The 57,439-nt window shown below is 72.0% G+C and carries 51 protein-coding genes (2 of these 51 only partly in view); 35 read left to right on the forward strand and 16 right to left on the reverse strand.

What is annotated here, in order from left to right; genetic code table 11:
* On the forward strand, positions 1 to 2,130 hold the 3' portion of the coding sequence (locus ACLQ3F_RS01145; protein WP_425845191.1) for an ATP-binding cassette domain-containing protein. 1,473 nt of this gene lie to the left of the window's left edge; 2,130 of the gene's 3,603 nt are visible here — the last part of the coding sequence; its start codon lies off the left edge, out of view; its stop codon occupies positions 2,128 to 2,130.
* Positions 2,131 to 2,180: 50 nt separating this feature from the next.
* On the opposite strand, the gene ACLQ3F_RS01150 is transcribed toward ACLQ3F_RS01145, so the two are convergent.
* The 4 genes from ACLQ3F_RS01150 to ACLQ3F_RS01165 all read right to left on the reverse strand — a co-directional run bounded on the left by ACLQ3F_RS01150 (position 2,181) and on the right by ACLQ3F_RS01165 (position 6,417).
* A complete protein-coding gene (locus ACLQ3F_RS01150; protein ID WP_425845193.1) occupies positions 2,181 to 3,245 on the reverse strand; it encodes an NADH:flavin oxidoreductase/NADH oxidase in 1,065 nt (354 codons plus the stop codon).
* Between the two features lie 69 nt (positions 3,246 to 3,314).
* Positions 3,315 to 4,607: a dicarboxylate/amino acid:cation symporter gene (locus ACLQ3F_RS01155; protein ID WP_425846145.1), complete on the reverse strand. Its 1,293-nt coding sequence runs from the start codon at positions 4,605 to 4,607 to the stop codon at positions 3,315 to 3,317.
* A 168-nt stretch (positions 4,608 to 4,775) separates the two neighbouring features.
* Positions 4,776 to 5,459: a DUF998 domain-containing protein gene (locus tag ACLQ3F_RS01160; RefSeq protein WP_357261206.1), complete on the reverse strand. Its 684-nt coding sequence runs from the start codon at positions 5,457 to 5,459 to the stop codon at positions 4,776 to 4,778.
* Positions 5,452 to 6,417 carry a glutathione S-transferase family protein gene (locus ACLQ3F_RS01165; protein WP_357261209.1) on the reverse strand — a complete coding sequence of 322 codons (966 nt, stop codon included), beginning with the start codon at positions 6,415 to 6,417 and terminating at the stop codon, positions 5,452 to 5,454. Before ACLQ3F_RS01165 ends, ACLQ3F_RS01160 begins: the two co-directional genes overlap by 8 nt.
* A 106-nt stretch (positions 6,418 to 6,523) precedes the next feature.
* Between ACLQ3F_RS01165 and pcaF the strand changes: the two genes are divergently transcribed.
* From pcaF to ACLQ3F_RS01220, 11 genes are all read left to right on the forward strand, one after another.
* The gene (gene pcaF / locus ACLQ3F_RS01170) at positions 6,524 to 7,729 is read left to right on the forward strand and encodes a 3-oxoadipyl-CoA thiolase (RefSeq protein ID WP_355009590.1); all 1,206 of its coding nucleotides are present in this window, start codon (positions 6,524 to 6,526) and stop codon (positions 7,727 to 7,729) included.
* Between the two features lie 110 nt (positions 7,730 to 7,839).
* Positions 7,840 to 8,652, forward strand: a complete 813-nt coding sequence (locus tag ACLQ3F_RS01175) for an SAM-dependent methyltransferase (RefSeq protein WP_357199343.1) — start codon at positions 7,840 to 7,842, stop codon at positions 8,650 to 8,652.
* 5 nt (positions 8,653 to 8,657) lie between these two features.
* Positions 8,658 to 10,820, forward strand: coding sequence for a putative bifunctional diguanylate cyclase/phosphodiesterase (locus tag ACLQ3F_RS01180; protein WP_425845198.1), 2,163 nt, complete (start codon positions 8,658 to 8,660; stop codon positions 10,818 to 10,820).
* Positions 10,821 to 10,920: 100 nt separating this feature from the next.
* Positions 10,921 to 11,421, forward strand: a complete 501-nt coding sequence (locus ACLQ3F_RS01185) for a DUF456 domain-containing protein (RefSeq protein WP_425845200.1) — start codon at positions 10,921 to 10,923, stop codon at positions 11,419 to 11,421.
* Positions 11,422 to 11,773: 352 nt separating this feature from the next.
* The gene (locus ACLQ3F_RS01190) at positions 11,774 to 13,360 is read left to right on the forward strand and encodes an amino acid permease (protein WP_425845202.1); all 1,587 of its coding nucleotides are present in this window, start codon (positions 11,774 to 11,776) and stop codon (positions 13,358 to 13,360) included.
* Between the two features lie 115 nt (positions 13,361 to 13,475).
* The gene (locus ACLQ3F_RS01195; protein WP_425845204.1) at positions 13,476 to 14,840 is read left to right on the forward strand and encodes a glutamine synthetase family protein; all 1,365 of its coding nucleotides are present in this window, start codon (positions 13,476 to 13,478) and stop codon (positions 14,838 to 14,840) included.
* A 94-nt stretch (positions 14,841 to 14,934) separates the two neighbouring features.
* Complete coding sequence (locus ACLQ3F_RS01200; protein WP_425845206.1) at positions 14,935 to 16,308, forward strand: aldehyde dehydrogenase family protein; 1,374 nt, start codon at positions 14,935 to 14,937, stop codon at positions 16,306 to 16,308.
* Between the two features lie 5 nt (positions 16,309 to 16,313).
* Positions 16,314 to 17,081 (forward strand): 3-oxoacyl-ACP reductase, encoded by a 768-nt coding sequence (locus ACLQ3F_RS01205; protein WP_425845208.1) that lies wholly within the window; start codon positions 16,314 to 16,316, stop codon positions 17,079 to 17,081.
* Complete coding sequence (locus tag ACLQ3F_RS01210; protein ID WP_425845211.1) at positions 17,078 to 17,827, forward strand: gamma-glutamyl-gamma-aminobutyrate hydrolase family protein; 750 nt, start codon at positions 17,078 to 17,080, stop codon at positions 17,825 to 17,827. The genes ACLQ3F_RS01205 and ACLQ3F_RS01210 overlap by 4 nt, the downstream gene beginning before the upstream one ends.
* A 47-nt stretch (positions 17,828 to 17,874) precedes the next feature.
* Complete coding sequence (locus ACLQ3F_RS01215; protein WP_357199326.1) at positions 17,875 to 18,426, forward strand: pyridoxamine 5'-phosphate oxidase family protein; 552 nt, start codon at positions 17,875 to 17,877, stop codon at positions 18,424 to 18,426.
* Positions 18,427 to 18,619: 193 nt separating this feature from the next.
* Complete coding sequence (locus tag ACLQ3F_RS01220; protein ID WP_425845215.1) at positions 18,620 to 22,279, forward strand: SpoIIE family protein phosphatase; 3,660 nt, start codon at positions 18,620 to 18,622, stop codon at positions 22,277 to 22,279.
* A 26-nt stretch (positions 22,280 to 22,305) separates the two neighbouring features.
* On the opposite strand, the gene ACLQ3F_RS01225 is transcribed toward ACLQ3F_RS01220, so the two are convergent.
* On the reverse strand, positions 22,306 to 22,623 hold the full coding sequence (locus ACLQ3F_RS01225; protein WP_425845217.1) for an STAS domain-containing protein: 318 nt from the start codon (positions 22,621 to 22,623) through the stop codon (positions 22,306 to 22,308).
* 95 nt (positions 22,624 to 22,718) lie between these two features.
* On the opposite strand from ACLQ3F_RS01225, the gene map reads away from it, so the two are divergent.
* Positions 22,719 to 23,576 (forward strand): type I methionyl aminopeptidase, encoded by an 858-nt coding sequence (gene map / locus ACLQ3F_RS01230; protein WP_355009578.1) that lies wholly within the window; start codon positions 22,719 to 22,721, stop codon positions 23,574 to 23,576.
* Positions 23,577 to 23,631: 55 nt separating this feature from the next.
* Positions 23,632 to 24,345, forward strand: a complete 714-nt coding sequence (locus ACLQ3F_RS01235; protein ID WP_425845219.1) for a VIT1/CCC1 transporter family protein — start codon at positions 23,632 to 23,634, stop codon at positions 24,343 to 24,345.
* 6 nt (positions 24,346 to 24,351) lie between these two features.
* Here ACLQ3F_RS01235 and ACLQ3F_RS01240 read toward each other — a convergent pair whose 3' ends face one another.
* From ACLQ3F_RS01240 to ACLQ3F_RS01270, 7 genes are all read right to left on the reverse strand, one after another.
* Complete coding sequence (locus ACLQ3F_RS01240) at positions 24,352 to 25,083, reverse strand: nucleotidyltransferase domain-containing protein (protein WP_425845221.1); 732 nt, start codon at positions 25,081 to 25,083, stop codon at positions 24,352 to 24,354.
* A gap of 33 nt (positions 25,084 to 25,116) precedes the next feature.
* Positions 25,117 to 25,617, reverse strand: coding sequence for a nitroreductase/quinone reductase family protein (locus ACLQ3F_RS01245; RefSeq protein ID WP_425845223.1), 501 nt, complete (start codon positions 25,615 to 25,617; stop codon positions 25,117 to 25,119).
* Between the two features lie 74 nt (positions 25,618 to 25,691).
* Complete coding sequence (locus ACLQ3F_RS01250) at positions 25,692 to 28,454, reverse strand: FtsX-like permease family protein (RefSeq protein WP_425845226.1); 2,763 nt, start codon at positions 28,452 to 28,454, stop codon at positions 25,692 to 25,694.
* 14 nt (positions 28,455 to 28,468) lie between these two features.
* Complete coding sequence (locus ACLQ3F_RS01255; RefSeq protein ID WP_357261230.1) at positions 28,469 to 29,203, reverse strand: ABC transporter ATP-binding protein; 735 nt, start codon at positions 29,201 to 29,203, stop codon at positions 28,469 to 28,471.
* Positions 29,200 to 29,802 carry a PadR family transcriptional regulator gene (locus tag ACLQ3F_RS01260; protein ID WP_425845228.1) on the reverse strand — a complete coding sequence of 201 codons (603 nt, stop codon included), beginning with the start codon at positions 29,800 to 29,802 and terminating at the stop codon, positions 29,200 to 29,202. Before ACLQ3F_RS01260 ends, ACLQ3F_RS01255 begins: the two co-directional genes overlap by 4 nt.
* 52 nt (positions 29,803 to 29,854) lie before the next feature.
* Positions 29,855 to 30,292, reverse strand: a complete 438-nt coding sequence (locus tag ACLQ3F_RS01265; RefSeq protein WP_030337610.1) for a ferritin-like domain-containing protein — start codon at positions 30,290 to 30,292, stop codon at positions 29,855 to 29,857.
* The gene (locus ACLQ3F_RS01270) at positions 30,289 to 30,816 is read right to left on the reverse strand and encodes a hypothetical protein (protein ID WP_387355019.1); all 528 of its coding nucleotides are present in this window, start codon (positions 30,814 to 30,816) and stop codon (positions 30,289 to 30,291) included. The genes ACLQ3F_RS01265 and ACLQ3F_RS01270 overlap by 4 nt, the downstream gene beginning before the upstream one ends.
* A 155-nt stretch (positions 30,817 to 30,971) precedes the next feature.
* On the opposite strand from ACLQ3F_RS01270, the gene rimP reads away from it, so the two are divergent.
* From rimP to ACLQ3F_RS01320, 10 genes are all read left to right on the forward strand, one after another.
* Positions 30,972 to 31,661 (forward strand): ribosome maturation factor RimP, encoded by a 690-nt coding sequence (gene rimP / locus ACLQ3F_RS01275; protein ID WP_355009571.1) that lies wholly within the window; start codon positions 30,972 to 30,974, stop codon positions 31,659 to 31,661.
* Positions 31,658 to 32,701, forward strand: a complete 1,044-nt coding sequence (gene nusA, locus ACLQ3F_RS01280) for a transcription termination factor NusA (RefSeq protein WP_357222018.1) — start codon at positions 31,658 to 31,660, stop codon at positions 32,699 to 32,701. The genes rimP and nusA overlap by 4 nt, the downstream gene beginning before the upstream one ends.
* A 16-nt stretch (positions 32,702 to 32,717) precedes the next feature.
* On the forward strand, positions 32,718 to 33,050 hold the full coding sequence (locus ACLQ3F_RS01285) for a YlxR family protein (protein WP_357199288.1): 333 nt from the start codon (positions 32,718 to 32,720) through the stop codon (positions 33,048 to 33,050).
* A gap of 93 nt (positions 33,051 to 33,143) precedes the next feature.
* Positions 33,144 to 36,164 (forward strand): translation initiation factor IF-2, encoded by a 3,021-nt coding sequence (infB, locus tag ACLQ3F_RS01290; protein WP_425845234.1) that lies wholly within the window; start codon positions 33,144 to 33,146, stop codon positions 36,162 to 36,164.
* 90 nt (positions 36,165 to 36,254) lie between these two features.
* Entirely contained in the window at positions 36,255 to 36,551 is a 297-nt protein-coding gene (locus tag ACLQ3F_RS01295) for a DUF503 domain-containing protein (RefSeq protein ID WP_238671751.1), read from the forward strand.
* Positions 36,552 to 36,676: 125 nt separating this feature from the next.
* Positions 36,677 to 37,174, forward strand: coding sequence for a 30S ribosome-binding factor RbfA (rbfA, locus tag ACLQ3F_RS01300; protein WP_425845236.1), 498 nt, complete (start codon positions 36,677 to 36,679; stop codon positions 37,172 to 37,174).
* Positions 37,171 to 38,220 carry a DHH family phosphoesterase gene (locus ACLQ3F_RS01305; protein ID WP_425845238.1) on the forward strand — a complete coding sequence of 350 codons (1,050 nt, stop codon included), beginning with the start codon at positions 37,171 to 37,173 and terminating at the stop codon, positions 38,218 to 38,220. Before rbfA ends, ACLQ3F_RS01305 begins: the two co-directional genes overlap by 4 nt.
* A gap of 101 nt (positions 38,221 to 38,321) precedes the next feature.
* Positions 38,322 to 38,729 carry a hypothetical protein gene (locus tag ACLQ3F_RS01310; RefSeq protein WP_210784728.1) on the forward strand — a complete coding sequence of 136 codons (408 nt, stop codon included), beginning with the start codon at positions 38,322 to 38,324 and terminating at the stop codon, positions 38,727 to 38,729.
* Entirely contained in the window at positions 38,729 to 38,938 is a 210-nt protein-coding gene (locus tag ACLQ3F_RS01315; protein ID WP_181548655.1) for a DUF6186 family protein, read from the forward strand. The genes ACLQ3F_RS01310 and ACLQ3F_RS01315 overlap by 1 nt, the downstream gene beginning before the upstream one ends.
* 494 nt (positions 38,939 to 39,432) lie before the next feature.
* The gene (locus ACLQ3F_RS01320) at positions 39,433 to 40,758 is read left to right on the forward strand and encodes an MATE family efflux transporter (protein WP_425845241.1); all 1,326 of its coding nucleotides are present in this window, start codon (positions 39,433 to 39,435) and stop codon (positions 40,756 to 40,758) included.
* Positions 40,759 to 40,779: 21 nt separating this feature from the next.
* Here ACLQ3F_RS01320 and ACLQ3F_RS01325 read toward each other — a convergent pair whose 3' ends face one another.
* Both ACLQ3F_RS01325 and ACLQ3F_RS01330 read right to left on the reverse strand, forming a co-directional pair.
* The gene (locus ACLQ3F_RS01325; RefSeq protein ID WP_425845243.1) at positions 40,780 to 41,775 is read right to left on the reverse strand and encodes a hypothetical protein; all 996 of its coding nucleotides are present in this window, start codon (positions 41,773 to 41,775) and stop codon (positions 40,780 to 40,782) included.
* Between the two features lie 10 nt (positions 41,776 to 41,785).
* On the reverse strand, positions 41,786 to 42,088 hold the full coding sequence (locus ACLQ3F_RS01330) for a hypothetical protein (RefSeq protein ID WP_425845245.1): 303 nt from the start codon (positions 42,086 to 42,088) through the stop codon (positions 41,786 to 41,788).
* Positions 42,089 to 42,289: 201 nt separating this feature from the next.
* Between ACLQ3F_RS01330 and truB the strand changes: the two genes are divergently transcribed.
* The 7 genes from truB (at position 42,290) to ACLQ3F_RS01365 (ending at position 50,237) form a co-directional block, all read left to right on the forward strand.
* On the forward strand, positions 42,290 to 43,174 hold the full coding sequence (gene truB, locus ACLQ3F_RS01335; protein WP_425845247.1) for a tRNA pseudouridine(55) synthase TruB: 885 nt from the start codon (positions 42,290 to 42,292) through the stop codon (positions 43,172 to 43,174).
* A gap of 76 nt (positions 43,175 to 43,250) precedes the next feature.
* A complete protein-coding gene (locus ACLQ3F_RS01340) occupies positions 43,251 to 44,180 on the forward strand; it encodes a bifunctional riboflavin kinase/FAD synthetase (RefSeq protein ID WP_355009561.1) in 930 nt (309 codons plus the stop codon).
* Between the two features lie 199 nt (positions 44,181 to 44,379).
* On the forward strand, positions 44,380 to 44,649 hold the full coding sequence (rpsO, locus tag ACLQ3F_RS01345) for a 30S ribosomal protein S15 (protein ID WP_030337594.1): 270 nt from the start codon (positions 44,380 to 44,382) through the stop codon (positions 44,647 to 44,649).
* Between the two features lie 226 nt (positions 44,650 to 44,875).
* Positions 44,876 to 47,257, forward strand: a complete 2,382-nt coding sequence (locus ACLQ3F_RS01350; protein WP_357208165.1) for a polyribonucleotide nucleotidyltransferase — start codon at positions 44,876 to 44,878, stop codon at positions 47,255 to 47,257.
* 47 nt (positions 47,258 to 47,304) lie between these two features.
* Positions 47,305 to 48,729 carry a M16 family metallopeptidase gene (locus ACLQ3F_RS01355; RefSeq protein ID WP_425845251.1) on the forward strand — a complete coding sequence of 475 codons (1,425 nt, stop codon included), beginning with the start codon at positions 47,305 to 47,307 and terminating at the stop codon, positions 48,727 to 48,729.
* Positions 48,730 to 48,888: 159 nt separating this feature from the next.
* Entirely contained in the window at positions 48,889 to 49,656 is a 768-nt protein-coding gene (gene dapB, locus ACLQ3F_RS01360) for a 4-hydroxy-tetrahydrodipicolinate reductase (protein ID WP_357208471.1), read from the forward strand.
* A 110-nt stretch (positions 49,657 to 49,766) separates the two neighbouring features.
* Positions 49,767 to 50,237 (forward strand): GNAT family N-acetyltransferase, encoded by a 471-nt coding sequence (locus ACLQ3F_RS01365; protein WP_425845255.1) that lies wholly within the window; start codon positions 49,767 to 49,769, stop codon positions 50,235 to 50,237.
* 128 nt (positions 50,238 to 50,365) lie between these two features.
* Here ACLQ3F_RS01365 and ACLQ3F_RS01370 read toward each other — a convergent pair whose 3' ends face one another.
* Positions 50,366 to 52,501, reverse strand: coding sequence for a glycogen debranching N-terminal domain-containing protein (locus ACLQ3F_RS01370; protein ID WP_425845257.1), 2,136 nt, complete (start codon positions 52,499 to 52,501; stop codon positions 50,366 to 50,368).
* Between the two features lie 145 nt (positions 52,502 to 52,646).
* Here ACLQ3F_RS01370 and ACLQ3F_RS01375 point away from each other — a divergent pair, with 145 nt between their 5' ends.
* The 4 genes from ACLQ3F_RS01375 (at position 52,647) to ACLQ3F_RS01390 (ending at position 57,001) form a co-directional block, all read left to right on the forward strand.
* On the forward strand, positions 52,647 to 53,636 hold the full coding sequence (locus tag ACLQ3F_RS01375; RefSeq protein ID WP_425845259.1) for a LacI family DNA-binding transcriptional regulator: 990 nt from the start codon (positions 52,647 to 52,649) through the stop codon (positions 53,634 to 53,636).
* Between the two features lie 26 nt (positions 53,637 to 53,662).
* The gene (locus tag ACLQ3F_RS01380) at positions 53,663 to 54,913 is read left to right on the forward strand and encodes a sugar ABC transporter substrate-binding protein (RefSeq protein ID WP_425845262.1); all 1,251 of its coding nucleotides are present in this window, start codon (positions 53,663 to 53,665) and stop codon (positions 54,911 to 54,913) included.
* 77 nt (positions 54,914 to 54,990) lie between these two features.
* Entirely contained in the window at positions 54,991 to 56,112 is a 1,122-nt protein-coding gene (locus ACLQ3F_RS01385; RefSeq protein ID WP_425845264.1) for a carbohydrate ABC transporter permease, read from the forward strand.
* 1 nt (position 56,113) lies between these two features.
* Positions 56,114 to 57,001 (forward strand): carbohydrate ABC transporter permease, encoded by an 888-nt coding sequence (locus ACLQ3F_RS01390; RefSeq protein ID WP_357195253.1) that lies wholly within the window; start codon positions 56,114 to 56,116, stop codon positions 56,999 to 57,001.
* A gap of 44 nt (positions 57,002 to 57,045) precedes the next feature.
* Here the strand turns inward: ACLQ3F_RS01390 and ACLQ3F_RS01395 are convergent, their stop codons facing one another.
* Positions 57,046 to 57,439, reverse strand: the 3' portion of a protein-coding gene (locus tag ACLQ3F_RS01395; protein ID WP_425845267.1) for a GNAT family N-acetyltransferase. The gene runs 182 nt beyond the window's last position; the window shows 394 of its 576 coding nt (coding positions 183-576); its start codon lies off the right edge, out of view; it ends in the stop codon at positions 57,046 to 57,048.

The raw sequence follows: 57,439 nt of genomic DNA on the forward strand, positions 1-57,439 counted from the left end.
GAGGCGCGGGTGCAGCGGGCCACCGAACGACTGCTGCGCGACCGGATCGGCATCGTCATCGCGCACCGACTCTCCTCGGTGCGCCGCTGTGACGAGGTGGTCGTCCTGGCCGACGGCGCGGTGATCGAGGCCGGTCCGTTGGAGACGTCGACGCGCTTCGCGGAACTGTTGGCGACCAGCCACGCCGCCGCGTACGCGACGGTGGCGCCGGCCGGTCGTACCGGCGTCGGCACCGACCTGCTGGTCGGTCCCGGCCCGGACGCGTGGCCGAGCGAGCCGGCGCCCGCGCGGGGCGAGCCGGTCGCGGTGAATGAGCAGGGCGTCGCCTGGCCGACCGAGCCGGCGTCGACGCGGGTCGAGCCGGATGAGCAGGCCACCCGCGAGACACCCCCCGAGAGCACGCGGGACGCGGTCGGGCCGACCCGGGCCGATCCTCCGCCGCTGCCGCCGGTGCCGCCGGCCCGGACGCTGCGGGAGATCTTCCGACTCTGCACGAACGATCCCCGGTACGGGGCGGCGGCGATCGTGCTGTTCCTCGGGCTCAGCCTGCTCGGGCTGGACGGCCCGGTGCTGCCCTGGCTCTGGGCGGACCTGGTCGACGGGACCGGCAACCCGTACCTGCCGGCGGTGGGGATCGTCGCCGGGTTGCTGGTCACCCTGCCGCTGCCGTTCTACACCCATGTCTGGTTCCCGCAGTGGTGGGTGCGGCAGATGCTGCGGATCGGCCTTCGGCTGGTGCACGGCCAGACCGGGCCGCGCCGGGTCAGCTCACACACCCCCGCCGAGGTGGTGGCGCAGGGTGGGGACACCGAGCGGGTGGTCCAACTCGCCGACAACGTGTTGGACCAGACCGTCGCGCTGGTGCTCGTGGTCGCCATGACGGCGGTCACCGGCAGCGTCGTACCCGGGCTGTTCTTCCTCGGCACGATGGTCGTCTCCGGGCTGGCCGCGACGTTGTTCGGGCCGAAGCTGGAGCGTGCTGCCCGGGCGACGGTGGCGGCGCGGGCCTCCTTCGCCACGGCGCTGGTCTCCGCGCTCTCCGCGGCGCGGACGGTGAAGCTTGCCGGCGCGACCACTGCGGTGCTGCGTCACCTGGCCAGCCTGGACGTGCTGCGTAGCGACCGGCAGCGGCGGGAGATCTCGGTGCAGGTGTGGGCACGCTCCACACCGTCGATGGCCAGTGGGTTGTTGCCGATCGGGGCCTGGGCGCTCTACCTGAACGGTTCGCTCTCCGCCGGGGCGGTGCTGGTGGCCGTCTCCACCCTGGGCGCGGCCCGCTGGTTCGCCTGGACGACGGCGTCGTTGATCTCGCAGCTGCCCTCGGCGCGGGTCTGGACCCGACGCACAGTGGCGATGACCGGGGTGAGCACGTACTCCGCTGGGGTGCCGGAGGTCGACCTGACGGCTGGGACGGCGCCCGCACCGACCATGCCACCCCGGCATCCGCTGCGCCGGCTGGAGCTGCGTGGCTTCGGGGTGGTGCACTCCGACGGCACGGTGGCCGTCCGGGACGTGGACCTCACCGTGCAGCGGGGGCAGTTGGTGCTGGTCGTCGGGCCGGTGGGGTCGGGTAAGTCCTCGTTGCTGCGCGGGCTGGCCGGGATCGTGCACCACACCGGCGAGCTGGCCTGGAACGGTGACCCGGTCACCGAGCCGGAGCTGTTCCTGCGCCCCAACCAGGTCGGCTATGTCGGTCAGTTGCCCCGGGTGCTCTCCGGCACGGTGGCCGACAACATCGCCCTCGGGCACCAGGTGGACGCGGCGGGGGCGGTCAGCACCGCCCAGCTCGACCATGACCTGGCCGCCGCCGGTGGTGGGTTGGGCCTGCTCATCGGGCACAAGGGCACCCGGCTCTCCGGCGGGCAGTTGCAGCGGTTGGCGCTGGCCCGTGCGCTGGCCCCGCGTACCGAACTGCTGGTCGCCGACGACGTGTCGTCGGCGCTGGACGTCACCACCGAGCTGGCGTTGTGGCAGGCGTTGCGCGGCCACGGGGTGACGGTCGTCGGTTCGACGGCGAAGCGCGCCGCGTTGGTCCGGGCCGACCACGTGGTGGTGCTGCTCGGCGGCACGGTGGCCGCCCAGGGCACCTGGCAGGACCTGGAGGGCGACTGGTCACACCTGGCGGGTTGAGTGCCAACGGTCGGGCGGCTGCTGGGTGAGCAGCCGCCCGACCGGAAGGATCAGGCGCGGGCGTACTGGGCGGGGCCGGAGTACGCGACGCCGAGCTTCGCGGCGGCCCGGCGCGGCCAGTACGGGTCGCGCAGCAACTCCCGACCCAGCAGCACCAGATCGGCCTCGCCGTTGGCGACGATCTGCTCGGCGTGCTCGGGCTCCACGATCAGGCCCACCGCGCCGGTCGGCACGCCGGCCTCGCGGCGGATCTGAGCGGCCAGCGGCACCTGGTAACCCGGGCCGAGCGGGATCCGCTGATCCGTGCTCACCCCACCGGAGGACGCGTCGACCAGGTCGACGCCGACGCCGGCCAGCTCACCGGCGAGCACCACGCTGTCCTCGATCGTCCAACCGCCCTCGACCCAGTCGGTGGCGGAGATCCGGGTCAGCACCGGCACGTCCTCGCCGACCGCGGCGCGCACCGCGCGGGCCACCTCCAGGGTGAGCCGCATCCGAGCCGCGCGGTCGCCGCCATACGCGTCGGTGCGGCGGTTGGTCAGCGGCGAGACGAACTCGTTGAGCAGGTAGCCGTGAGCGGCGTGGATCTCCACGGCGGCGAATCCGGCGTCCAGGGCGCGTACGGCTCCGGCCGCGAACGCGTCGACCACACCGGCGATGCCGGCCTCGTCGAGGCTGGTCGGCGTCCGATAGTCGGCGGTGAAGGGCTCCGAGCCGGGGGCGACGGGCGTCCAGCCGCCCTCGGCGTCCGGCACGCCACCGCGCTCGGGTGCCCAGGGCCGGTAGGTGGAGGCCTTGAAGCCGGCGTGCGCGAGCTGCACGGCCGGCACCGCGCCGTGGGCGGCGACGAACGCGGTCACCGGTCGCCAGGCGTCGACGTGCGCGTCGGACCAGAGGCCGGTGTCCTGTGGGCTGATCCGGCCCTCGGGGAGGACGGCGGTCGCCTCGGTCAGCACCAGGCCGGCCCCGCCGACCGCGCGGCTGCCGAGGTGGATCAGGTGCCAGTCGGTGGGCAGACCGTCGGGGCCGGCGGAGTACTGGCACATCGGTGCCATGGCGATCCGGTTGGGCAGTGTGACCCCGCGCAGGGCCAGGGGAGTGAACAGGGAACTCATGGGCTCATCCTCTCCGACACGGCGACGGGCCCCCGGGGAGAGGGGCCCGTCGCCGTACGGGTGAATCGGTCAGGCAGGAACGGGGGTGAGCTCGGGCCGGGTGTCGGCGACCGGCTCCGGGTCGGTCAGGTCACGCCGGCCGGCGGACTCGTACGCGGCGCGGTCGAGAGTGCCCTCGCGGGCGGCGACCACTGTCGGCACCAGCGCCTGCCCCGCGACGTTGGTGGCGGTGCGGATCATGTCCAGGATCGGGTCGATGGCCAGCAGCAGACCGGCGCCGGCCAGCGGCAGACCCAGCGTGCTGAGGGTCAGGGTGAGCATCACGATCGCGCCGGTCAGGCCGGCGGTGGCCGCCGAGCCGACCACCGAGACGAAGGCGATCAGCAGGTAGTCGCCGATGCCGAGCTGCACGCCGAACACCTGCGCCACGAAGATCGCGGCGAGGGCCGGGTAGATGGCGGCGCAACCGTCCATCTTCGTGGTCGCGCCGAAGGGCACCGCGAACGAGGCGTACTCGCGGGGAACGCCGAGGCGCTCGACGGAGCGCTGGGTCACCGGCATGGTGCCGACCGAGGAGCGGGACACGAAGGCCAGCTCGATCGCCGGCCAGGCGCCGGCGAAGAAGCGCAGCGGGTTGAGGCGGCCGGCGAGGATCAGCACCAGCGGGTAGACCACGAACAGCACGATGGCGCAGCCGACGTAGACGGCCGTGGTGAACTTCGCGAGGGGAGCCAGCAGGTCCCAGCCGTACGAGGCGACAGCGTTGCCGATCAGGCCGAGGGTGCCGATCGGGGCGAGCCGGATGACCCACCAGAGCGCCTTCTGGACAATCTCCAGCAGGGAGCGGTTCAGCGCCACGAACGGTTCGGCGGGCTCGCCGACCAGCAGGGCCGCGGCACCGACGACGACGGCGAGGAAGACGATCTGGAGGACGTTGCCCTCGACGAACGCGCCGACCGGGTTGGTGGGCACGATGCCGGTGAGGAAGTCGGTCCACGAGCCGGTGTTCTTCGGCGGGGCCGCGCCACCCAGGTCGAGGGTCACGCCCCTGCCCGGGTTGGTGAGCAGGCCGAGGCCGATGCCGATGCTCACCGCGATCAGCGCGGTGATGCCGAACCACATCAGGGTCTTGACGGCGAGCCGGGCGGCGTTGGCGACGCCACGCAGGCTGACCACGCTGACCACGATGGCGGTGAAGACCAGCGGCGGCACGGCCAGCTTGAGCAGTTGGACGAAGAGGCTACCGACGGTGTGCAGGGTGCTGGTCAGCCAGCTCAGGTCGTTGCTGCGGGCCAGGAAGCCCAGCGCGACGCCGAGCACGAGGCCGAGCAGGATCTGCACGGAGAAGGGAATTTTGCGCAGGCTGAAGGGCATGAGGATGTATCCAATTGTCCGGTCCGATCGGGGCAGGCGTGGGAACGCGGCTAGCCCGGACAGATGCCACTGGCCTGCAGTCGGAGATCGACATACAGGCGGACAGTGAGGCCCCAGAGATTGGTCATCGCTCGCCGACGATACGCCGATTCCCGCTCATCGGAAGGACCGGACGGCGTGAGGCTCCTTACAGAGGGCCAGTGCGGTGGCGGTGCCCAGGCCCCACAGCACCGCCAGGGCGAGGATCAGCCGTTCCAGCACCCCCACCACCGGGCCTCGACCGATCACGAGCATCGCCAGCCCCACCGTGGCACAGAGCGGCAGGGCCAGCACGGCGGCGACGCCGGCCAGCCGACGCACCGCCCGGCCCGCCGGCACGGAGACGGCCAGCGCGATCATGGCGAAGACCACCGCGGCGGTCGCCGCGATGCTCGCGCCGCCGTGCACCAGGTCCGCCGTCGTCGCGCGCTCGAACGGCGGCAACGGGCAGCCTCCGGAGCAGGTCACCGCCCCCGACACGGCGGTGAACACCGCCCCGGTGGCGAGCAGCGCCGGGGCCGCCGCCCACACCCCGGGAGGCAGCGCCGCACCGATCAGCAGCAACGCGCCGGCAAGGGCCAGAATCCCGATCCGGTACGTCGCGGCGTGGGCGCTGCCGGCAATGCCGGCCTCGCTGACGTACCCGGTGAGCCCTGGACCGGGACCGGCGACCACGGCGAGTGTCACCGCCACCGCACCGGCCAGGGTGCAGCCGGCCGCCGCGGACCCGGCGACCCGGCGGGCGACCTCACCGCGGGCGCTCGGCAGGGTCGGGGCGGTCGGCCGACCCGGCTCAGCCACGCCCGTGCGGCGTGCTCCAGCCGGACTCGTCCGGCCCGAGTGGCACGATGCCGCTGGGATTGATCTCCCGATGCGTGCCGTAGTAGTGCCGCTTGATGTGGTCGAAGTCCACGGTCTCACCGAAACCCGGCGTCTGGAACAGGTCCCGGGCGTACGCCCAGAGCACCGGCATCTCGGTCAGCTTGTCGCGGTTGCACTTGAAGTGCCCGTGGTACGCGGCGTCGAAGCGCACCAGTGTGGTGAACAGCCGCACGTCCGCCTCGGTGATCGCGTCGCCCATCAGGTAGCGCTGCCCGGCCAGCCGCTCGGAGAGCGCGTCCAGCCGGGCGAAGAGCGCCCGGAACGCCTCGTCGTACGCCTGCTGGGAGGTGGCGAATCCGCACCGGTAGACCCCGTTGTTCACATCGGTGTGGATCTCGGCCATCAGCGCGTCCATCTCGGGGCGCAGGTCGACCGGGTAGAGATCCGGGGCGTCGGGCGCGTGCAGCCGCCGCCACTCGGTGGAGAAGTCGAGGGTGAGCTGCGGGTAGTCGTTGGTGACCACCCGGCCGGTCACTGTGTCGACGAGTGCCGGCACTGTCACCCGGCCGGTGTAGTCCGGGTCGGTGGCCAGGTACGCCTCGGAGAGGAAGCTCACGCCGAGCACCGGGTCGAAGCCGTCCGGGTCGAGGGCGAACGCCCAGCCCCGCTCGTCCCGGATCGGGTCGACGGTGCCCAGCGAGATCGCGTCGTCCAGCCCGAGCAGGCCACGCACGATCCTCGCCCGGTGCGCCCACGGGCAGGCCCGGCACCAGATCAGCCGGTAACGGCCGGCCTCCAACGGCCAGCGGTCCTGCTCGTCCGGGCCGCCGCCGGGTGGCGAGGTGGAGTCGGCGGTGACCCGACCCGTGAACCGGTTCGGCTGGCGGACGAACGCGCCGCCGCCACTGGTCTCTGCGCTGAACTGGGCCCGGGCCATGCCGTCAACCTATCCGCTGCCGGCGTGGATATCCTGGCGGCCGGCAGCCCTCGTGACCCGGTGGGCGTGCCCCACCCCCGCCGTCTGCACCCCCTAAGGACTCGCGATGACCGTGGCATACCTGGTGGCCGGTGTCCGCACCCCGATCGGCCGGTACGCGGGCGCGCTGGCCGGCGTCCGCCCCGACGACCTGGCCGCGCACGTGATCCGGGAACTGGTCGCCCGCCACCCGTCGGTGGACTGGGCGCGGGTCGATGACGTCGTGCTCGGCTGCGCCAACCAGGCCGGCGAGGACAACCGCAACGTGGCCCGGATGGCGGCGCTGCTGGCCGGCCTGCCCGAGGAGGTGCCGGGCAGCACCGTCAACAGGCTCTGCGGTTCGGGCCTGGACGCGCTCGCCACCGCCGCCCGGTCCATCGTCGCCGGGGATGCGGAGCTGGTGATCGCCGGCGGGGTGGAGAGCATGAGCCGGGCGCCGTTCGTCATGCCGAAGGCGACGTCGGCGTACTCCCGCTCGGCCGAGGTGTACGACACCACCCTCGGCTGGCGGTTGGTGAACCCGCTGATGCGTGACGGGTGGGGGGTCGACTCGATGCCGGAAACGGCGGAGAACGTGGCCGCCGAGTACGGCGTCAGCCGGGCCGAGCAGGACGCTTTCGCGTACCGCTCGCAGCAGCGTGCGGCCAGGGCGCAGGCGGACGGCCGGTTCGCCGAGGAGATCGTGTCGGTGTCGGTGCCGGCGGGTCGTCGGGAGACCAGGCTGGTCGAGGTCGACGAGCACCCCCGGGAGACCTCGCTGGACAAGCTGGCCGCGCTGCCCACCCCGTTCCGCGACGGTGGCACGGTGACCGCCGGCAACTCGTCGGGCGTCAACGATGGCGCTGTCGCCCTGCTGGTGGCCAGCGAGGCGGCGGTCGCCCGGTACGGCCTGACCCCGCTGGCCCGGATCGTCGGCGCGGCGGCGGCTGGTGTGCCGCCCCGGATCATGGGAATCGGCCCGGTGCCGGCCACCCGCAAGCTGCTCGAACGCGTCGGCGTCGAGGTGGGCGCGGTGGACGTGGTGGAGTTGAACGAGGCGTTCGCCGCGCAGTCCGTGGCGGTGTTGCGTGAGCTGGGGCTGCCCGTGGACGCCGAGCACGTCAACCCGAACGGTGGTGCCATCGCGCTGGGGCACCCGCTCGGCGCCAGCGGCGCGCGGCTGGCGCTGACCGCCGCCCTGGAGCTGCGCCGTCGCGGCGGACGCCGGGCTCTGGCCACCATGTGCATCGGCGTTGGTCAAGGCATCTCGCTGTTGCTGGAGTCAGCGGCCTAGAGTGGTCCACACCACACGACCCGCGGGTCGACCGGTGCCCACGCGTGCCCGCTGCGCGCCCCGACGCCGGTGCCGTCCCGCGCCGCGGCGATGAACTGGGGAGCACGCTGATGCCGGACGGACTGCCGACCGAGATCGATCTGACCAGGCCGAGCGCGGCCCGGGTGTACGACTACTTTCTGGGTGGAGCGCACAACTTCGAGATCGACAGGCAGTTGGCGGAGCAGATCGCCAGCATGACCCCGAATCTCGCCGCCACCATGCGCTCCGGTCGGGAGTTCCTGCGCCGGGCCGTCCGGGTGCTGCTCGACGCCGGCATCGACCAGTTCCTCGACATCGGCTCCGGAATTCCCACTGTGGGCAACGTGCACGAGGTGGCGCAGGGGGTGAACCCCAAGGCCCGCGTGGTGTACGTCGACATCGACCCGGTGGCGGTCGCGCACAGCCGGGAGTTGCTGGCTGGCAACGACCTGACCGGGGTCATCCACGCCGACCTGCGTGAGCCGGAGCGGATCCTCGCCGAGACCCGACAGCTCGGGCTGATCGACTTCAGTCGCCCGGTGGGCATCCTGCTGGCCGGGGTGGTGCACTTCATCCCGGACGCCGACCGGCCCGAGGCGATCCTCGCCACCCTGCGGGCCGCCGCCGCGCCGGGCAGTTTCCTGGTCGTCTCCCACTCCACGTTCGAGGACCAGCCGCAGGAGATGCTGGACGCCCAGCGCCTCTCCGCCCGCACCGCCACCGAGATCACCCTGCGCTCCCGTGCTCAGGTCACCGGCTTTTTCGGCGACTGGACCGTCCTGGAACCGGGTGTGGTGCACATGCCGCTCTGGCGCCCGGACTCACCGTCCGACGTGGACGAGCACCCGGAGCGGTTCGGCGCCTTCGGGGGCGTCGCCCGGTACGACCAGCCCGCCGGCTGATCCCCGTGGCTGCCGTCCCGGACCCCGGCGGGGTCGATGCCGGCCGGGCGGACGCCCAGGGGTTCGCCGCCGACTGGGCCCGCGCGGTGCGTCGGCTCGGTTTCGTGCCGCTCAGCGTGGCCGAGACCGAGCGGCTGCTGCTGGCGCACACGATCCGGCTGGCCCAGGCGGTACGGTCGGAGCCGTTCAGCGCGGAAGCGGCCGAGGAGGTCGGGCGGGCCCTGGTGGAGGCGCACCTCACCGAGCCGCAGGCCCTGGAGTGGACGCTGCACGCGTTCGGCGCGACCTTCGGGCACCGGGTGCTGTGCGACGGTGACCAGCCGGCCGACCTCGCCGACCGGATCGCTGCGGTGCAGGGCGGACTGGCCGCCGGGTTCGCCCGTGCGCTGCGCGACCGCACCTTCAGCCAGCAGGAGCGGATCGCCAGGTCGGCCTGGCAGGCGCGCGACGAGGTCGAGCAGGCGCTACGCGAGAGCGAGGCACGGTTCCGGGCGGTGTTCACCGGTGCCGCAATCGGAATCGGGATCGCTGGCGTGGACGGTCAGATCATCGACGTCAACCAGGCGTTCGCCGACATGCTCGGCTACTCGATCGAGGAGCTGCGCGAGACCAACGTGACAGGGCTGATCCACGCCGACGACGCGGCCGGGATGTGGGAGCTCTACAAGGAGATGATCGAGGGGAAGCACGACGCGGCCCGGGTGGAGAAGCGTTACTACCGCAAGGACGGCACGACGGTCTGGACGGATCTGGCCGTCTCGCTGATCCGACACGAGGGTCGGCCCCGATTCACCGTCGCGATGATCGAGGACATCACCGAGCGGTACGAACTCCAGCAGCGGCTGCGCTTCCAGGCGCTGCACGACCCGCTGACCGGGCTGCCCAACCGGACGCTGTTCTTCGAGACGTTGGGACGGGTGCTCGACACCGCGGACGCCGGGCAGCGCATCGGGGTGTGCTTCCTCGACCTGGACGGCTTCAAGGCGATCAACGACAGTCTCGGCCACGACCTCGGTGACCGGCTGCTCGTGATGATCGGCCGGCGGCTGGCCGCGTGCGTGGCCGACCACGGCCACCTGGTCGCCCGGATGGGGGGCGACGAGTTCGTGATCCTCGTCGACGGAGGGGACGACACCGACGACCCGGTCTCCGTGGCGGAAGCGGCGCTGGCCGCCGTCGCGGCCCCGGTCCACGTCGGTGAGCACCAGTTGGCCGTCTCGGCCAGTGTGGGCGTCGTCCAGTGCCCGGCCTCGGAGACCAGCGCGTCCGAGCTGATGAAGGCCGCGGACACCACGCTCTACTGGGCCAAGGCGGCGGGCCGGGGCCGGTGGGCGGTCTACGACCCCGAGCGCGGCGCGCGGGACATCGCCCGTGCGGCGTTGGTCGCCGGGCTGCCCGCCGCGCTGGAGCGGGGCGAGTTCGTGCTGCACTACCAGCCGATCGTGTCGCTGCTGGAGGGCACCATGCTCGCGGTGGAGGCGCTGGTCCGTTGGGAGCATCCGGAGTTGGGCCTCATCGGGCCGGACCGGTTCATCGGCCTGGCCGAGGAGACCGGCCTGATCGTCCGGCTCGGCGAGTGGGTGCTGCGGCGGGCCTGCGAGGACGCCGAACGGTGGTGGCGGGAGTTCCCCGACGCCAGGCTGGTGGTCAGCGTCAACCTGGCCGCCCGGCAGGCCGACGAACCGGCCATCGTGGACACCGTCGCCGACGCCCTGCAGACCAGCGGGCTGCCCGCGGAGCTGCTCCAACTGGAGCTGACCGAGAGCGCCGTGATGGGCAGCGCCGGTGAACCCCTGCGCAGCCTGCACCGGCTCGCCGCGCTCGGCGTCCGGCTGGCCGTCGACGACTTCGGCACCGGGTACTCCAACCTGGCGTACCTGCGCCGGTTGCCGATCCACTGTCTCAAGCTCGCCGGTCCGTTCGTGGAGGGCATCCGCGCGGACGGGACCGACGTGGCGGCCGACCACCGCGACGAACGGATCGTCGACGCGTTGGTCCGGTTGGCGCACGCCCTGGAGCTGTGGGTCACGGCCGAGGCGGTGGAGACCGGTGTGCAGGCGGAACGGCTGCGGGCGCTGCGCTGCGACACCGGGCAGGGCCGATTCTTCGGTGCGCCAGCCCCGGCCGACGTGATCACGGCCCGGCTGCACGGCGGAGCGTCGGCGTGAGCGAGGGAACCAGCAGGTACAGCAGCGTGGCGCGAAGCGACGGCACGCGGCGGAGCGGGGGACCGTTCCGGTCCGGAGGGTGGCGACGGAGGATGGCGGCGTGGACCTGACGGACTCGCAGACGGCGGTGACGGTGGTGGCCGGGCTGGCCATCCTGGCCGGGTTGGCCGGCGTGGTGGTGCCGGGCCTGCCGGCGCTGCCGCTGTGCTGGGGTGGCGTGCTGCTCTGGGCGATCTTCGGCGGCGCGGGCCTGGTTGGCTGGGCGGTGTTCGCCGCCGCCACGCTGGTCGCCGGGGGTGGCGCGGTGATCAAGTACGCGTGGCCGGGCCGGAACCTGAAGCGCACCGGTGTGCCGACGTCCACGCTGCTCGCCGGTGGGGTGCTCGGCATCGTCGGGTTCTTCGTGGTGCCGGTCGTCGGCCTGGTGCTCGGCTTCGTCGCCGGGGTGTGGGCGGCCGAACGGCTCCGGCTGGGCAGTAATCAGCTCGCCTGGCCCTCCACAGTGCAGGCCCTGAAGGCCGCCGGCCTGTCGATGCTGGTGGAGTTCCTGGCCTGCCTCCTGGTAGCGGCCCTCTGGGTAGCCGGCCTCCTCCTGACCTGACCCAGGCATTTCCCGCGTTGATCAAGAGCTTTCGGTCAGGCACGGCCGGAAATCTGACGCAAACCTCTTGATCACGAGGGGGAGTGGGGCGCGGGGCACTTTTCGGGTACGGCGGAATGGCCGTACGTGAGAGAGAGGCGTGCCCCGCGCCACCGGGTCGGGCGGTCCGAGCGCCCGGGGTAGGCCCCTGTCGGGCCTGGTCACTGGTCCAGGATGCCGTCCTGGGCGGCCGGTCGGCAACGCAATTAGCCCGACGGCGGTGAGATTCCCACCGACTACGTATTGACCGCCTTGATCGGCCGGGACGACACTTTGCCCACTCGCACGCGGAACCACCTCAGGGAGGTGTGCAGTGGCCACGACGCCCGTGCCGACCGCCGAGCAACCGATGGACGACGACGCCCGACGGCTCGCTGAACTCGGCTACAAACAGGAATTGCGCCGAAAGTGGAGCGGCTTCTCCAACTTCGCCATCTCCTTCTCGATCATCTCGATCCTGGCCGGCTGTTTCACCACCTTCGGCCAGGCGTGGAACAACGGCGGGCCGGTCGCCATCTCCTGGGGCTGGCCGCTGATCTCGCTGTTCATCCTGATCATCGGCTTCTGTATGGCGGAGCTGGTCTCGGCGTACCCGACAGCGGGTGGGATCTACTGGTGGGCGGCCACCATGGGTCGCCCGGTGCACGGCTGGTTCACAGGTTGGCTGAACCTGATCGGCCTGGTGGCTGTCACCGCCTCGGTTGACTACGGCTGCGCGACGTTCCTCAACCTCACCCTGTCGGCGCTCTTCGACGGTTGGGCCGGGACGCTGCGTCAGGCGTTCGTCCTCTTCGTGATCATCCTGGTGCTGCACGGGCTGATCAACATCTTCGGGCACCGGATCATCGACGTACTCCAGAACGTCTCGGTCTGGTGGCACGTGGCCGGCGCGGCCGTCGTGGTGGCCATCCTGGTCTTCGTGCCAGACAACCACCAGAGCTTCCAGTTCGTGTTCACCGAGCGGTTCAACAACTCCGGGTTCGGCGACGGGGACATCGGTGGGCTGACGTTCTGGTTCTACGTGCTGCCGCTGGGCTTCCTGTTGACCCAGTACACGATCACCGGCTTCGACGCCTGCGCGCACGTCTCCGAGGAGACCCGGGGCGCCTCACAGGCCGCGGCCCGTGGGCTCTGGCAGTCGATCTTCTACTCGGCGGTCGGTGGCTGGATCCTGCTGCTGGCGTTCCTCTTCGCGGCCACCGACGTCGAGGCGATCAACGCCGCGGGCGGCTTCTCCGGCGCCATCTTCGAGTCGGCGCTGACCCCGGTCTTCTTCAAGATCGTCATCATCATCTCGACCATCGGGCAGTTCTTCTGCGGCATGAGCTGCGTGACCTCGATGAGCCGGATGGCGTACGCGTTCAGCCGGGACCGTGCCGTACCCGGATGGCGGCTGTGGTCGACAGTCGACCGCAACGGCACCCCGGTGAAAGCGATCATCGGCGCCACCCTGGCCGGCCTGGTGCTGACCCTGCCGGCGCTGTACGAGAGCTCCGCCGGTATCCCGATCGCCTTCTACGCCGTCGTCTCCGTCGCGGTGCTCGGGCTCTACCTGTCGTTCCTCATCCCGATCGCGCTCCGCCTGCGGATGGGCGACCGGTTCGTCCCCGGGCCGTGGACGCTGGGCCGCAAGTACAAGCTGTTCGGCTGGATCGCGGTGATCGAGATCGCGATCATCGCCGTCTACTTCGTGCTGCCGATCGTGCCCGCCGGGGTGCCCGGCAACGACGGGTTCACCTGGTCCGCGGTGAACTACGCGCCGCTCGCCGTCGGCGGGGTGCTGCTCGTGGTCGCCGTCTGGTGGTACGCCTCGGCCCGCAAGTGGTTCACCGGCCCGGTTCGTACCGTCGAGGAATCCGCGAGGACGGCCGACCCGGCACCGGCCGACGGCCCGGTCTGATCGGCACCCGGCGGGACGGACGGTGCTGCCGTCCCGCCGGGTTTGCGGCCCTTGCCACCGGGGGCATTGACGGTGATCCGGTTTGCCAGTAGACCTTGGTGATGGAGGCCCGCGAATGAGGAAAGCACCGCTCACGCTGGAACAACTGCGGGTCGCCGTCGCCGAGGGCGAGATCGACACCGTGGTGCTGGCCCTCGTCGACATGCAGGGCCGGTTGCAGGGCAAGCGGTTCCACGCGCCCTTCTTCCTCGACCAGGTGGTGGAGGGCGGCAGCGAGGGCTGCAACTACCTGCTCGCCGTGGACGTCGACATGAACACCGTCGACGGGTACGCCATGTCGAGCTGGGAACGCGGCTACGGCGACTTCGCGATGGTTCCGGACTTCGCCACGTTGCGCCGGGTGCCCTGGCAGCCCGGCTCCGCACTGCTGCTGGCCGACCTGACCTGGCTCGACGGCTCGGGTGACGTGGTCGCCTCGCCCCGGCAGGTCCTGCGCCGGCAGCTGGACCGGCTGGCCGAGCACGGGCTGACCGCGTACGCCGGCACCGAGTTGGAGTTCGTGCTGTTCCGCGACTCGTACGAGGACGCCTGGCAGCGCGGCTACCGCGACCTCACCCCGGCCAACCAGTACAACGTCGACTACTCGCTGCTCGGCACCGCCCGGGTGGAGCCGCTGCTGCGCCGCATCCGGGTCGAGATGGCCGGCGCGGGGCTCACCCCGGAGAGCGCCAAGGGCGAGTGCAACCTCGGGCAACACGAGATCGCCTTCCGGTACGACGAGGCGGTGGCCTGCGCTGACCACCACGTCATCTACAAGAACGGCGCCAAGGAGATCGCCGCCCAGGAGGGGATGGCGATCACCTTCATGGCCAAGCCGAACGAGCGGGAGGGCAACTCCTGCCACATCCACTTCTCGCTCCGGGACTCCTCCGGCTCGTCGGCGATGCTCGGCGACGGACCGGCGCACCTGTCGCAGACCGGGCAGCGGGTGCTCGCCGGGCTGCTGGCCACCATGCGCGAGTTCAGCCTGCTCTTCGCCCCGAACATCAACTCGTACAAGCGCTACCAGCCGGGATCGTTCGCCCCGACCGCGCTGCGCTGGGGTGTCGACAACCGCACCTGCGCGCTGCGGGTGGTCGGGCACGGGCAGGGCATGCGCGTGGAGAACCGGGTGCCCGGCGCTGACGTCAACCCGTACCTGGCGATCGCCGGGCTGGTCGCGGGCGCGCTGCACGGCATCGACGGAGAGCTGGAGCTGGGTGCGGAGTGCACAGGCAACGCGTACGACGACCCGGAGGCCGAGCGCGTCCCCGGCACGTTGCGCGACGCTCTCGCCCTGTGGGAGGAGTCGACGGTGGCCCGCGAGGCGTTCGGCGCCGAGGTGGTGGCCCACTACGCCAACCAGGCGCGGGTCGAGCTGGCCGCCTTCGACGCCGCTGTGACGGACTGGGAGCTCAAGCGTGGCTTCGAACGCCTCTGATCGCCGCCACACCGCGTCGATCATGGACTTGTGGTGGGCGGAAGGCCCCCTGGGGCGGCTTTTGTGGGGCACCACAACTCCATGATCGACTGGGATGACGAGGGGTGGCGGTGTGACGGTTTTGGTCGATCCGGCGCGTGGGGTCGGGTTTCGGGAGGTTGCGGCGGCCTCTTTGGAGGACGTGGACGCCGCTATATCGCGGGCGGGCGCCGCGTTTGCTGGCTGGCGGCAGGTGGGGGCGGGGGACCGGGCGCGGTTGCTGCGGCGGTTCGCCGCGGTGGTCGACGCGCATCTGGACGAGTTGGCAGTGCTGGAGGTGCGCAACTCCGGGCACACCGTCGGCAACGCCCGGTGGGAGGCGGGCAACGTCCGCGACGTCCTGGACTACTACGCCGGCGCGCCCGAGCGGTTGAGCGGGCGGCAGATCCCGGTGCCCGGCGGGTTGGACGTCACCTTCCACGAGCCACTCGGTGTGGTCGGCGTGATCGTGCCCTGGAACTTCCCGATGCCGATCGCCGCCTGGGGGTTCGCCCCGGCGCTCGCCGCCGGCAACACAGTGGTGCTCAAGCCCGCCGAGTTGACCCCGCTCACCGCGCTGCGCCTGGCCGAGTTGGCCCGCGAGGCCGGCCTGCCCGACGGCGTCTTCACCGTCGTCCCGGGCGAGGGCTCGGTGGTGGGGGAGCGGTTCGTCACCCACCCGGCGGTCCGCAAGATCTGCTTCACCGGCTCCACCGAGGTCGGCACCCGGATCATGGCCGGCTGCGCCGCCCAGGTGAAGCGACTCACCCTGGAGCTGGGCGGCAAGAGCGCGAACATCGTGTTCGCCGACGCCGACCTGGAGCGCGCCGCCGCGACCGCGCCGGGAGCGGTCTTCGACAACGCCGGCCAGGACTGCTGCGCACGGTCGCGGATCCTGGTCCAGCGCTCGGTGTACGACAGGTTCCTGGAACTGCTCGAACCGGCGGTACGCGCGGTGCGCGTCGAGGATCCGTCCCGCGACACCGCCGAGATGGGCCCGCTGATCTCCGCCGCCCAACGGGACCGGGTCGCCGGCTACCTCGACGGGGCGAAGATCGCCTTCACGGGCTCCTGCCCGGACGGCCCCGGGTTCTGGCACGCGCCAACCGTGCTGCTGGCCGACTCACCGGCCGACCGGCACTGGCGGGAGGAGATCTTCGGCCCGGTGGTCTCGGTGCTGCCGTTCGACGACGAGGCGGACGCGATCCGGCTCGCCAACGACACCGAGTACGGGCTCTCCGGCTCGATCTGGACCCGGGACGTGGGTCGGGCCCTGCGCCTGGCCCGCGCCGTCGACACGGGCAACCTCAGCGTCAACTCGCACTCCTCGGTGCGCTACTGGACCCCGTTCGGCGGGATGAAGCGCTCCGGGCTCGGCCGTGAGCTGGGCCCGGACGCGCTGCTTTCCTTCACGGACGTCAAGAACGTGTTCATCGCGACGGAGGAGTGACGCCAGTGCAGGGTCGGTTGCAGGACCGGGTGGCCGTGGTCACCGGAGCGGGCAGCGGCATCGGGTTGGCCACAGTGCGGCGGTTCGCCGCCGAGGGGGCCCGGGTGGTCTGCGTGGACATCGACATGGCCGCCGGTACGAAGGCCGCCGAGGAGTGCGGCGGCGAGTTCGTGGCCACCGACGTGGCCGACGAGTCGGCGGTGCGCGACCTGTTCGACGGGGTGGCCGACCGGCACGGCCGGGTGGACATCGCGTTCAACAACGCCGGCATCTCGCCGCCCGACGACGACTCCGTCCTGGACACCGGCCTGGACGCGTGGGAGCGGGTGCTGCGGGTCAACACCACGAGCGTCTACCTGTGCTGCAAGTACGCCATCCCGCACATGCGTCGGCAGGGCAAGGGCTCGATCATCAACACGGCCTCGTTCGTGGCGTTGATGGGTGCGGCCACGTCGCAGATCGCGTACACCGCGAGCAAGGGCGGGGTGCTGGCGATGACCCGGGAGTTGGGTGTGCAGTTCGCCCGTGAGGGCATCCGGGTCAACGCCCTCTGTCCCGGCCCGGTGGCCACCCCGTTGCTGCTGGAACTCTTCGCCGCCGATCCGGAGCGCGCGGCCCGCCGGCTGGTGCACGTGCCGATGGGACGCTTCGGGCAACCGGAGGAGATCGCCGCCGCTGTGGCGTTCCTGGCCAGCGACGACGCCTCGTTCATGACCGCCGCGCAGTTCGTGGTCGACGGCGGCATCACGGGCGCGTACGTCACGCCGCTGTGAGCGCGGGGAGTGAGCCCGGTCTGCGAGCCCCGCAGTCGCGAACCCGGCCAGCCCGACGCCCGCTGATCGGGGTCAGCGCGTACGTCGAACCCGCCGACTGGGCCGTCTGGCGGGGTGTGAAGGCGGTGCTGGTGCCGGAGGCGTACACGCGGGCGGTGGCGGCGGCGGGTGGCCGGGCGGTGGTGCTGCCGCCGGACGACGTGGACGCCGACGTGGTGGCTGTCCTCGACGGGCTGCTGTTGGCCGGTGGTGCGGACGTCGGCCCGGGGCGGTACGGCCAGCCGCCCGACCCCCGTACCGAGGACCGACCGGACCGGGACGCCGGCGAGTTGACACTGCTGGCCGCCGCGCTCGCCGCTGAGGTGCCGGTGCTGGGCGTGTGTCGGGGGATGCAGTTGCTGGCGGTGGCGTACGGCGGCACCCTGCACCAGCACCTGCCCGACGTGGTGGGTCACGAGGCGCACCGCCCGGCACCCGGGGTGTACGGCGCGCACGCGGTGCGGTTCGCGCCGGGGAGCCTGGCCGCATCGGTGCTGGCCGGGGTCGACCAGGTCAACTCGTACCACCACCAGGCGGTAGCCGATCCGGGCCGGCTCACGGTGACCGGTTGGGCGGAGGACGGCGTGGTCGAGGCGGTGGAGGACCCGGCCCTGCCGTTCGTGCTCGGGGTGCAGTGGCATCCGGAGAACGAGTTGGACCCCGCCCCGATCCCGGCGTTGGTGCGGGCGGCCGGCCGGCGGGTGTGACTGAGATCGCCCCCGCCCGTCGATGGCCCCGGTGGGAGGATCGACGCATGGGCAAGGTCTATCCGGAGATCGACTCTCGACTACGTGACTTCATCGTGGCCCAACCGCTCTTCTTCGTGGCGACTGCCCCGTCCGGGGTCGAGGGGCACGTCAACGTGTCACCGAAGGGCATGCGGGGCACCTTCGTGATCCTCGGCCCGCACCGCGTGGCCTACCTCGACTATCACGGCAGTGGGGCGGAGACCATCGCCCACCTGCGGGACAACGGCCGGATCACGCTGATGTTCTGTGCCTTCGACGGCCCGCCGAAGATCGTCCGGTTGCATGGTCGGGGCAGCAGCGTCGCGGTCACCGAAGACGCCTTCGCCGATCGGCTCGCCGAGTTTCCCGCACCGCCGGATGTGCACGCCGTCCGGGCGGTCATCACCGTCGAGGTGGAGCGGGTCAGTGACTCCTGCGGATACGCGGTGCCTCTCATGGACTTCCGGGCCGAACGCGATCTGTTACTCACCTCACACTCCCGCCGCAGCGCCGATGATCTGGTCGTCTACCGGGCCACCAAGAACGCGGCAAGCATCGACGGACTGCCGGTCTTCTGACTCGTCAGAGCGCTTCTGCCGCCGCCGTTCGACGCCGCGACCACCCGCACTGTCCGGTGCCCGACGGCCCAGCCGTACGTAACCAGCGTCCATCGGCCGTAATGCGTTACGTTGCTGGTCCGCTGGGGTACAAGTCGAGGCACAGCGGGTGAAGATCAACGGTCGAGGGGTACGGCCGGGGCGGGGAGGCTGCATGAGCTCGGCCCAGGGGGGCGCGGACATCGGGCATCCGGCCCTGTCCGGTCGCGAGACCCCGCCGATGCTGGCGGCCGCGTTCGCGGCCGGCGGCGAGATGGGCGAGCGGTTGGCCTCCTTCGACTGGTCCTCCGGCCCCCTGGGCGGGCCCGCTCAGTGGCCCCCGGCGCTCTCTAACGCGGTCGGGATGATGCTCGCCTCCAGCGCGCCGATCGTCATGTTCTGGGGCGACGAGCAGTTGGCCTTCTACAACGACGCCTACCGGCCGACCATCGGCGGCAAACACCCGGACGTGATCGGCCAACCGGCCCGCGCGAACTGGGCGGAGACCTGGGCGGTGCTCGGCCCCCTGCTCGACAACGTCCGGAGCACCGGCCGCTCCTACCGGGGCGAGGACCACCCCTTTCTGCTGGACCGGTACGGCTTCGTCGAGCAGACCTACTTCAACGTCTCGTACGACCCGATCCGCGGTGACGACGGCTCGGTCAGTGGCGTCTACTGCATCGTCAGCGAGACCACCGGGCGGGTGCTCGGCGAGCGTCGCCTGCGCGCGCTGGCCGAACTGGGTGCCGAGCTGAGCGACATCGGCAACGCCAGGGAGCTGGGCCGGACCGCCGCCGAGGTGCTCGGCCGGCACGAGGCCGACGTGCCGTTCGCCCTGATCTATCTGGCAGACGGCAGCGACCAGCTCACCCTGGCCGGTTGCACCGGCACCACCCCGCCCGCCGCCGACGTCACGGCGCACCTGTTGGCCCGGCTCAGCGCCGATGACGCGCCTGCCACGATCGAGGTCACCGCGCTGCTCGACGCGCTGCCGGTCGACGCCGCAGACCAGGCCCTCGTGTTGCCGCTCACGGCGACCAACCAGACGGTCGGGGCGCTGGTCGTCGGCGTGGCCCGCCAGCTGCCGCTCGGCGACGACTACCGCGACTTCCTCGACCTGGTCGCCGCCCAGATCTCCCGGGCGGTCGGCACCCAGCGGGCGTACGAGCAGGAACGGGCCCGCGCCGCCGAACTGGCAGCGCTGGACCGGGCGAAGACCAACTTCTTCGCCAACGTCAGCCACGAGTTCCGCACCCCACTGACCCTGGTGCTCGGCCCGCTGGAGGACATGCTGGCCGATCCGGCGCTGCCCCCCACCGACACCGACCGGCTCACCATGATGCACCGCAACGCGCTGCGCCTGCTCAAGCTGGTCAACACGGTGCTTGACTTCTCCCGGCTGGAGTCCGGTCGGCTCGCCGCCCGCTACCAGCCCACCGACCTCGCCGATTACACCGCCCGGCTGGCCAGCACCTTCCGCTCGGCCACCGACCGGGCCGGGTTGCGACTGGTGGTGGACTGTCCGCCGCTGCCGATGCCGGTCCACGTCGACCGGGACATGTGGGAAAAGGTCGTCCTCAATCTCGTGTCGAACGCTGTCAAGTTCACCTTCGACGGCGAGATCCGGGTGCGGGTCCGGGCCGTGGAGGGCGCTGCCCGGCTGGAGGTGACGGACACCGGCATCGGGATCGTGACGGACGAGCTGCCGCACGTCTTCGAACGGTTCCACCGGGTTCCCGGGGCGCGGGCGCGTACCCACGAAGGCACCGGCATCGGCCTCGCGCTGGTCCGGGAACTGGTCGAGATGCACGGCGGCGAGGTCGGGTTGACGAGCCAGGTCGACGTGGGCAGCACCTTCACGGTGACCGTTCCGTTCGGCTCGGCGCACCTGCCGGCGGACCAGGTGGCGGCGTTCGACCCGCTGCCGGTGGGTGAGCCCCAGCAGGCCCGACTCTTCGTCGCGGAGACCGCGCTGTGGGCCGGCGTCGCGTCGACACCGGAACTCGACCAGCAGCCGTCGGAGGGCGTCTCGGCCGGCCGGATCCTGGTCGTCGACGACAACGCCGACCTGCAGGAGCACGTCAGCCGGCTGCTCTCCCCGAGCTGGGACGTGGTCACCGCGAACGACGGGCTCGAAGCCCTGCCGCTGGCCCGCGAGGGTGGGTTCGACCTGGTGCTCACCGACGTGATGATGCCCCGGCTGGACGGGTTCGGGCTGGTGAGCGCGCTGCGCGCGGATCCGCGTACCCGGCATGTGCCGATCGTGCTGCTCTCCGCCCGCGCCGGCTCCGCGGAGGAGGTCGCCGGTCTCGCCGTCGGCGCCGACGACTACCTCACCAAGCCGTTCTCCGCGCAGGAACTGGTCGCCCGGGTCCGGGCCAACGTCGAGCTGGGCCAGCTGCGCGGGCAAATCATCCGCCGGCTCCGCGCGCTGGCCGACGCGGCGGTGGCGGTGAACTCCGCCCGATCCACAGCCGACGTGCTCCAGGTCGCCGCCCGGCACGCGTTGAGCCTCGCCGAGGCGGCCCGGGTGGTCGTCTCCGCGGCCGAGGCGCGCTTCGAGGCGGACGGCGGCGGCACCACCGCCGCCGACCCGTCGTTCGTGGCCGAGCTGACCGGCACCGCCGGCAAGCAGCTCGGTGAGCTGCGGGTCTGGCGGGCAGCCGGCGACGAGGCGCAGGCCGACGACGCCGCGTTGACCGAGCTGGCCCGGCTCGTCGGGGTGCGACTGGAGAACGCCCAGCTCTACGAAGCCGAACACCGCATCGCCACCACCCTGCAGCACAGCCTGCTGCCCCGGTCGCTGCCCCAACTGCCCGGCGCGGTGATCGCCAGCCGCTACCTGCCCGGCAGCGCCGACGTCGAGGTCGGTGGCGACTGGTACGACGCGATCGCGCTCAACGGCGACGAGCTGGTGCTGGTCATCGGCGATGTGGTCGGTAAGGGCGTCCGGGCCGCCGCGGCGATGGGGCAGCTGCGCAACGCGCTGCGGGCGTACGTGCTGGAGGGCTTCGATCCGGGTGAGTCGCTGACCCGGCTCAACCGGCTGGTCGGCTCCACCGAGGGCCGCTCCTTCGCGACGGTGGTCTGCCTGCTGTTCAACCCCGGCACCGGGCGGCTGCGATACGCGAGCGCCGGTCACCCGTTTCCGCTGTTGATCACCGGGGGTGACGTGGCGTTCCTGCACGACCGGGCGCTCGGCCCACCTGTCGGTGCGCTTCCCAACGCGACGTACGAGTCGGTGGAGGGCGAGTTGCCGGCCGGCACTCGACTGCTGCTCTACACCGACGGGCTGGTCGAGGACCGTGAGCTCGGCATCGATGCCGCACTGGCCCAGTTGCGCATCGACGCGGCGACCCCGAGCGAGCACGTGGTGGACCTGATTGACGCGGTGGTCGAGCGGGTCACCGGGCGGCCGCGCCGCGACGACGTGGCGGTTCTCGCCCTGGAGGCGGCGGAGCCGAACCGCTTCGCGCTGCGGCTACCGGCGGACCCGACCCGGCTCAGCGTGCTCCGCAAGCGGCTGGAGGATTTCCTCGTCGCGCACTCCGTCGGCGAGACCGACATGTTCGACCTGACGGTTGCCGTCTCCGAGGCCGCCGCCAACGCCATCGAGCACCCGGTCCACCCCGCCGAGGCCATGATCAGTGTGGAGGTGGCCATCGACGGTCGGACGGTGACGGCCACCGTGCGCGACAGCGGGCAGTGGCGGGAGTCGACCGGCTCCGGCTTCCGGGGCCGCGGCCTGGACCTGATCAGAGCGCTGGGTGAACTGTCGGTACGGCGTACCGCCGAGGGCACCGAGGTGACGTTGCGCCGGCAGTTGCAGGACTGACCGCGCGCCCGGCGGCGCCCGGCTGCCTAGGCCGGGTCGAGCCAGCCCTGTTCGCCGAGGCCGGAGATCTCCAGCACCCGACGGACCTGCCGGGACGGGCGGACGCTGAGCCGCCCCGAAAACTCCTGGGCGAGCCGGACCAGGGCATGGATGGCGGCCGAGTCGAAGAAGGTCACAGCACTCAGGTCGAGAGTGATCTTCGCGGCGGCGGGCTCGCGCAGCGCGGTCTGGAGCATCGTGTCAGCTGTCGCCATGTCGACCTCGCCGGCCACCACGACGTGGAGGTGGTCACCGTCGATCTCTGCGCTGGCGGAGAAGACTGGTGGTGCTCCCCCTTGATCCACGCTGACACCATGGCACAGCCACCCTGGCAGGGCAACAACCTCCACCGGGCGGCCGTGGCGCGGGTCACCAGCGGCCCCGGCGATAGGCTGGCGGCATGACCGTCCGCCCGCCGCTGACACCAGGCACGCTCTCCCCGATGCGACCGGTGCCGTCCCAGATCGCCCGACCGGAGTACGTGGGCAAGACGCGTCCGCGGGAGTGGCGTGGCTCGCACGTGCAGACGCCGGAGACCATCGAGAAGATGCGGATCGCCAGCCGGCTCGCCGCCCAGGCGACCCAGCTCGCCGGCGAGCACTGCAAACCCGGCGTGACCACCGACGAGATCGACAAGGTGGTGCACGAGTTCCTCTGCGACCATGGCGCGTACCCGTCGACGCTGGGCTACAAGGGCTTCCCGAAGTCCTGCTGCACCAGCCTCAACGAGGTCATCTGCCATGGCATCCCGGACACCACGGTCCTGCACGACGGCGACATCATCAACGTCGACGTGACCGCGTACATCGGTGGGGTGCACGGTGACACCGACGCCACCTTCTGTGTCGGCGAGGTCAGCGAAGAGGCCCGGCTGCTGGTCGAGCGGACCCACGAGGCGATGATGCGCGGCATCCGCGCCGTCGCCCCGGGACGCCAGATCAACGTGGTGGGACGCGTCATCGAGTCGTACGCCAAGCGGTTCGGTTACGGCGTGGTGCGCGACTTCACCGGCCACGGCATCGGCGAGGCATTCCACAGCGGCCTCTACGTGCCGCACTACGACAGCCCGCGCCCCACCGACATCATGGAGCCCGGCATGACGTTCACCATCGAGCCGATGATCACCCTCGGCACCTACCAGTACGACATGTGGGACGACGGGTGGACAGTGGTCACCAAGGACCGGAAGTGGACGGCGCAGTTCGAGCACACCATCGTGGTGACCGACGACGGCCACGAGATCCTGACCCTTCCGTGAGCGCGAGGAACGCAGCGAAGCGGAGTCCCGCAGTCGCGAACGAAGGGCAGGCGCCGTGACCGACACCCCAGCGGCGCTGCGAGAGGCGCACCACGCGGACGTCTCCGGCGGCTGGCTGCGCCCGGCCGTGTTCGGCGCGATGGACGGCCTGGTCACCAACATCGCCCTGATCGCCGGCGTCGGCGGCGGCGGAGTGTCGCCTCGCAGCATCGTGCTCACCGGCAGCGCCGGCCTCGTCGCCGGTGCGATCTCGATGGGCCTCGGCGAGTACACCAGCGTGCGCTCCGCCAACGAGCAGGTCGCCGCCGAGGTGGCCAAGGAACGACGGGAACTGGAACGGCACCCCGAGGCGGAGGCCCGAGAACTGGCCGACGCGTGGGTGGCCCGGGGCTTGCCCCGGGACCTCGCCACCCAGGTCGCCGAGGCGGTGCGGCGCGACCCGGAGGAGGCGCTGCGGGTGCACGTCCGCGAGGAGCTGGGCGTCGACCCCGACGACCAGCCCAGCCCGTGGGCGGCGGCGATCTCGTCGTTCCTGTTCTTCTCGATCGGCGCGCTGGTCCCGCTGCTGCCGTACCTGCTCGGCGCGACCGAACTGTGGCTGGCGCTCGCCGTCGGCGGGTTCGGGCTGTTCGCCGCCGGTGCCGTGGTGGCCCGCTTCACCCACCGTCCCTGGTGGACCAGCGGGCTGCGCCAGCTGCTGCTGGGCGCCGCGGCGGCCGGCGCCACCTACCTGATCGGCTCGCTGATCGGCGTACCGGGCGGGCTGTGACGCGCCTCAGGTGCTGAGCAGCTCGTCTATCGTGCCGTCGACGGCACGACCACGGGCGGCCAGCTCCTCGGCCTGCCGGGCCAGCACCACACCCACCTCGGTCATGTCCGCCCCGGCCAACCCGGTGCGCCGCACCGCGTCCCCCGGGTCCCGGAAGTAGGTGCGACTCAGCAGACCGGTCACCGTGGCCGCCGCCAGCCGGGCCTCGGCGAGCATCAGCAGAGCCTGATCGGTCTCGTACCACTCGGCCAGCCGGGCCGCCCGGGAGTGCGCCGCGCTGCCCCTGTACCACGCCTGGCGGGCCGCGGTGCTGAACTCCGCCGGCCGGGCCCGGGCCAGCCGGCCGAGGTGCTCGTCGCGCAGCGTCCGCAACCAGCCCGTCGGATCGTGCAACGCCTGCGTGGTGACGTACCGGTCGGCGGTCAGCGGCCAGAGCGGTGAGAGCACCCGCGCCTGGGCCAGGTAGTCCTCGGCGGCGGCCACGGTCAGATCGACGAGCACCCCGTCGACCCGCCGGGTGGCCGGCGACGGGCCGGTCCCGGGCCGATAGGTGACCACCAGCAATCCGGCCTCGCGGTCCCCGCCGCCGTCGTCGTCCCCGTGCGCCAGAGGCCCGTGTACCGCGATCGCGAGCGCGTCGGCCGGGAACCGCCGCCGGATCGCTTCGGCGACCCGCTCCGCGACCGTCCACCGTCGATCGTCGAGGCCCCGGAACCCCGGCTCACTCCTTGCGCTCACGGAACCACCTCGCCTTAACTACCGAGCGTCAGCCTAGCCAGCCGACGGCGGCGCTTCGGGCGCGCCGCGCCCGGTCGGGGCCAGCCGGAAGATGTGGATCTCCCGGCCACCGGCCCGCTGCACGTACGTGTGGTACGCGGGCCACGCGCTGACCAACAGCTGCCACAACCGGTCCCGTTCGGCGCCGGAGGCCCGCTGGGCCCGCACCGCGACCCGCCGGCCCTTCACGTCCACCTCGGCGGCCGGATCGGCGAGCAGGTTCATCGCCCAGCCGGGGTGGTGGGTCTGCCCCCAGTTGGAGCCGATCACCACGTACGCGTCGCCGTCGGGCACGTAGAGCAGCGGATTGCTGCGGGGCTTGCCGGAGCGGCGCCCCGTTGTGGTGATGAGTAGGGAGGGGAGCAGGCCGAGCGCTACCACCCGACCCCCGGTGAGTCGACCAACCATCCGGTCGGCCGGAACCAGCAGACGCGCGGTAGCGCCGAACCAGCGATGATGACCGACTCGACGGACGACATTCCTGAGCACTGACACGCCGGTCAGTCTGCCGGCTGCCCGGCCCCGGCGGCACCCCCACGCGGCCCACATTCGGTTGCCCGGCGGACCGGTCAATCCAGCCGCCGTTCGATGGGCAGTCGGGCCCGGGTGAACAGGCCCGCCCCGAGCATCGCCACCACCGGCACCAGCACCAGGACCCCGAGCGCGGGCCACGGCACCAGAAAGGGGTACGGATCGGATATCGGCCAGTCACTGGCGTACTGCCGGTTCACCGAGACCAGCACGATCGCGGCGGTGCCGAGGCCGGCCACGATGCCGAGCACCGAACCGATACCGGCGATGACCCCGGCCTGGCAGATCGCCAGCAGCCGGCGTACCGCTGGGGCCGCGCCGACGGCCGCGAGGGTGGTCAGTTCGGCGCGTCCCTCGGCGGCGGCGAGCGCGGTGGCGATCCCGGCCGCCCCCACGGTGATCAGCCCGGCGGCCGCCGCGAGCAGCAGGAGCAACGGTGAGACGTCGCGTGGGGCGCCTCCGTACTCGACGTTCAGCCTGAACGTCCCGAACGAACGCAGCGCGGCGGAGAACCGCGCCTGTTGCTCCTCGTCCGGCGGGGTCGTGGTGCCGACCACCCAGCCAGCCGGGAACCAGCTCATGTCGAGTTGTCGGGCCGCGTGGGTGGACAGCAGCAGGCGGGAGGAGCCCGACGCCTGGGGCAGCGCGTACCCCGGCAGGTCGCGGACGACGGTGGCCGGAGTGTCCGTTTTTCCGTCCGTGCTGAAGACGCGGACGGTCACCAGGCCGTCGTGCAGGTAGCGCGGGTCGGTCACCACCACGCCACCGGCATGCAGCACCGCCGTGGCGGCGGCGGTCGTCGCCGGGTCCGCGCCGGTGAGCAGTGGCAGCGCGAGGCCGTCGTCCACCCCGGGCAGGACGTAGCCGCCGTAGGAGTCGGCCTCGCTGATCTGGCAGCGTGGGTCGGCCCGCGCCTGCTGGCGGTGTGCGGCGGGAAGACTGTCGCCGGGTTGGAACGGACAGGCTCGGTTCGGCGGGAGGACGGGCGCAACGTCGCAGTAACGGGCACCCGTCGGGTCGCAGTTGGGCTCGTACACGGTGGCGACCGCGTCGACCCCCAACTGGTCCCGGGCCGCGTCGGCGACCTGCGCCAGGGTGGGCTGGCCGTCCGGCCGGTTGGCGTTCACCAGCATGTGACCGGTCGGCAGCGCCGGCCGGTAGGCGCGCGCGTCGCGGGCGCCGTCGCTGGCCAGGTAGCCGCCGAGGGCGACGCTGCTGGCGACGGCGGCCATCACGGCGCAGATGGCCGGTGCCGCGGCGGCCCGGTTGCGGCTGGCATCGCGCAGTGCGATCCGTGGCGCCAGCGGCAGCACCCGGCCGAGGCGGGCGAGCGCCCCGAGCAGCGTGGGCGTGCAGCAGACCAGGCCCAACTCGCCGAGGATCAGCCCGGTGAGAACCACCGCCGGGGAAGTCTTGGTGGCTCCGAACGCCGCCAGCCCCGCTCCGCCGACCACCAGCGCCAGTCCGAGAGCCAACCACCGGCCCGGGGATTTCGCCGGGGTGCGTCGTCCGGCGAGCCCGGCGCTGACGTCCTGCCGGGCGGCGCTCCAGGCGGGTGCCAGCGCGGCGAGTACCCCGGCCAGCACCGCGACGCCACCGAGCAGGGCCAGCGCGCTCGGCCAGCAGCGGTAGCCGCCGAAACGGGCGCTGAAGACGTACTGCTCCATCAGCGGGCGACCGGCGAACGCCGCGCTGACGCCGACCAGCAGGCCGGCGGCGGCCCCCAGCACGCCCAACACCACACCGTCGGCCAGCACGACCCGGCGAAGCTGGGCGGCGTCCCCGCCCGCCACCGCGACCAGCGCCAGATCCCGCCGTCGACGACGGACACCGACGGCGAAGGCCGGCCCGACCAGCAGGACGACCTCCAGAAGCCCGAGGCCCGCGATGAGGACGCCGGTGCTCAGGTCGTTGGCGCCGCTCTGCCTGATCGCACCGAACCACGTCCGGTCCGCAGTGGTCCCCGAGCCGACCGGGCTTCGGGCGGTGACCACCACCCCCCGCTCGTTGAGCCGGGACACCAGTTCGGCGTCCACTGCTCCGGGCAGGTCCGCCAGCCAGACGCTGTCCGGCTCCGGGCCGGTCGCCTGCACGGCCCCCGGGTGCAGCGCCACGACCGGCCCGAGGTCGTCGGGAAATTCGACCACCCCCACGACTGTGTACGCCCTGCTTCCGTCGGCGGTGGCCACGGCGTGGCCGAGGCGCAGGCCCAGGCGGCGCAGCGCCACCGGACTGACGGCTACCTCACCGGCCTGCTGTGGTGCCCGGCCGGCCCGGAACCGCACCAGCCCTCGGGCCAACGGGTCGGTGAGGTCCAGCGCCCGCCCGGCCACGACCTCGTCGCGGCGCGGGCCGCGCAGTGTCAGCGGGACGCGGGGACGAAGCTCGGTGACCCGGCTGCCCGGCCCCAGCAGGGTGGTCATCTGGGCGGCGGTGACCCGCGCGGGGGGCTCGCCGTCCTGCGTGGACCATGCCTCACCCCAGTCGTCCTGCCGCACCGGGCTGCTGGCGATCCACTGCAACTCCGCGTCGGCCACGCCGAGCCGGCGGTCGACGCGTTCCTGTGGGGTCAGCTCGGCCATGTCGTAGCTCGCCGCCAGGAAGGCGAGCGCCGCCACCGGCAGGGCGATCATCGCGAGCACCAGGGCCGTCCGCCGCCGGGACCGGCGTGACTCCCGCCGGGCGATTCGCAGCGCGGCCCGCCAGGAGCCGGTCAGCTCGGCGAACCGCCGCCGGCCGACCGGGGCGGGCGGCGCGACCGGCCGCGGCGTCGCGGTGCCGGCCCGACCGGGGGCACGCATCGGACGGCGAACGGTCACCGGTCGCTGCCGGACAGCAGTTGCTCGACACTGCCCAGCGGTGCCGTCGTGTCGACCAGCACGCCGTCGCGGAGGAACACCACCCGGTCCGCCCAGCCGGCGTGCCGTGCCTCGTGGGTGACCAGCACTCCGGCGGCGCCCGCGTCGATCCGGCGGCGCAGCAGGTGCAGCACCGCCTCACCGGTCTGGGAGTCCAACGCCCCGGTCGGCTCGTCGGCGAGGACCAGCCGACGGTCGCCCACCAGCGCGCGGGCGATGGCCACCCGCTGCTGCTGCCCACCGGAGAGTTGGTCCGGGAAACGGTCTCCCAATGCGGGCAGCCCCACCTCGGTGAGCGCTGTCATGGCCAGTGCGCGGGCCCGACGTCCGCTGGTCCCGTCGAGTTCCAACGGGAGCGCCACGTTCTCCAGCGCGCTCAGACTGCCCAGCAGGTTGAGCTGCTGGAAGATGTAGCCGATCCGACGGCGCCGCAGTTGGGCCAGCCCGCGGCGGTCCAGGGCCCCCAGCGGTTGCCCCTCGACCCGGACCTCGCCGCCGGTCGGACGGTCCAACCCACCGGCGAGAGCCAGCAGTGTCGATTTGCCGGAGCCGGACGGTCCCATCACGGCGACCAGCTCGCCGGGCCGGACGACCAGGCTGACGCCGCGCAGCGCGTGCACCGCCGCCGGCCCGGCACCGTGGGTGCGGTGGACGGCGCGTAGCTCCAGCACCGCGTCGTCCGATCCGCTCACCGTCTTGCCTCCTCGCCGGCCCATCGAGCCGCGTCCCGCGCGTCGGCGTCATCGAGTCGGGTAGCGGGAGGCGCCGGACCGCTGGGTTGGTGCCGGACCAGACTGGTCTCGCAGTGGTCCAGCCAGCGCACCTCGGCCTCGGCCTGGAACACCATCGAGTCGAGCACGAGGCGCCAGGGAAGGTCCTCCGGCCGGTTGCTGCCGTACTTCAACCGGGTCAACTCCTGAAGGGCCCGCATCGTCGCGCTGCGTTGGGCCTGCACCACCGACCGGACGTCGACCCCAGGGGTGGTCAGCGCCAGCGCCAGTTTGATCGCCAGTTCGTCACGGGGGCGGTCGTTACGACTGATCGGGGTGGCGAACCACAGCGCCAGGTCCGCCCGGCCAGCGTCGGTGATCTCGTACGGGCGCTGCCCGCCCTCGCTCTCCGGCAGCGGGCGCACCAGACCGTCCCGTTCCAGCCGGGACAACGTGGTGTAGACCTGCCCGATGTTCAGCGGCCAGGTCGAGCCGGTCGACTCCTCGAACGCGGCGCGCAGCTGGTACCCGTACATCTGGCCGCGTTCGAGCAGGGCGAGCAACCCGTGACGGATGGACATGGCAACGGAGTATGCATACCTGGTATGCGTACCGCAACCGGAGTGGACGGGTTCAGGTCGGACGACCGGGAAACGGGACAGTCAGTGGGGTCAGCCCGGCCGTCTTCCGCCACCGGGTGGCCCGCACGGCGTACTCGACCAGGGCGGCCAACGCCTGGTCCCGGTCGGCGCCGGTGGTGGATGCCAGGGCGGCCCGCCAGTGCGCGGCCGTGCGCTCCTCCACCTCGGCGGCGAGCCGCAGGGCACTGGCCCGGTCGGTGACCGGGAACGGCAGGGCGTACCCGGCGCGGTCCGGCGGGACGACGCCGCCGGCCGTGGTGAGCTGCACGACCAGCGCGTCGCGCCGGCGTCGATGCGCGGCCTCCGCCTGGCGCGCTGCGTCCCGCGCCGCTCCGCTGAGCCGGACACCGATCCGTCCGTAGGCGTAGATGGCCGCGTACTCGGCGGACAGGGCGGAGGCGAGTGCCTCCCCGGCGGACGGCTGCCTCACTTCAGTGCCTCCTGGTGGGTTGCCCGGGCGGCGACTATCGACCCGAGCAGCGCCGCCCGCTCCGCGGGCGCAGCGGCGCAGGCGGCGGCGGCGGACTGCTGGGCGGTCTTCTCCAGCGCCCGCAGGGCGGCGCGCGCGCCGTTCGGATCGGCGGCCGGGGCGGTGGTCGGGGTGGCGGGGGCCGCCGACGGCACTGTCACGCCGATCACCCGGGCCAGCTCGGTGGCGTGCGCGGTGTGCGTCTCGGCGATCGGGTTGAGCCGGTCGGCGAGCTCGGGGTGGGCGGTCGCGGTCGCCCGGTACGCGGCGGCCAGCGCGAGTGACTCGTCCACCATCGGCCGCAGCGGGTCGGGCGGTGGGGCCGGTTGGTCGTCGCGGTCGAAAAGATCACAGCCGGTCAGCGGCGTCACGGCACCGCCGAGCACCAGCAACGCCCCGGCGCTCAGGAGCTTTCGCCGGGAATGTCCGGATGCTTGGTCGCGCTGTGTCGTTCTGCCGATCCCCACCGGACAAGTCAACACCATCCGTGCCGCTCCGGGGGTCACCGGCGTCGGTGCGCCGCCCGGTCCGCCGCCCGGCAGGCGCGTTACGCTCTGCGCAACCACCGGCGTGTCCACTCCGGTGGCGTGCCGGCATGGCGGGAACACCGGTCCCCGTCGACCAGGGAAAGGGTGCGGAGATGACGCAGCGTGGCCGTGCCACCAGGCCGACGGGTCAGCCCCGCGGTGCTGCGGGCCCCCGCGGCGGTGACCTCGCCGCGCGGCGGGACCGACTGCGGGCCGTGATCGAGCCAGTGGTCAACGACGCCGGCTACGACCTGGAGGACCTGTCGGTCTCCCGGGCCGGCCGCCGGCACGTGGTGCGCGTGATGGTGGACACCGACGGCGGGATCGACCTGGACGCCGTCGCGGACGTCTCCCGCAAGGTCTCGGCCGCGCTGGACGCCGCCGAGGAGACCGGTGGCGACATCGTCGCCGGCGAGTACCAACTGGAAGTCAGCTCGCCCGGCGTCGACCGGCCGCTCACCCTGCCCCGTCACTGGCGGCGCAACGTGGGCCGACTGGTGAAGGTCACCGCCCGGGGCGCGGCCACGCTGCCCGGCCAGCGCGGCGAACAGCCCGCCGGTGACCGTCAGCTGACCGGCCGGGTGGTCGCGGCCGACGACGAGGGCGTGCACCTGGAGACCGACGACGGCCGCGCCGCCTGGGCGTACGCCCAGCTGGGCCCCGGCCGTGTGCAGGTCGAGTTCACCCGGCTCGCCGAGCTCGGTGAGCCGGAGGACGAGATCGACGACGCGGACGATTCCGACGAGTTCGACGATTCAGACGACATCGACGACGAAGATGATGTGGAGGACGAGGAGAGGTGAACATCGACCTCGCGGCGCTGCGCGCACTCGAGCGCGAGCGGGAGATCCCGTTCGACACGATTCTCGCGGCGATCGAGACCGCGTTGCTGACCGCCTACCGGCACACCGACGGGGCCGAACCGTACGCACGGGTGGAGATCGACCGCAGGTCGGGCGCCGCCCTGGTGTACGCCCAGGAGATGGATGCCGACGGCAGCCTGGTGCGGGAGTGGGACGACACCCCGCACGACTTCGGCCGGATCGCCGCCATGACCGCCAAGCAGGTGATCCTCCAGCGGTTGCGGGAGGCCACCGACGAGGTGCACTTCGGTGAGTACGTCGGCCGTGAGGGTGACCTGGTCACCGGCGTGGTGCAGGCGCACGAGACGCGTACCGAGAAGGGCATCGTCAGCGTCGACCTGGGCAAGCTGGAGGGCGTGCTGCCGCAGTCCGAGCAGGTGCCCGGCGAGCGGTACGCGCACGGCGAGCGGGTCCGCTGCGTCGTGGTGCACGTGGCCAAGGGCATGCGCGGGCCGCAGATCACCCTGTCCCGGTCGCACCCGGCTCTGGTCAAGAAGCTCTTCGCGCTGGAGGTGCCGGAGATCGCCGACGGCACCGTCGAGATCGGTGCGATCGCCCGTGAGGCGGGCCATCGCACGAAGATCGCCGTCCGCTCCACCACCCCCGGGGTGAACGCCAAGGGCGCCTGCATCGGCCCGATGGGTCAGCGGGTGCGTGCCGTGATGAGCGAGCTGCACGGTGAGAAAATCGACATCATCGACTGGTCGGACGACCCGGGCACCTTCGTCGGCAACGCGTTGTCGCCGGCCAAGGCGCTGCGGGTCGAGGTGGTCGACCTGGCCAACCGCGCCGCCCGGGTGACAGTTCCCGACTTCCAGCTCTCGCTCGCCATCGGTCGGGAGGGGCAGAATGCCCGACTCGCGGCCCGATTGACCGGTTGGCGGATCGACATTCGGTCCGATGCGGAGCAGACCGCACCGGCAGCGCGTGGGGTAACTGATCACGTGCGGGAGCCGGGCGGCGCGATCTCGGGCAGCTAGGGGTAGACTTCCTCCAGTGGTACGACGCGCGCTGCCGGAGCGCACCTGTGTGGGTTGCCGGCAACGTGCGCCGGCCAGCGAATTGCTGCGGATCGTCGCGGTCAGGGACGAGGCTGGTCACAGCCTCCGGCCTGATCCGCGCCGCAGGCTGCCGGGTCGGGGAGCGAACATGCACCCGGATCCGGCCTGCTTCGCGCTGGCGGTGCGGCGCCGCGCCTTCGGGCGTGCGCTGCGCAGCACCGAGGTCCTCGACCACGGTGCGCTGGCGGAGCACGTCGATGCGCCAACCACTACGTCCGGTCAGCCCGACCGGGCGAGGGTCGCTAGCAGGGTAGGACGACCGACATGAGCACACGATGAAGTCCCTGAAATGACCAGGCTTCAAGTGCACGAGTGAGGTCGCTGCGGGTGCTGCCCGCACGACCTCGGAGTGAGGAGTGCAGTGGCAGGCAAGGCCCGCGTTCACGAGCTTGCAAAAGAGCTCGGGGTCGAGAGTAAGACCGTTCTCGCCAAGTTGAAGGAAATGGGCGAGTTCGTGAAGTCCGCGTCCAGCACCGTCGAGGCGCCCGTCGCCCGGCGGCTGCGTAACGCATTCGTCGCGTCCGCCGGAGCCCCGGCTCCGGCCGCCCCGTCGGCGCCCGCGTCGACGCCGGCTTCAAACCCGACCCCGACGCCAACCCCGGCCCCGGGCGCGCCCCGGGTCTCGGCCAAGCCGATGCCGCCTCGGCGGCCGGCCGCGCCGGCACCCGGTCCCAAGCCCAAGGGTCCGGTTCCCGGTGCCCCGCAGTCGGCGACCCCGGTCGCCAAGCCGGCGAGTGCCCACGACATCGAGGTGGCGGCCGCGGAGGCGCGTGCCGCCGCGCTGAAGGCTGAGCAGGAGGCCGCGGTCAAGGCCGCGCAGGCCGCCCGCCAGCAGCAGCGGGACAACCCCGTTCGCCGGGAGCCTCCGGCCGACGGCGTTAACCGTCCCGGCCCTCGGCCCGGTCCCGCGGCGATGCCGCCCCGTCCCGGTTCCCCGGCAGCTCGTCCGAGCACGCCGGCTCCGGGTCCGGGTGCCCGCCCCGGCGGTCGTCCGCCGGCGCGTGGCGCCGGTAACAACCCGTTCGGCATCCAGGGTGGCCAGCAGCAGCGGCCCCCGGCCGCCGGTGCGGGTGGCCCTCGGCCCAACACCCCGGCGGGCATGCCGCCGCGGCCGAGCCCGAACTCCATGCCGCCGCGGCCCAGCCCGGCGTCCATGCCGAGCCAGCGCCCGGCTGCTGGTCGTCCCGGCCCCGGTGGCGCTGGTCGCCCCGGTGGCGGTGGCGCCGGTCGTCCCGGTGGCGGTGGCGGTGGTTTCCGTGGCGGTCCCGGCGGTGGCGCCGGTGGCGGTGGCGGTTACCGCGGCGGCCCTGGCGGCGGCGCGGGTGCCGGCGGTGGCGGTGGCTACCGTGGCGGTCCCGGCGGCGGTGGCGGTGCTCCCGGTGGCGGCTTCCGTCCGGGTGGTCCGGCCGGTGGCGGCGGTCGTCCGGGTGCGGGCGGTCGTGGCCGTGGCGGCGGCGCCGCGGGTGCCTTCGGGCGTCCGGGTGGTCGGCCGACGCGCGGTCGCAAGTCCAAGAAGCAGCGCAGACAGGAGTTCGACAACCTGTCGGCTCCGACCATGAGCTCGGGTGCTCCCCGGGGTCAGGGTCAGGTCGTCCGGCTCTCCCGTGGCGCCTCGCTGTCGGACTTCGCCGACAAGATCAACGCCAACCCGGGTTCGCTGGTCCAGGAGATGTTCAACCTGGGCGAGATGGTGACCGCGACCCAGTCCTGTTCTGACGACACCCTGCACCTGCTGGGTGAGCACCTGGGCTTCGACATCCAGATCGTCAGCCCGGAGGACGAGGACCGCGAGCTGCTCGCGCAGTTCAACATCGACCTCGACGCGGAGGTGGCCGAGGAGCGTCTGGTCAGCCGTGCGCCGGTGGTGACCGTCATGGGTCACGTCGACCACGGTAAGACCAAGCTGCTCGACGCCATCCGTAAGGCGAACGTCGTGGCCGGTGAGGCGGGTGGCATCACCCAGCACATCGGTGCGTACCAGGTCCACGTCCCGCACGAGGGCGAGGACCGGGCGGTCACGTTCATCGACACCCCGGGTCACGAGGCGTTCACCGCCATGCGTGCCCGTGGTGCCCAGGTCACGGACATCGTGATCCTGGTCGTCGCGGCCGACGACGGCGTGATGCCGCAGACCATCGAGGCGTTGAACCACGCCAAGGCGGCCGACGTGCCGATCGTGGTCGCGGTCAACAAGGTCGACAAGCCGGACGCCAACCCGGACAAGGTCCGCCAGCAGCTGACCGAGTACGGCCTGGTCGCTGAGGAGTACGGCGGCGAGACCATGTTCGTCAACGTGGCAGCCAAGCCGGGCATCGGCATCGAGGAACTGCTCGAGGCCGTCCTGCTGACCGCCGACGCGTCGCTGGAGCTGACCGCTCCGATCGACGGGCCGGCGCAGGGTGTGGCCATCGAGGCGCACCTGGACAAGGGCCGCGGTGCGGTGGCGACGGTGCTGGTGCAGAAGGGCACCCTGCGGGCGGGCGACTCGATCGTCGCCGGTGGGGCGCACGGCCGGGTCCGGGCCATGCTCGACGAGAACGGCAACCAGCTCTCCGAGGCTGGTCCGGCGCGTCCGGTGATGGTTCTGGGTCTGACCGCGCCGCCCGGTGCGGGTGACACGTTCCTCGCCGCGGCGGACGACCGCACGGTGCGGCAGATCGCCGAGCAGCGGCAGGCACGGCGGCGGGCGGCGTCCTTCGCCAACTCCCGTGGCCGGGCCACTCTTGAGACGCTCATGGAGCAGCTCAAGGAGGGCGAGAAGACCTCGCTCAACCTCATCCTCAAGGGCGATGTCTCCGGTTCGGTGGAGGCCTTGGAGGACGCGCTGTTCAACCTCGACATCCCCGAGGAGGTCCAGCTCAAGGTCCTCGACCGGGGCGTCGGCGCGATCACCGAGAGCAACGTCATGCTCGCGAGCGCCTCGTCCGAGCCGGTCACGATCATCGGCTTCAACGTGCGGGCCTCGAACAAGGTCCGTGAGATGGCCGACCGCGAGGGCGTGGAGATCCGGTACTACACCGTCATCTACCAGGCCATCGAGGAGATCGAGGCAGCGCTCAAGGGCCTGCTCAAGCCGGAGTACGAGGAGGCCGAGCTGGGCAGCGCGGAGATCCGCGATGTCTTCCGCTCGTCCAAGATCGGCAACATCTCCGGATGCATCGTCCGGTCGGGCATCATCCGACGCAACGCGAAGGCTCGACTGCTTCGGGACGGGACGGTCGTGGCGGACAACCTCACGATCACCTCGCTCAAGCGGTTCAAGGACGACGCCACCGAGGTCCGCGAGGGCTTCGAGTGCGGTCTGACCCTGGGTGGTTACAACAACGTCCAGGTCGGCGACGTCATCGAGACCTTCGAGATGCGGGAGAAGGTTCGCGCCTGATCCGGCAGTGACACGCTGATCAAGGGGTTTACGCCACTCGGCGTAAACCCCTTGATCATGCGGGGCGGGTTGGCGGTATCGTCCGGGGCGATGTTCACCGGAACCGCGGTCTTCGACCTGCTGCTGCCGGGCGACTCCAGGTCGCTCAAAGCCAAGAGATCATATGTACGGCCGATCGTGGCGGCGCTGCGCCGCTTCGAGGTGTCGGCCGCCGAGGTGGGTGCGCTCGACCTGCATGGTCGAGCGCAACTGGCGGTGGCCGTGGTGGCCGCCGAGACGGCGCACGTCCGCGAGGTGCTCGACTCCTGTGAGCGCCTGGTGGCCAATCGCCCCGAGGTCGAGTTGCTGTCGGTTCGACGCCGGCTCTACGGCGCGGACGACGACTGACCATGGTGCCGGCTGTGCCGGGCGACCGGAGCGGCCCCGAAGGTAATGTTCGAGATGTTGGCCGGTCGGCCGGCGGCCTCCGGTCGCCGGGTCGACCGGAAGCAGGACGCCGTGGAGGTGGCGAGATGTCTGATCCGGCCAAGGTACGCCGGCACGCGGAACGGGTGCGTGAGCTGGTCGCGTCGGTGGTGCGGAGCCAGATCAAGGACCCGCGGCTCGGGATGATCACCATCACCGACGCCCGGATTACCGCTGACCTGCGTGACGCGACGGTGTTCTACACGGTGCTCGGGGACTCGGTGGCCCAGGCGGACACCGCGGCGGCGCTGGAGAGCGCCAAGGGGATGCTGCGCAGCACTGTCGGCAAGGCGCTCGGGCTGCGCCACTCGCCGACGCTCGCGTTCGTCCTCGACGACGTACAGGACCAGGTCAAGCACATCGACGACCTGCTCGCCGCCGCCCGCAACGCCGACGCCGAGGTGCAGCGGCTCGCCGCCCAGGCGAAGTACGCGGGCGAGGCCCAGCCGTACCGGGTGGATGACGAGGACGACGAGACGGACGAGACGGACGAGGCCGACGAGGCCGACGTCAAGGAGACCCCGCGGGGTGGGGAAGCGCGGTGACCAGCACCGCCAGCGCAGCGTTCGTCGCCTCGACCGGGCTCGGCCCGACCGAGGCGGCGTGGGCCGAGGCCGAGGCGTTGGTGCGGGCTCTCCCGCCGACCGCCCGGGTGCTGCTGATCTGCCACATCAATCCGGACGGCGACGCGCTGGGCAGCATGCTCGGCTTCGGTCTGGGCCTGCGGCAGCTCGGCGTACGCGACGTGCAGGCGACCTTTCCCGGGCCGCCGGAGGTTCCGGAGCCGTTCCGGGGGCTGCCGGGTCTGGATCTGCTGGTCCCGGCGGACGCCGCCGACCCGGCGCCCGATCTGGTGATCTGCTTCGACGCGGCGAGCGAGTCGCGTCTCGGCGAGTTGGCCGGGCGGTTGTCGTCGGCGGGTGCGGCGTTGGTGCTCGACCACCACGCCTCCAACCCCGGTTTCGGCACCGTCAACCTGGTCGACCCGGGCGCTGCGGCCACGTCGGTCGTGGTCGAGCAACTGCTGGCCCGGCTCGGGGTGGTGGTGGATCCGGCCATCGCCGAGTGCCTCTACGTGGCGCTGACCACTGACACCGGTTCCTTCCGGTTCGCTGCTACCACTCCGGCGGTGCACGAGATGGCCGCCCGACTGCTGGCGACCGGGATCTCACCGGGTGACATCTCCCGGCAGGTCTTCGACACCCGGCCCTTCGGCGCGGTCCGCCTCTTCGGCGAGGTGCTCGGCCGGGCTCGACTGGAGCCGGCCGCCGCCGGAGGTCGGGGTCTGGTCTGGACCTTCGCCACCCTCGATGACCTGGCCCGGCACGACCAGCGGCCGTACGTGCTGGAGGCGCTGATCGACTCCGTGCGCTGCACCGCCGAGGCGGATGTGAGCTGTGTGGTGAAGCAGACCAGGCCGGCCGAGTGGGCGGTGTCGATGCGCAGCAAGGGCGCTGTGGACGTCAGTCGGGTCGCGGTGGCGCTGGGCGGTGGTGGGCACACGTTCGCGGCCGGGTTCACCGGTCGGGGCACCGTCGAGCAGGTGGTCGAGTCGATCCGCGGTCAGCTGGACGCGGCGCTCATCGGCTGACGCGCCTTCGGCCGCCATCGATCTGCCGGTCTGGAAGATCAGGGTCAGCTCCGGGGAGTGTTGGTCTTCCCGCGTTCCGTGATACCGGGAAGAATTGCGGGATGGAGCAGCCGCACGACCTCACCGTGGAGGCCCCCCGCGCCTGGGACCGGCCCGCCGTCTCCGTTCCCGTCCTCGTCTGCCTCTCGCTCGTCGGTGGCCGGTTCGCGTCCTTCTCGACCGAGGCGAATCTGTTCACCCTCGGGACGGGTGGGGTGCTGATCTGGCTCGGTCTGAGCAACCGGGTGCCCCGCCGGCCGGCGCCGCGCCGGCTGGGCGCGGGAGCGGCCTGGTGGGCGGTGCCGGTGGTGGTCTTCGGGGTCTTCGAGGGCGTGACCTTCGTGCTCGCCGCCGGCGATGATTTCCCCACCTTCTCCCGGCTGGCCGATCCTCTCCTGGAGGATCAACTGACCAGGTCGGCAGCCTGGTTCGCCTGGTTGGCCGCCTTCTGGGGGCTGGTGCGGCGATGATGCGCGCGCTCGCGATCGGCGGCTTCCTCGCCGCGCTGATCCTCTTCGCGGTGGTCGAGTGGATGGCCCGGCGGGAGGGGTCGCGGATCCCCACCCTCGGCGAGGTCTGTGCCTACGTGATGCGCTACGAGGTCGGTTCGGTGCCGGTGGGCCGGATCGGTCTGTTCGGGTTCTGGTGGTGGCTGGGCTGGCACTTCCTGGCCCGCTGAGCCGGGTTGCCGACCGTCCAAATGGCGGGAACCGTAAGCAGTATGTGGACCTGAACGATAACTTGGGAGAAGGCCGGTGCCGCCTAGCGGTGCAGGTCATGGGCGGTGGTGCCACACCCCGCGCTGCCTCCCTCCAGGGTCGGATCGACCCGGGCTCACGCTGCCCAGTCGGCTGCTCCGGTAACCCCGGACCGCCGTGGGGCGCTCAGCAGGACCGCCCGTGAGGGCCGCCGCGTGTCGGCGGTCACGCCCTGGGAAGAGGAGCGCCACCATGCCGAACAAGCCCAAGCCCGAGACCACCACCGACGACGCCCGCGAGCAGGCCCGCCGCGCGCTGCAGACGTCGATGGACACCCGCCAGTGATCCGACGCCGCCGACGGTGATCCCTCGGATCGGTGCGGTCGGGCGATTCGGCCAGCTCCGGGCGCACCGGCGGAGGTAAGTAGTCGGCGGTATTGCGATCCTTACCGCAGCCGTGCCAGGATCGGCCGCGATGAGCCACACCGTCACCACCGCCCACCGACCCGCCTCGCCTCGGCGGATCGCCGCGCTCGCCCTGCCGGCCCTCGTGGTGCTCGCCGCCGAGCCGCTCTACGTGCTGGTCGACACCGCAGTGGTCGGTCACCTCGGCCGGGTGCCGCTCGCCGCGCTCGCCGTCGGCGGCACGGTCATGACGCTCACCGCCTGGGTGGGCACCGTGGTCGCCTACGGCACCACCGGACGCACGGCCCGCCGCTTCGGCGCGGGTGACCGGGCCGCCGCTGTCGCCGAGGGCGTCCAGTCGTCCTGGTTGGCGCTCGGTGTCGGTCTGCTGATCGCGATCGGCATGCAGCTTGGCGGGGGCGCGCTCGCCCGTACCCTCGCCGGTGGTGGTGGCGAGGTCGCCGACGCCGCCGCCCAGTGGTTGCGGATCGCGGCCCTCGGCGCTCCCGGCCTGCTCCTCGCCGCCGCCGGCAACGGCTGGCTGCGCGGCGTGCAGGACACTCGCCGCCCCCTGTTCTTCGTGCTCGGCCCCAACCTGCTCTCCGCGCTGCTCTGCCCGCTGCTGGTCTACCCCGGCGGGCTGGGTCTGGTCGGCTCGGCCGTGGCGAACGTCGTCGCGCAGACGCTCTGCGGAGTGCTCTTCGCCGCCGCCCTGGTCGGTGAACGGGTGTCGCTGCGCCCTCAACCCCGCGTGATCCGCCAGCAACTGGTGCTCAGCAGGGACCTGCTGATCCGTGGGCTGGCGTTCCAGGCCAGCTTCCTGTCCGCGACCGCCGTCGCCGCCCGCTTCGGCGCCGCCGCCGTCGGTGCCCACCAGATCGCCCTGCAACTCTGGTTCTTCACCGCGCTGGTCCTCGACGCCCTCGCCATCGCCGCGCAGTCCCTGGTCGGTGCCGCGCTCGGCGCCGGCGACGCCGCGGGTGCGCGGGCGCTCGCCCGCCGGGTCGGGCTGCTCGGCGGCGTCTGCGGCGTGGGCTTCGCGCTGCTCGTCGCCGCCGGCGCGGGCGTGGTGCCGTCGTGGTTCAGCTCCGATGCCGGGGTACGCGAGCAGGCCATGGTGGCCTGGCCGTGGTTCGTCGTCATGCTGCCGCTGGCCGGGGTGGTGTTCGCCCTCGACGGCGTGCTGATCGGTGCCGGCGACGTGCGTTACCTGCGCAACCTCACCATCGTGGCGGCGCTCGGCGGCTTCCTGCCGGCCATCTGGCTGGCGTATGCGCTCAATCTCGGGCTGGGCGGCATCTGGGCCGGGCTCACAGTGTTCGTGGTGATCCGGCTGGTCGCCCTGCTGCTGCGACTGCGCAACGGCAGGTGGGCGGTGACCGGCGCGGTCCGCTGACCGGTCGCCGGGACCCGCCGGTCAGCAGCGCGTGGTGGTCGGCGCGGGCGCGTCGAGGTCGAAGATGGTGCCCGGGTCGCCCGCGGGTATCCGGTCCCGGTGCACATCGGCGATCCAGAACTGCTCCTGCACCCAGCCCTCACGGAGCTGAGCGCAGTCCGCGTTCCAGGTCACGGCCTCCGCCGAGGTGATCCAGAGGCCGCGGGAGGAAGCCGGCACGTCGTCCGGGTGCGGCACCTGCCACACCACCCGGTCGCGTAGTGCCACCACTGTGGCGCCGGCGGGGGCCCGCAGGTCCACGTCGAACGGGTACGCCCAGACGAACTCCGTGGAAACCTCCAGCAGTCGCATGCCGTTCTGTGTGGTGGCCCGGTAACTGACCCGGCCGTCGGCGCGGACGCCGAACTCCCACTCCGACGGTGACGCCATCCTGGTGGCGTACCGCAGGAAGCTGCCGTTCGTGAAGTCGCCCCGGAGCCGTTCGCGAGCGTCCGGAGCGAGCAGCGCGAGGAACGGCTCCGGATCCCCGGAGAACATCGAGATGTCGACCCGGCCCTCGACCAGTGCCTTGCGCACCGACTCCAGCGCTGTCCGCACCTGGGTCGCGGTGAACGGCCCCGTGCCCTTGGCCGCCGGCATCCGCACGGCCTCCTCGGCGGGCGCGAAGGAGGCCGCCGGCGATCCGGCGAACAGGTCGCGTGGTTCGCCGACCCTGCTCACCGGCGGGGTGGGGGTCGGTGTGGGGCTCGCCGAGGCGGACGCGCGGACACCATCGGCGACCTGACCGACCAACACCACCCCGCCGACGACCATGAGCAGGGTCAGCACCAGGCCGAAGCCGAGCAGCAGGGCCCCGTCGTGCCGGGCCGAGAAGAAACGGACCCGGTCCCATCCGGTGGGCTGGTGCTCGGTCTGCGATGACCGCAGCCACTCCGGTAGCTGTACCGGGTTGACCTCCGCGACCGCAGCGGGCCGCGGTGGCGGGTCTACTGGCTCTTTCGGCGGGGTGTCCGCCATGGTTCCTCCGTCAGTATCCGCCGCTGGTGGCCAGCGCGAGCAGGTAGTAGGTGCCGGTCACCAAGGCGGTCCCGAGGGCGGCGGCCACGACGAACGACAGCACGGCGACGACGTTCGGGTGCGACTCGCTCCATCTGCTCCGGTCGCGCCAGTGCCACACCGCCCGGCGGGCGGCCCGTAGCGCCGGCCATGCCTCGATCAGGTCGTCGACGTAGCGTGCCGGGGTCCGCCGCTTCGGCGTCGGATGCCGCATCCAATCCGGAAGGTCGACCCGATCGCGGTGCTCGTGGCCCGGTGGTCGGTCGGTGGTCATCGGCGGTCCTGATCTCAAGGTGTTGGCGACGGGCGGGTGATCTTCGCATCCGGGGAGGTCGGCCGGCTGTCCCCAACTGACAAAATCCCAGATTGACGCCCCTTCCCGACAAACCGGCGCGGCCCTCGGCGCGGAGGCTGGGGTCACGCCGGGCGTGCCCACGCACGGCGGAGTACGGGCCATCTGGCAGGCTTGGCCGACGTGAGCACCGATGGTCTGATCGTGGTCGACAAGCCCGGCGGCATGACGTCGCACGACGTGGTGGCGCGCATCCGCCGACTGGCGAAGACCCGGAGGGTCGGGCACGGCGGCACCCTCGACCCGATGGCGACCGGCGTGCTGGTGATCGGTGTCGGCCGGGCCACCCGGCTGCTGACCTACGTGATCGGCGCGGGCAAGAGCTACACCGGCACGATCCGGCTCGGCCAGAGCACCGTCACCGACGACGCCGAGGGCGACGTGACCGCCACCGTGCCGGCCGGGCAGGTCACCGACGACGCGATCTCCTCGGCGCTGGCCGGGCTGAGCGGCGAGGTCGACCAGGTGCCGAGCGCGGTCAGCGCCATCAAGATCGACGGGCAGCGGGCGTACAAGCGGGTCCGCGACGGGGAGAGCGTCGAGCTGCCGGCGCGGCGGGTCACCATCTCCCGGTTGGAGGTGCTGGCGATCCGTCGCACCGAGCCGGACGTGGTGGACGTGGACGTGGACGTGACCTGCTCCTCCGGCACGTACATCCGGGCCATCGCCCGGGACGCCGGCCTGGCGCTCGGCGTCGGCGGGCACCTCACGGCACTGCGGCGCACCGCGGTGGGCGGCTTCACCCTCGCCGAGGCGGCGACCCTCGACGAGCTGGAACAGCGCGCCCCGGACGTGGTGAACCTGCCACTGGACGCGGCGGCCGACCGGTTCTTCGCGCGCCGGGAGGCCACGCCGGACGAGGCCCGGGTGCTCGCCCACGGTGGGCCGTTGGACCCGGCCGGCCTCTCCGGGCCGTACGCCGTCTTCGGGCCGGCCGGCGGCCTGATCGCTATCGTCAGCGAGCGGGACGGGCGGGCCCGCGCGGAGATCGTGCTCGCACCGGCCTGACAGCGCAGCGCAGGTCCGTCGGCCCGCAGCCGGCGGTGTCGACCCGCCGGCCGGCGGGACAGCAGAGAGGAACGGCATGCAGCGGTGGCGGGGCTACGACGCGGCGCCTGGCGGATGGGGACGCTCGGTGGTCACCATCGGCGTCTTCGACGGTGTGCACAAGGGGCACCAGGCGACCATCGGGCACGCCGTGGCCCGGGCCCGCGAGTTGGGCGTGCAGTCGGTGGTGGTCACCTTCGACCCGCACCCGGCCGAGGTGGTCCGCCCCGGTTCGCACCCGGCGGTGCTCACCGAGCCGGCCCGCAAGGCCGAGCTGATCGAGGCGCTCGGCGTGGACGTGCTCTGCGTGGTGCCGTTCACCCCGGAGTTCTCCCGGGTGCCGGCCGAACAGTTCGTGCACGACGTCCTGGTCGAGCACCTGCACGCCGCTTTGGTGGTGGTCGGCGGCAACTTCCGCTTCGGGCACCGGGCCGCCGGCGACGTGGCGTTGTTGGAACGGCTGGGTCAGACGTTCGGCTTCGGCGTGGAGGGCGCCCCGCTGGTCGCCGAGGCCGGCACCGTCTTCTCCTCCACGTACATCCGGTCCTGCGTCGACGCGGGTGACGTGGGCGCGGCGGCCGGCGCGCTGGGCCGCCCACACCGGGTGGAGGGCGTCGTGGTCCGCGGCGACCAGCGGGGCCGGGAGCTGGGCTTCCCCACCGCCAACCTGCTCTGCCACCGGTACGCGGCGGTGCCCGCCGACGGCGTGTACGCGGCCCGGCTGATCCGCCGCGGTCAGCACGAGCCGCTGCTGGCGGCGGTGTCCGTGGGTACCAACCCGACCTTCTCCGGCCGGGAGCGACGGGTGGAGGCGTACGCACTGGACTTCACCGGCGACCTGTACGGCGAGCGGCTGGCCCTGGACTTCGTGGCGCACCTGCGGGGCCAGATCCGGTACGACTCGATCGAGCCGTTGATCGCCCAGATGAATCAGGACGTCGAGCGCACCCGGCGCGTACTGGCCTGATCGTGCCGGGGTGCCGGGCCGCCACCGAGGCCCTTCGCCGGGTGTTACCGGCGAGTGCTGGTAGTCTTGCCGGGACGTCGGGTGACCGGCGTGGGGCCTCGCGTGCCTGCTCGACGCCGCGGGTGCGAGGTACCGGTCCGTTCCCGGTCCATCGGGACGACGGACACCCACTTGATCAACCCATCGAAACAGGGAGAACATGGCGCTCGATCAGGAAGCCAAGGCCAGCATCCGCGCGGAGTACGCGACCGCCGAGGGCGACACCGGTTCGCCGGAGGTCCAGGTAGCGGTCCTCACCAAGCGGATCGCCGAGCTGACCGAGCACCTGAAGGTGCACAAGCACGACCACCACAGCCGCCGTGGGCTGCTGCTGCTGGTCGGCCGTCGCCGTCGGTTGCTCAACTACGTCCAGAAGAAGGACATTGCCCGCTACCGGTCGCTCATCGAGCGGCTCGGTCTGCGCCGGTGACGTGACGGGGGAGTGGCCGCTCGGCTACTCCCCCGCACCGCGTCCCACCTGAAGAAACACGGGCCGCGCGACCACCCGAGAGGGAGCCGGTCAGCGTACCGGTCTCCGGTAGTGGCCCCCGGGAACCCGGCATCATGCCGGCCACCCGGGCGCTTCGATCGAAGACCGGCCGGCTGAGCAGCTCCCCGATGTCGTGGGCCCACGACGCGAAGGAGCACGACAGCACATGACCGAGACCAAACTCGGCACCGAATCCCGCACCGCCGTGATCGACAACGGGTCCTTCGGCACCCGCGAGATCACCTTCTCCACCGGTCGGCTGGCTCGCCAGGCCGCCGGTTCCGTCATCGCCCAGCTGGGCGAGACGGTTGTTCTCTCCGCCACGACCGCCGGTAAGCACCCGAAGGAGCAGTTCGACTTCTTCCCGCTGACCGTCGACGTCGAGGAGCGGATGTACGCCGCGGGCCGCATCCCCGGCTCGTTCTTCCGCCGTGAGGGTCGGCCCAGCGAGGACGCGATCCTCACCTGCCGGCTGATCGACCGGCCGCTGCGCCCGTCCTTCGTCAAGGGCCTGCGCAACGAGGTCCAGGTCGTCGAGACCATCCTCGCGCTCGACCCGCAGCACCCGTACGACGTCGTGGCGATCAACGCCGCCTCGATGTCGACCAAGCTCTCCGGCCTGCCGTTCTCCGGCCCGATCGGTGCGACCCGCGTCGCCCACATCGACGGCCAGTGGGTCGCCTTCCCGACCCTTGAGGAGCTGGCTCGCGCCACCTTCGACATGGTCGTGGCTGGCCGCACGCTCGAGGACGGCGACGTCGCGATCATGATGGTCGAGGCCGAGGCCACCCCGAACGCCGTCGCCCTCATCTCGGCCGGTGCCACCGCCCCGACCGAGGAGGTCGTCGCCAGCGGCCTGGAGGCCGCCAAGCCGGCGATCCGCGAGCTGTGCCGCGCGCAGAGCGAGCTGGCCGAGGTCGCCGCCAAGCCGGTCACCGAGTTCCCGGTCTTCCTGGACTACCAGGACGACATCTACGACGCCGTCGCCGAGTTCGCTCGCGGTGACGTGGCCGAGGCGATCACCATCGCCGGCAAGGCCGACCGCGAGGAGGCCCTGGACCGGGTCAAGGCTCGGGTCGCCGAGGAGCTGGGCGCTCGGTTCGAGGGTCGGGAGAAGGAGCTCAGCGCTGCCTTCCGGTCGCTGACCAAGTCCGAGGTGCGCAACCGCGTGCTGCGCGAGCAGGTCCGCATGGACGGGCGTGGCCCGCGCGACATACGGGCGCTGACCGCCGAGGTCGGCGTGCTGCCCCGGGTGCACGGTTCGGCGCTGTTCGAGCGGGGCGAGACCCAGATCCTGGGCGTCACCACGCTGAACATGCTCCGCATGGAGCAGATGGTGGACACGCTGTCCCCCGAGAACCGCAAGCGCTACATGCACAACTACAACTTCCCGCCGTACTCGACCGGTGAGACCGGCCGGGTCGGCTCGCCGAAGCGTCGCGAGATCGGCCACGGCGCCCTCGCCGAGCGCGCGCTGATCCCGGTGCTGCCGTCGCGCGAGGAGTTCCCGTACGCCATCCGGCAGGTGTCGGAGGCGCTCGGCTCCAACGGCTCCACCTCGATGGGTTCGGTCTGCGCGTCGACGCTGGGCCTGCTCTCCGCGGGTGTTCCGCTGAAGGCGCCGGTCGCCGGCATCGCGATGGGGCTCATCTCCGACGAGGTGGACGGCAAGACCCAGTACGTGACGCTGACCGACATCCTCGGTGCCGAGGACGCGTTCGGTGACATGGACTTCAAGGTCGCCGGCACGCCGGAGTTCGTCACCGCGCTCCAGCTCGACACCAAGCTCAACGGCATCCCGTCGGACGTGCTGGCCGCCGCGTTGCAGCAGGCGAACGAGGCCCGGCAGATCATCCTCGGCGTCATGAAGGCGGCGATCGAGGCTCCGGCCGAGATGTCCGACTACGCGCCGCGGGTCACCACCGTCAAGATCCCGGTGGACAAGATCGGCATGGTGATCGGCCCGAAGGGGCAGACCATCAACGCGATCCAGGACGAGACCGGCGCCGAGATCTCCATCGAGGACGACGGCACGATCTACGTCGGCGCCACCAACGGCCCGTCGGCCCAGGCGGCCGTCGACCGGATCAACGGCATCGCCAACCCGACGCTGCCGAAGCAGGGCGAGCGGTTCCTCGGCACTGTGGTCAAGACCGCCGCGTTCGGCGCGTTCATCTCGCTCCTGCCGGGCCGTGACGGCCTGCTGCACATCTCCAAGGTGGGCGACGGCAAGCGGGTCGAGCGCGTCGAGGACTTCCTCAACGTCGGTGACCGGGTCGAGGTCGAGATCGCGGACATCGACGCCCGCGGCAAGATCTACCTCGACAAGGTCCGCCCGGAGGGCACCGAGGCTCCGGCCGCCGGTGAGGCCGCCGCTGGCGACCGGCCGGCTGGTCGGGACCGGGGCGACCGGGCTCCGCGTGACCGTGGCGACCGCGAGCGTGGCGGCGACCGTGGCGGGCGTGGCCCGGAGCGCGGCGGCGAGGGTGGCGGCGGCGAGGGTGGCGAGGGCGGCGAGCGTCCGCGCCGTCGGACCCGGCACAGCTGACCGTCGCACAACGCATCACCCACCCCTCGTCGAACCGGGAGCAAGTCGTGAGTCGGGCCATCAGCGCGCCGTTTCCACCGGATCGACGGGGGGTGGCCCCCGGCTGGCGGGCCAGCCAAGCGAGTCGAGTTCGGGACACCGGGGCGGGCCGCTCCGGCGGCACCGCCCGCGCGGTGACCCGGACGCTCAGCGACGACCCGCTGGGCGGCACGGTACGTCGTACCGTGCTGCCCAGCGGCCTGCGCGTCCTCACCGAGGCGATCCCGGCGATGCGCAGCGTCTCGTTCGGCATCTGGGTGGCGGTCGGCTCGCGTGACGAGACCGGCCCGCAGGCCGGTGCCGCGCACTTCCTCGAACACCTGCTGTTCAAGGGCACCAACAAGCGCACCGCACTGGAGATCTCCTCGCAGATCGAGGCGGTGGGTGGCGAGACGAACGCCTTCACCACGAAGGAATACACCTGCTACTACGCCCGCGTGCTGGACGAGGACCTGCCGCTGGCGATCGACGTGATGTGCGACCTGGTAGCGGACTCGCTGTTGGAGCCGGCCGACGTCGAGACCGAGCGTGGCGTGATCCTGGAGGAGATCGCCATGCACGACGACGAGCCGGGTGACGAGGTGCACGACCTCTTCGTCCAGGCCGTCTACGGCGATCACCCGCTGGGCCGGCTGATCTCCGGCACCGCGGAGACCGTCACCCCGATGACCAGGCGGCAGATCCAGACCTTCTACCGGGGTCGCTACACCGCGCCGCAGATCGTCATCGCCGCCGCCGGCAACCTCGACCACGCCGCTGTGGTCAAGATGGTCCGTCAGGCCGTGCGCGGAACCCCGCTGGACAGCGACCCGGCCAGCCCGGCGCCGCACCGCGCGGCGACCCCGGCGGTACGCACCAAGCCGGCGACCACGGTGGTGGAGCCGAAGGAGACCGAGCAGGCACACGTCATCCTCGGCTGCCCCGGCATCGACCGGCTCGACGATCGGCGGTTCGCCCTCGGGGTGCTCAACAACGTGCTCGGCGGTGGCATGTCCAGCCGCCTGTTCCAGGAGATCCGCGAGCAGCGTGGCCTCGCGTACTCGGTGTACTCCTACGCCAGCCAGTACGCCGACACCGGCCTGTTCGCCGTCTACGCCGGCTGCGCGCCGGGCAAGGTGGACGAGGTGCTGGCCCTGACCCGCGCCGAGTTGGCCCGGGTGGCCGCCGACGGCTTGACCGAGGCCGAGGTGGCCCGGGGCAAGGGGATGAGCAAGGGCTCGTTCGTGCTCGGCCTGGAGGACACCGGTTCCCGGATGAGCCGCCTGGCCAAGGGTGAGCTGCTCTACGGCGACCTGATGCCTGTCGACGAGCTGCTCCGCCGGGTCGACGAGGTCACCGTGGAGGACGTGAACGTGCTCGCCGCCGAGCTGCTCAGCCGGCCGATGTCGTTGGCCGTGGTAGGCCCCTTCGGTGCGGGCGACTTCGCGGTCTGAATCCTTCCGCCGTCGCGCGGGCTGAATCCTTCCGTCCCCAGCGCGGCCCGAGTCCTTCTGCCGCAGCGCGGTGAGGCCCTTTCGGGCGTGGCATCCCGGCGGGTGGATGCCCCGGATCCGGCCGGAAGGGCCCGTCCCGATTGGGATAGGTTGTGCCCCGTGACTGACGAGCAGGAGAAGACCCCCGCCGGGCTGGTGCGGGTCGGCGTGTTCGGTGCCCGTGGCCGGATGGGCATCGAGGTCTGCAAGGCGGTCGACGCCGCCGACGACCTCGCCCTGGTGGCGTCGATCGACCAGGGTGACGACCGCTCCGCCGTCTCCACCGCCGAGGTGGTCGTCGACTTCACCACGCCGGACGTCGTCATGGACAACCTCCAGTGGTGCATCGAGCAGGGCATCAGCGCGGTGGTCGGCACGACCGGCTTCACCGAGCAGCGGCTGGAGCAGGTGCGCGGCTGGCTGGCCGACAGGCCCGAGGTGGGCGTGGTCATCGCCCCGAACTTCGGTATCGGCGCGGTGCTGATGATGCAGTTCGCCGCGCGGGCCGCCCGACACTTCGAGTCCGTCGAGATCATCGAGCAGCATCACCCGCGCAAGCTGGACGCCCCGAGTGGCACCGCCACCCACACCGCCCGGCAGATCGCCCGTGCCCGCGCCGAGGCCGGCCTCGGCCCGGTGCCGGACGCCACGAAGGACGAGGTGCCGGGTGCGCGCGGCGCCGACATCGACGGGGTACGCGTCCACGCGGTGCGCGCCACCGGCCTGGTGGCCCACCAGGAGGTGCTGTTCGGCGGTACCGGCGAGACGCTGACCATCCGGCACGACTCGTACGACCGGGTGTCGTTCATGCCGGGTGTGCTGCTGGCCGTCCGCGCGGTGCGCAACCGCCCCGGCCTCACCGTCGGCCTGGACGCCCTGCTCGACTGAGCTCAGACCTTCCCGCTCCCTCGTTCCTGGCGCAGATCTTGGACAGTTACCGTCACGCGCTGACGGAAACTGTCCAAGATCTCTGCACGCGGACCGGGTAGCATCCGCCGATGATTGATGGTGGACACCTGGACCGGCGCGGGCGGCGAGTGACGCTGCGGCCGGTAGACGACGACAACTGGCGTGCGGTGGCCGACGTCGCCCCGCGCGACGACCAGCGCCGCTTCGTGGCCGCGCTGGGCGCGCGCTATCTGCTGCTGAGCACCCGCTCCGAGGTGTGGAACTCGCTCGCGGTGTACGCCGACGAGACCGTCGTCGGTCACGTCATGTGGGGCGTGGACGACGACGGCTCGCACTGGATCGGCGGCATGCTGATCGACGCCGCCGAGCAGGGCCGGGGCGTCGGCAGGGCCACCGTGCAGACCCTCGCTCCCTGGCTGGCGGCCCGAGAGGGCAACCCCCCGGTCCGCCTCTCGTACCACCCCGACAACACCCAGGCTGCCGCCCTCTACGAGTCCCTGGGCTTCCACCCGACAGGCGCGGTCGACGACGAAGAGCTGATCGCCGAACGAACCCCCTGACGGCGGGCCTGGGCCGGCGTCGATCATGGAGTTGTGGTGCCCCACAAAAGGGGCGTACACGGAGCTGTCGCCCACCACAACTCCATGATCGACCCGCGGGGGGTGGGGAGGGGTCGGGTGGGGACGGGTTAGGCGGGGTGGGTTGGGGTTTTTGGGCGGCGTTGGGTAGGGAGAGTTGGGGTTGGGGTTGGGGTTGGGGTTGGGGTTGGGGTTAGCGGGGTGGGGAGGTTGGTGACTGTGGCTTCGCCGGTACGGTCGACAGACACGTGTACCGGGGTGTTGGCCACGCGGAGGCCGTCGACCGCCACGGCACCCAACTCTGCTCCCGCCAGGGGTGCCAGTCGGACCGTGCCGCCCGGCACGTCCGGGTAGAGCCCCGCGGCGGCCTGGAGCAGCAGCACCGCACCCGTAGCGGCCCACGCCTGCGGTCGGCACGCGGCCGGGTACGGCACCGGCCGGTTCAGCAGTGAGCGGTCGTCGCCGCCGTACAGCTCCGGCATCCGGTAGTCGAACGCCTCGGCCGCGCTGAGCAGCCCCTCGGTCAGGCCGAGCGCGGCCTCCCGGTGCCCCGCGCGGGCCAGCCCGCCGAGCACGATGGCTGTGTCGTGGGTCCAGATCGAGCCACAGTGGTACGACAGTGGGCTGAAGCCGGCGTCGTCGCTGGACATGGTCCGCAGCCCGAACCCGGCGGCCATGGTGTCCGTGGTGAGCAGGTGCGCGACCTGGGCTTCCTCGTCCCGGTCGAGCAGGCCGGTGCCGAGCAGGTGGCCGATGTTGCTGGTCAGCGAGTCGACCGGGCGCTTGTCGCGGTCGAGGGCGAGCGCCGGCTGCGGGCCGTGGCGGCCGTCGACCCAGAAGCTCCTGCGGAACCGGCCGACAAGCGCGGCGGCGTGCTCGCGCCAGCGGTCGGCGTCCGGTCGGCCGAAGGCGTCCAGGAGGGCGGCTCCGTTCACGGCCGCCTCGTGCGCGTAACCCTGTACCTCGGCCAGCACGATCGGCGCGGTGGCCAGGGTGCCGTCGCGGAATCGGACGGCGTCACCGGAGTCCTTCCAACCCTGGTTGGACAGCCCGTGTCCGGTGGTGTCGACGTACTCGACCAGGCCGTCGCCGTCCGGGTCGGCGTGCTCGCCGAGCCAGCGCAGAGCCGCCTCCAGGTGCGGCAGCAGGGGCTCGACCTGCTCGGCGGGCATGCCCCAGCGCCACGCGTCGTGCAGCAGGTTGACCCAGAGCATCGTGGCGTCGACGGTGCCGTAGTACGCCGGCGGAAGGCGCAGGCCGTTGCCGGGCACGGTGAACTCGTGTCGGCGCAGCTCGTGCAGGATCTTGCCGGGGGCTTCGCCGGTCGCCGTGTCGAGCCGGGTGCCCTGCCGGCGGGCGAGTACGCGCAGGGTGCCGGCGGCCAGGTCGGTGCCGAGCGGCAGCATCATCCGGGCGGCCCAGAGGCTGTCCCGGCCGAACAGGGTGAGGAACCAGGGCACGCCGGCGGCGAGGAACACGTCCCCGGGTGCGCCGGTCTCGGCCAGTCGGAGGCCGCGCAGATCGTCGAGGCTGCGGTCCAGCAGTCGGACGAGGCGGCGGTCGTCGGCGGTCACCTCGGGTCGGGACCACTCTGGCTCGCCGGCTGGGCCGACGACGACGGCGCGCGGGTCCTCGACGGTCAACTGCCAGCGCAGCACGGTCTCGCCGCCGGGAGGCAGGTGAACCGGCCACGCCAGTCGTGGCGCGGTCGCACGCTCGGCGTCGGCCAGCACGTCCGCGCCGGACGCGGTGACGGTGACTGTGATTCCCGCTCCCGACCAGGTGAGCACGCCCGGCTGGCCGGTCTTGGCCTCCAGCGCGGCGGCGGCGCTACCGGACTTGACGGCCTCGATGGGTGCGAGGTCGCAGCCGAGGTCGACGGTGACGGTGGCGTTTACGTCGACAGTGGCGGTGGAGACGACCCGCAGCTCCTCGGTGAGGCCGTTGCGGGTGGCCCGGCGCAGGCGGTCGACGCGGACCGTCGGGTCGGGGGTGGGGTCGCCGAGCCAGCGGGCCAGGCCGACGAAGCGTGCACCGTGTGGGCCGTCGTCGCCGCGGGTCAGCCCCTCGAGTTCCCGTTCGTCGACCCGCAGCTCGGCGCGGGAGAGCACCCGGGCGTCGGCGTGGAAGACGCCCTGGACGCCGGTCGGGCGGATCTGCCCGGTCGCGTCCCCCAGCGCGCTGGTCGGGGCGAAGACCACCCCTACCAACTCGTGCAGGAGGGGTTGCAGCTGGCGTTCGATCACGGTGTGGCTCCAGATCCTCGGGGTGCGGGGCGGCCATCTTGACAACGCGCCCCTGGCGGTGCAAAGTGCGAAACATTCCAGAAACTTGAACGATCCAATCCTGCCTTATCCAAATTGGATCGTTCAAGATGGCGAGAGGGATTAAGTGGCCGAAAAGGTGACCATCGCGACGGTGGCCCGGCACGCCCGAGTCAGCCGGCAGACCGTGTCCAACGTCCTCAACAGCCCGCACATCGTGCGGCAGGAGACCCGTCAGCGGGTCCAGGACGCGATCAACGCGCTCGGCTACCGGGCCAACCAGGCCGCCCGACAGATGCGTACCGGCCGGTCCCGCCTCATCGCCGCCCGCATCGACCCGACCCGCGACGGCATCAACGGCTCCGTGCTCGACCGCTTCCTGCACGGCCTCACCGAGACCGCCGACGCCGCCGGCTACCGGGTGCTGCTCTACACCGCCACCGACGACGAACGGGAGATCGCCACCTACGGCGACCTGCTCGGCACCTACGAGTTGGACGCGTTCGTGCTGGTGGGCACCAAGTACGGCGACCCGCGTACCGAATGGCTCGCCGACCGGGACGTACCGTTCGTGACCTTCGGCCGCCCGTGGGACGCGCTCGACGCGCACCCCTGGGTGGACGTGGACGGCGCCGCCGGCACCGCCCAGGCCACCCGGCGCCTGCTGGACGCCGGCCACCGGCGGATCGCCTTCATCGGCTGGCCCGACGGCTCCGGCGTCGGCGACGACCGGAGGGCCGGCTGGCGCGACGCGCTGCGCGAAGCCGGCGTCGACCCGACCGGGCTGCACCGGGAGACCGAGGACGGCATCGCCGAGGGGGAGCGGCTGATGCGTGACCTGCTCGTCGCCGTGGCGCCGAGCGCCGTGGTCTGCGCCAGCGACTCACTCGCCCTCGGTGCGCTCCAGGCGATCCGCGGCGTCGACCCGCAGGTGTCGGTGATCGGCTTCGACGACACGCCGGTGGCCGCCGCGGTCGGGCTGACGAGCGTCAGCCAACCGCTCGGCGACGCCGCCGCCCGCTGCGTGGACCTGCTCACCGGGGTCCTCGACGGCGACCACGAGACCCCTACCCCCGTGCTGCTCCAGCCCTCGCTGGCGCTGCGGCACACCGCGTAGTCCCACACCCCCCACCAGGAGAAACCATGGCACCCCGAACAATCACCCGGGCAGCGGTGGCCGGCCTCGCCGCCGTCGCCCTCCTCGGCTCCGCCGCCTGCGGCAGCGGCTTCGACGACTCCTCCGGCGACACCGCCCAGTCCAGCGGGCCGGCCAGCCTGCAGATCCTGATCGGCTCGTCCGGCGAGGCCGAGACCAAGGCGGTGCAGGACGCCGCCGCGAAGTGGGCCGGCAGCTCCGGCAACACCGCGACTGTCACCCCGGCGCAGGACCTCACCCAGCAGCTCGGTCAGGCTCTCGCCGGCGGCACCCCGCCGGACGTCTTCTACGTGGACGCGGCCCAGTTCGCCAACTACGCGAGCGTCGGCGCCCTTGAGCCGTACGGCGACAAGGTCAGCAACCCGGGCGACTTCTACGAGAGCCTGCGCACCGCCTTCACGTACGACGGCAAGCTCTACTGCGCGCCGAAGGACTTCTCGACCCTGGCCCTCCAGATCAACACTGACCTCTGGACCAGGGCCGGGCTGACCGACGCCGACGTGCCGACGACCTGGGACCAGCTCACCGCGGTCGCCCAGAAGATCAAGGCGAAGGGGCAGGTCCCGCTGGCCATCGGTGACACCCGGGACCGGATCGGCGCCTTCATGGTGCAGAACGGTGGCTGGCTGACCAGCAAGGACGGCAAGCAGCCCACGGCGGACACCCCGGAGAACCTGGCCGCCCTCCAGTACGTGAAGACCATGCTCACCACCGGTCTGGCCAAGTACCCGAAGCAGCTCGACGCCGGCTGGTCCGGTGAGGCGTTCGGCAAGGGCAAGGCCGTGATGACCATCGAGGGCAACTGGATCAAGGGTGCCCTGCAGAACGACTTCCCGAACGTGAAGTACAAGGTCGTGGCGCTGCCGGCCGGCCCCAAGGGGCAGGGCACCCTCTCCTTCACCCAGTGCTGGGGTGTTGCCGCCAAGAGCAAGCACAAGGACCAGGCGATCAAGTTCGTCGAGGCGATGACCAGCGGCGAGCAGCAGATGACCTTCGCCAAGGCGTTCGGCGTCATGCCGTCCCGGCAGTCGGCGGGCGAGCAGTACACCGCCGCCTTCCCGGCCGACAAGGTGTTCATCGACGGCGCCGCGTACGCCCAGGGCCCGGTGAACGCCCCGAAGATGGACAGCGTCCTCAAGGACCTCGACACCGGTCTGCAGGGGCTGACCAACGGCGACCCGAAGACCATCCTGCAGAACTTCGACAAGAACGCCAAGGCGGCGCTCGGCGGCAGCTGAGGTGACGGCGGGGGCCCCGGGGGATCACCGGGGCCCCCGCCGCACGTCGGCCGGAGAGAGGGAGGGAGGGAGGGAAGATGGCAACCGAGACACTGACCGCCGCGGCGACCGCGCCCGAGTCGGGCCCCCGCCGACGCAGGGGCGGCATCCGCAGCAACGAGAACCTCGCCGGCTGGCTCTTCGTCGCGCCGGTGATCGTCATTCTGGGGCTGTTCCTGCTGCTGCCGATCCTGATGGCGCTCTGGGTCAGCCTCACCGACTGGAACGGCCAGGGCAGCCCGTTCACCGGCGACGTCCCGTTCGTCGGCGGCCACAACTACACCCAGTTGTTCACCGAGGACGGGCTGGCCCGCCGCGACTTCATGACGAGCATCCGCAACAACATCTACTACGTGGCGATCGTGGTGCCGGCGCAGACAGTGCTCGCGCTCGGGCTGGCGTTGGTCGTCAACAACCGGATGCTCAAGGGCAAGAGCTTCTTCCGCAGCGCCTTCTACTTCCCCTCGGTCACCAGTTCGGTCGCGATCAGCGTGGTGTTCCTGTTCCTCTTCGCCAACTCCGGCGCGGTCAACGCGCTGCTCGGCTTCTTCGGCATCGACGGCCCGGAGTGGTTCGCCGACTCCCGGGGCGTGCTGCACCTGCTGTTCGGCGCGGTCGGCGTGGAGTCGCCACCGGCGGCACTGACCGACGGCGGCCCGTTCGGGCTGACCTGGTGGGACTGGTTGGCCGGCCCGAGCGTGGCAATGATGTCGATCATCACGTTGGTCGTCTGGACCACGTCCGGCACCTTCATGCTGATGTTCCTCGCCGGGCTGCAGAACGTGCCGGTCACGCTTGACGAGGCCAGCACCCTCGACGGCGCGTCCCGGTGGCAGCGCTTCCGGTACGTCACCCTGCCGATGATCAGACCCACCACCTTCCTGGTGCTCACCCTCGGCATGATCGGCTCCTGGCAGGTCTTCGACCAGGTGTACGTGATGAGCCAGGGCGACCCGGCCAAGACCACGCTCACCCCGGCGTACCTGTCGTACCGGACCGCCTTCCGGGACTTCGACTACGGCTCCGGCGCGGCGATCTCGTTCGTCCTGTTCCTGATCATCATCGTGCTCACCCTGATCCAGCGCCGGGCGCTGGCCGAGCGGGACACCGACCGGCCGCGACGCGGCTGGCGGCGTCGACGCGTACCGGAGAGGTCCTGAGATGGCAGTGCTCACCGACCGCCCGGCGGCGGCGCCCGCGCGGCGACACCAGCGCGCGGCCCGCACCCTCGCCACCCGCTTCCTGGGGTACGCCACACTCGTCTTCTTCGGGCTGGTGTTCCTCTACCCGTTCGTCATCCAGCTCGGCAACTCGCTCAAGACCGAGCCCGACGCGGCGGCGAACCCGCTGTCACCGTTCCCGGACCCGCTCACACTTGCCGGCTTCGAACGGATCTTTGCCGGCACCAACTTCCCGCTGTGGCTGGGCAACTCGCTGCTGGTGACGGTGCTGGTCACCCTCGGCCGGGTGTTCTTCGACTCGCTCGCCGGGTACGCGCTGGCCCGGCTGCGGTTCGCCGGCCGTGGCGGGCTGTTCGCCGCAGTCATCGCGGTGATGGCGGTGCCCGGGGTGGTGCTGCTCATCCCGAAGTTCCTGGTGCTCAACCAGCTCGGCCTCTACAACAGCTACGCCGGCCTGGTGGTGCCGCTGCTGGCCGACGCGGCGGGCGTGTTCATCATGAAACAGTTCTTCGAGTCGATCCCGGTGAGTGTCGAGGAGGCCGCCCGGATCGACGGGGCGAGCATCTTCCGTACCTTCTGGTCGGTGGTGCTGCCGATGGCGAAACCGGCGCTGATCACCCTGACCATCCTGTCGTTCCAGGGCTCCTGGAACGAGTTCCCACACAGCCTGGTGTCGGTGCAGGACCCGGACCTGTTCACCCTGCCGCGCGGACTGGCCGACCTGGTCAGCGGCTCCCTCGGCAAGGGCACCCAGTACCCGCTCAAGCTCGGCGCCGCGCTACTGGCCACCATCCCGGTGGCGATCATCTTCGTGGTGTTCCAGCGGTACTTCGTCCGCGACGCCAACGACGGCTCCGACAAGGGCTGACCCGGTTCGGTACGGCGGCCCCGACCGTGGGGCCGCCGCTTCGGTCACTCGACCTTGTCGGCCGGAACGGCCACGTGCAGGCGCACCTGAGGCACCAGCATGTCGTCGACGTCAAGCGCCCGGGCCGCGCCGTCGGGCTCCCAGCCGGTGCTGGTGAGGAACTTCCGGGTCGCCTCGTCACCGTCGAACGCCCAGGCCACCGCCCGACTCATGCCGTCCTCCCGCCACAGGTCGACGGCGGCGGCGAGCAGCCGACTGCCGTGCCCGCGCCGACCCCATCGCGGCTCCACCAGGAGGTCGGTCACCGCGGCCACATCCGAGCCGAGCGCGTCGGCCGGCTCACCGGGGGCGAGAGCCTCGCCGTCGGCCGGGCCGGACGCGGCGAACCCCACCAGATACGATTGCTCGGCCTGTTCGACGGCGACCAGCACCCGGTGC

It is taken from the genome of Micromonospora sp. DT15 (assembly GCF_049841475.1).
Lineage (GTDB): Bacteria > Actinomycetota > Actinomycetes > Mycobacteriales > Micromonosporaceae > Micromonospora.

Bases quoted from the DNA above. Each gene is read 5' to 3' on its own strand.
- ACLQ3F_RS01200 (WP_425845206.1), top strand. From the start codon at position 14,935: ATGACGAGGGGTGGCGGTGTGACGGTTTTGGTCGATCCGGCGCGTGGG.
- ACLQ3F_RS01295 (WP_238671751.1), top strand. From the start codon at position 36,255: ATGTTCACCGGAACCGCGGTCTTCGACCTGCTGCTGCCGGGCGACTCC.
- rimP (WP_355009571.1), top strand. From the start codon at position 30,972: ATGACGCAGCGTGGCCGTGCCACCAGGCCGACGGGTCAGCCCCGCGGT.
- ACLQ3F_RS01165 (WP_357261209.1), bottom strand. From the start codon at position 6,417: ATGGCCCGGGCCCAGTTCAGCGCAGAGACCAGTGGCGGCGGCGCGTTC.
- ACLQ3F_RS01175 (WP_357199343.1), top strand. From the start codon at position 7,840: ATGCCGGACGGACTGCCGACCGAGATCGATCTGACCAGGCCGAGCGCG.
- ACLQ3F_RS01340 (WP_355009561.1), top strand. From the start codon at position 43,251: ATGCAGCGGTGGCGGGGCTACGACGCGGCGCCTGGCGGATGGGGACGC.
- ACLQ3F_RS01250 (WP_425845226.1), bottom strand. From the start codon at position 28,454: ATGCGTGCCCCCGGTCGGGCCGGCACCGCGACGCCGCGGCCGGTCGCG.
- ACLQ3F_RS01385 (WP_425845264.1), top strand. From the start codon at position 54,991: ATGGCAACCGAGACACTGACCGCCGCGGCGACCGCGCCCGAGTCGGGC.
- rbfA (WP_425845236.1), top strand. From the start codon at position 36,677: ATGTCTGATCCGGCCAAGGTACGCCGGCACGCGGAACGGGTGCGTGAG.
- ACLQ3F_RS01365 (WP_425845255.1), top strand. From the start codon at position 49,767: ATGATTGATGGTGGACACCTGGACCGGCGCGGGCGGCGAGTGACGCTG.
- ACLQ3F_RS01350 (WP_357208165.1), top strand. From the start codon at position 44,876: ATGACCGAGACCAAACTCGGCACCGAATCCCGCACCGCCGTGATCGAC.
- ACLQ3F_RS01260 (WP_425845228.1), bottom strand. From the start codon at position 29,802: ATGTCCATCCGTCACGGGTTGCTCGCCCTGCTCGAACGCGGCCAGATG.
- pcaF (WP_355009590.1), top strand. From the start codon at position 6,524: ATGACCGTGGCATACCTGGTGGCCGGTGTCCGCACCCCGATCGGCCGG.
- ACLQ3F_RS01215 (WP_357199326.1), top strand. From the start codon at position 17,875: ATGGGCAAGGTCTATCCGGAGATCGACTCTCGACTACGTGACTTCATC.
- rpsO (WP_030337594.1), top strand. From the start codon at position 44,380: ATGGCGCTCGATCAGGAAGCCAAGGCCAGCATCCGCGCGGAGTACGCG.
- ACLQ3F_RS01310 (WP_210784728.1), top strand. From the start codon at position 38,322: ATGGAGCAGCCGCACGACCTCACCGTGGAGGCCCCCCGCGCCTGGGAC.
- ACLQ3F_RS01195 (WP_425845204.1), top strand. From the start codon at position 13,476: ATGAGGAAAGCACCGCTCACGCTGGAACAACTGCGGGTCGCCGTCGCC.
- ACLQ3F_RS01325 (WP_425845243.1), bottom strand. From the start codon at position 41,775: ATGGCGGACACCCCGCCGAAAGAGCCAGTAGACCCGCCACCGCGGCCC.
- ACLQ3F_RS01330 (WP_425845245.1), bottom strand. From the start codon at position 42,088: ATGACCACCGACCGACCACCGGGCCACGAGCACCGCGATCGGGTCGAC.
- ACLQ3F_RS01380 (WP_425845262.1), top strand. From the start codon at position 53,663: ATGGCACCCCGAACAATCACCCGGGCAGCGGTGGCCGGCCTCGCCGCC.
- ACLQ3F_RS01390 (WP_357195253.1), top strand. From the start codon at position 56,114: ATGGCAGTGCTCACCGACCGCCCGGCGGCGGCGCCCGCGCGGCGACAC.
- ACLQ3F_RS01150 (WP_425845193.1), bottom strand. From the start codon at position 3,245: ATGAGTTCCCTGTTCACTCCCCTGGCCCTGCGCGGGGTCACACTGCCC.
- ACLQ3F_RS01320 (WP_425845241.1), top strand. From the start codon at position 39,433: ATGAGCCACACCGTCACCACCGCCCACCGACCCGCCTCGCCTCGGCGG.
- ACLQ3F_RS01315 (WP_181548655.1), top strand. From the start codon at position 38,729: ATGCGCGCGCTCGCGATCGGCGGCTTCCTCGCCGCGCTGATCCTCTTC.
- ACLQ3F_RS01270 (WP_387355019.1), bottom strand. From the start codon at position 30,816: ATGGTGTTGACTTGTCCGGTGGGGATCGGCAGAACGACACAGCGCGAC.
- map (WP_355009578.1), top strand. From the start codon at position 22,719: ATGACCGTCCGCCCGCCGCTGACACCAGGCACGCTCTCCCCGATGCGA.
- ACLQ3F_RS01220 (WP_425845215.1), top strand. From the start codon at position 18,620: ATGAGCTCGGCCCAGGGGGGCGCGGACATCGGGCATCCGGCCCTGTCC.